Here is a 55,235-nt window from a genome sequence, read left to right as displayed (position 1 = left end):
GAGTGAACAGGTCCGGGTGTGCCTGAAAATGAGGGCTGCCGAAGCCCTGCCGGCAATGCTGGATGCTGCCGGCTATAGCTTGGACTGCGGTCGGGATGCCCGTGGTTGAGGGCGGATAGACGTTTCTCGCTGCACTGCCGCAGGAGCGCTAAAATCGCCAGCCTTTTCCCCTGGAACCATGACGGCATGGAATTCTCCCGCATCCTCGCCCAGCTTGACGATACCCTGCTGCGTGAATTGTTCTCGGCCCATGCCCTGGCCAAGGGGCGCACCTATGTGGGCCGGGTGCGCAACATCGAAACAGCCGGCCATCAGATCCAGGGTCTTGTCCAGGGGACCGAGCCCGTTCCCTATCGGGTCAGCGTGCGTGTCGACCGCCGGGATTTCTTCGGTGAATGCACCCTGGAGCTGGCGACCCGCTGCAGCTGTCCGGTAGGAAACCGGTGCAAGCATGCGGTGGCCCTGATCCTGGCGTCCCGGCGTCCCGGCGCCCTGGTGGACAAGCCCCGGGCCGAAGTGCTTGCCTGGGCCAAGGGCCTTCGGGAGCGCGTCGACAAGGCCGGCAAGCCCACCCGCAAGGCAGCGCCCTCCAGGGAGGCCATCCTGTATCTCCTCACGCCTGTCGCGACCGCCCAGGGACAGGAGGTGGACCTGAGCCTGCTGAAGGCCCGGATGAGCGCTGATGATGTGCCTTCAGGTGCGGCCAGCGAATGGTACAACTACGAGCAGGCCTTGCTGCGTCCTCCCGGTTTTGTCCGGGAGGACGATCTCCAGGTATTCCGCCTGTTGCGGGGGATCAACCGGCGCACTGGCGGTTATGGCCGTCCGGAGTTGCTTGGGGCGCCGGGCATGGCGCTGCTCGAAAGTGCGGTCCGTACCGGCCGTACGTACCTGCAGGAGACGGAAGGGGGGCGCCTGCAGCGTCTGAACCTGGGGGGGAGCCGGCCCGGAAGGCTCGTCTGGCAACCCGGGGACCAGGGCGTCTGCCCCCAGGTACGGGTGGAGCCTTCCGCCAGTCTGGTGATCCGTACCCTGCCCCTGGCCTATTTCGATTTCACGGCGGGGGAGGTGGGGCCGGTCAGCATCGATCAGGCTCCGGTCGTCACCGAGCTGCTGACCCTGCCACCGCTCTCGCGGACCGAGCTGCCGGTGGTCACCAGTGCCCTGGCCGATGTCGCGCCCGAACTGCCGTCCCCCCAGGGAGATACGCGTGCCGCGCTCCCCCTGATTGAAAGTCCGTGTCAGCCGGTGCTTTCCCTGACCACCCTGTACTGCTGGAGCTGGCGTCAGCACCGGGGGTATCCCGCGGATTTCGGTGGCCGTGAATACGACGTGGCGACCCCCTTCTTCTGTTACGACGAAGCTCGCTTCGAGGCAGGCAGCACAGGGGCACTGGCGACCCTGCCCGACGGCCGCGCCGTGCGGGTCAAGCGGGACCTGGAAGCCGAGGCGCGAGCCTGGAAGGCGTTTCAGCAGGCGGGCTTTCTGCCTCTCAAGCGGGGCTGGCTGATCAGTCCTGGCACCCTCACCGAGGGGCTTTATGGTCTGGAAAGTGAAGACCACTGGGCCCATTTCTTTGCCTTGACGGCTCCTGCCCTTCAGGAAGGAGGCTGGCGCATCGATGCGCCCAGGGATTTCCGTCACCGGGTACTGGTGGCCAGCGGTTGGGAGGTGAGTATCGAGGACGGCGACGAGGGCTGGCTAGAGGTGGCCCTGGGTGTCGAGGTGGAGGGGCGCCGGGTGGATCTGGCACCCATGCTCCACGCGGTCTTCCGCCAGGATCCCCGCTGGCTGGATCCCCGCCAGATCGACGCGATTGCCGACGACAGCCAGATCATCGTGCAGCTCGACGACGGGGACCGGGTGGCCCTGGCGGCCGAGCGGGTGAAGCCGCTGGCGCGGACCCTGGTGGACCTGTTCGACAGTCCTTCCCCATCCTTGAGGATTTCCCTGCTGGATGCCCCTCGCCTGGCCGACGGGCTGGGCAAGGGGTGGCAGGCCAGGGGCATGGGCAAGCTGGAGGAGTGGGTCAAGCGTATCCGGGGCGTGGAGCGGGTCAAGGCGGTGTCCGCCCCGAAGGGCTTCGCGATGGATCTCCGCCCCTACCAGCTGGAGGGACTGGCCTGGCTCCAGCACCTGCGCAAGCACGAATTGGGCGGCATCCTGGCTGACGATATGGGGCTCGGCAAGACCGCCCAGACCCTTGCCCACCTGCTCACCGAGAAGCGTGGCCGGCGCCTGGGCAAGCCAGCCCTGGTGGTGCTTCCCACTTCCCTGGTGTTCAACTGGCAGCGGGAGGCCGAGCGCTGCGCGCCGGCCCTCAAGGTGCTGAGCCTGCGGGGCAAGGCCCGGGCCGAGGCTTTCGCCCGGATTCCCGAACATGATGTCTGCCTCACCACCTATCCCCTGCTGTGGCGGGACCGGGAGCAGCTGGCGGCTCATGAGTACCACTCCCTCATTCTCGATGAGGCCCAGACTGTCAAGAACGCCGCCAGCCAGGCAGCGCAGGTGGTGCGCATCCTGAAGGCGCAACACCGGCTGTGCCTGACCGGCACGCCCCTCGAGAATCACCTGGGCGAGCTGTGGAGCCAGTTCGACTTCCTGCTGCCGGGCTTTCTCGGGGAGGCCAAGGACTTCACCGCCCGCTGGCGGACGCCCATCGAGAAGCACGGGGATACGGTCCGGCGCGATCTGCTGGCCCGGCGCATTGCCCCCTTCATCCTGCGCCGGCGCAAGGAGCAGGTGGCCACCGAGCTGCCACCGAAGACGGTGGTCGTGCGCACGGTCGAGCTGGAGGGCCGGCAGCGGGATCTCTACGAGACGGTACGGATCAGCATGGACAAGAAGGTCCGCGACGAGATTGCCGCCCGGGGATTTGCCCGCAGCCAGATCGTCATCCTGGATGCCCTCCTCAAGCTGCGCCAGGTATGCTGCGACCCCCGCCTGCTGAAGACCGAGGCTGCCCTCAAGGTCCGGGAGCGGGCCAAGCTGGGCTTATTGATGGACATGCTGCCGGAGTTGGTGGAGGAGGGGCGGAAGGTACTGGTGTTTTCCCAGTTCACCGCCATGCTGGCCCTGATCGCCGCGGAGCTCACCACCCGCCGCATCGAGTACGTGACCCTCACCGGCGATACCGGTGACCGGGAAGCCCCCGTGAAGGCCTTTCAGGAGGGGGCTGTGCCGGTGTTCCTGATCAGCCTGAAGGCCGGTGGGGTGGGGCTCAACCTGACCGCGGCCGACACGGTGATCCATTACGATCCCTGGTGGAATCCCGCCGCCGAGAACCAGGCCACTGACCGGGCGCACCGGCTGGGGCAGGACAAGGCGGTGTTCGTCTATAAGCTGGTGGTGGCCGGCTCCATCGAGGAGAAGATCCTCGGCTTGCAGGAAAGGAAGGCTGAGCTGGCCGCGGGCATCCTGTCGGAGGATCGGGCCGGCGCGGTCAAATTCGGCGAGACCGACATCCAGACCTTGCTGGCGCCCTTGCCGGAGGTTAAAGGTGGGGAGGATGCCTCCTCTGCACCGGCCAGGCGCGGACGCCCGCGCAAGGCGGCCACCCCTGCGGCCTAGAGCGACGGCGGAATCTGCTTACTCCTGGACCCCGGGCCGGGGAGGCTTTAGCAGGTAGCGGGCCGGGTCCATGGCGTCCACCAGGTCCCGTTCGAGGGGCAAGGGGTCGCCGTTGAGCTGGCTGGCCAGCAGTTCGCCCACCAGGCTGGCCCACACCAGCCCCCGGGCGCCGAAGCCAGAGACCGCATGCAGGCCGGGCAGGCGGGGGATCGTATCCAGGGGGGTGCTCTTGTCTGCGCTGGCCACGGCGGGGAGTGCCCCCACCATGGGCAGCCGGTCCGGGGATGCAGGGCGGAATCCCACCCGCCCGTCCAGGCTGGCCGGGTCGTAGGGGGCTGCGTAGCCGGGCAGGATCAGGTCGAGTTTTTCCAGGTTTTCCCGGTGCTCCGCCTCGCGTAGTTCGGTGCCTTCGTCATCTGCCAGGAAGGTGGCGCCGGCGCAGCGGAGGCCATCCACTTCCGGGCTCACGTAGCCGTTCCGGCACACCACCAGCCGGGGCGGGCTGGCCGGGTCGGCTGGCAGGTGGGATACCTGTCCCCGGGCTGGACGCACGGGCAGGGCTGCGGCCTCGGGCAGGCCACGGATGCCGGTGCCGTTGGCGAGGATCAGGATGGCTGCCCGGGCGATCTCGCCCGCGTCCGGATCCAGTGCGACCCAGTCGTCCCCTTGCCGTTCCAGGCGGGCGAGGGGGCGTCCGAAGTGGGCGGTGATCCGTTCGCCACCCAGGGCGAGGTTGGCCCTGCACAGGCTGGGGGGCTGGATCCAGCCGCCGGACGGAAAATGCCAGCCGCCCCGCTCCACCGGCCATCCGGCCAGGTCGGATGCGTCGGCGGCGCTCACGTAGCGCAGGTAGTCCGCCGGGTAGGCATGGGCGTCCACCACGCTGCGCATCTTGTTTTCCTGTTTCTCGTCCCGCGCCAGGTGCAGGACACCGCAGTCCTCCCAGCGGACCGGATGCCCCGCGTCGGCCAGGGCTTTCAGATGCTGCAGACCGTAGGTGAAGCCGGCCCGGGTCAGGCGGGCCAGGCGGTTGTCGTCCAGGCTGGGGAGCGGACGGAAGACCCCGGCCCGGTTGCCGGAGGCACCCTGGCCGGGGCCGTCGGCCGCATCAATGAGGGTGATCCGCCATCCCCGGGCGGCTAAGCGTTCAGCCACGGAGGTGCCGGCCACGCCGGCGCCGACGACGATGGCGTGGCGTGGCGGGGCGGGGCGGGAGGGGGAGCCGTCCTGGGGCCGCTGGCCGGTCAGCATCTCCCGCTTGCCGCCGAAGCCCGGCTGGCGTTCCAGCTGGAAACCGGCCTCCTGCAGGCCGCGCCGGACGTGGCCGGTGACCGACCAGGTGGCCAGCGTGGCCGCAGGAGCTGCCAGCCGGGTGAGCTGGGAGAATACTGCCTCGGACCACAGGTCCGGGTTGCGGGCTGGGGAGAAGCCATCCAGGAAGAATGCATCCGCCTGCAGCGCCAGTCGGGGCAGGGCTTCCCGTGCGTCGCCGAGGATCAGGGTCAGCCGGACCTGGCCACCGTCCAGGTCCAGGCGGTGGGTGCCGGGTACCAGCAGGGGCCACTTGTCCTGCAGTTCGGCGGCCAGGGGGGCCAGTCCGGGCCACCCTGCCTGCAGGCGGGCCAGGTCGTCCCGGCGGAACGGGTGCTTTTCCACCGAAATAAAATCCAGTGTCCGGCTGCGCAGGGGGTCGCTCCGCCAGGCTTCCCAGGTGGCCAGGAAGTTCAGGCCCAGGCCGAATCCGGTCTCGAGGATCGTGAATGCCTCGCGCCCCTGCCAGCGCCCGGGCAGGCCGTTGCCCTGCAGGAAGACATGCCGGGCCTGGCCCAGACCGCCGGACGTGGTGTGATAGACGTCGTCGAAGACGGGGGAGTAGGGTGTGCCGTCGTCCTGGAGATGGAAGTCGGCCGGCACGAGGGGGGAAGGGAAAGTCATGGTGATCAGCAGGTGAGCACGGGGCCGCAAGGGTAGCAGGACGATGGGCGCCGCTGCCTTGTGGCGGGACAGGCTGCCTTCAGGCGACCCGGTTGCGGGGGGAGCCTGCCACGAAGGCTTCGATGTTGCCGGTCAGCTGGTCGGCGAGGGCCTGCATGGCGTCCCCGCTGGACCAGGCCACGTGCGGGGTGAGGATGAAGTTGCCGGCTTCCAGCAGGTCCGGGGCCAGCAGGGGATTATCCCCGGGCGGCTCTTCGGACAGCACGTCGAAGCCGGCACCGCCGATGGTCCCGGCACGCAGGGCCTCGGCCAGCGCCTGCTCATCCACCAGTCCGCCGCGGGCCGTGTTGATGAGCAGGGCGCCGGGTTTCATGGCCGCCAGCTCGGTCGCGCCGATCAGGTGCCGGGTGCGCTCGTCGAGGGGGCAGTGCAGGCTGAGGATGTCAGCCACCCTCAGGGCTTCCTCGAAGGGCACGTAGCCTTCACGCGGCTGCCCGGCGCCCTTGCGCTCGACGCGGATCACCTTCATGCGGAAGGCTTCGGCGAGGCGTGCAACGCCCTCGCCCAGCACGCCGCTGCCGAGAATCGCCAGGGTCTGGCCGGACAGGTCACGGATCGGGTAGTCGAAATAGCAGAACTGCGCGCTCCGCTGCCAGCGGCCTGCCGCGACAGAACGATGGAACGGGCCGATCTGCCGGGACAGGGCGAGGAGCAGGGCGAAGACATGCTCGGGCACCGTCTCCCGGGCGTAGCCGCGGACGTTGGAGACCACCACGCCGTGGGCCCGGCAGGCCTCCAGGTCCACGTTGTTGTAGCCGGTGGCGGCAATCGCGACCATCTGCAGGCTGGGCAGCCCGGTGATGATCTCCGCCGTCAGCAGGCGCTTGTTGACGATGGCGATGGTCGCTCCGGCCAGGCGGGCCGCGACCTCCTCCTGGCGGGTGGCTGTGTGTTCGACCCAGTCGTGAGGGAAGGCCGGACGGCGCACGCTGGCGATCAGGGCGCCGGATTCGAGGGTGACGATGCGGTGCATGGGCGTCGGGTGGGTAGGGAGGAGGGGCCAGCTTACTCCAGGTAGACCTGCACCGGTTCTCGGGGCCTGCCTGCGCCCCGGTTCAGAACTCGACCCCAGCCTGGGCGGCGATGCCAGCCTTGAAGGCGTGCTTGACCACGCCCATGTCGGTCACCGTGTCCGCGGCCTCGATGAGGGCGTCGGGGGCGCCTCGTCCGGTCACGATCACGTGCTGCATGGCCGGACGGGCCTGGAGGTCGGCGATCACCGCCTGAACATCCAGGTAGGCATACTTGAGGACGATGTTGAGCTCGTCCAGCACCACCAGCCCGATGTCGGGATCCTGCAGAAAGGCGCGAGCCTGTTCCCAGCCAGCTTTGGCGCTGGCCACGTCGGCGCTGCGGTCCTGGGTGTCCCAGGTGAAGCCGTCGCCCATCACGTGCCAGCTCACTTCCGGCTGGCGGCGGAAGAAGGCTTCCTCACCAGTGTCCGAACGGCCCTTGACGAACTGCACGACGCCGACCTTCATGCCGTGCCCGATGGCCCGGGCCAGTACGCCGAAGGCAGCACTGGACTTGCCCTTGCCGTTGCCGGTGTTGACCAGCAGGACGCCGCGCCGGTCGGTGGCAGCAGCGATGGCTGCATCCACCACGGCCTTCTTGCGTTCCATGCGGTTCTTGTGGCGGGCGTCGCGCTCCGGATCGGTGGGAGACGTGGCAGTGTTCTGGTCGCTCATGGGGTTCTCGGTAAGGGTAGGGAAAGCGTGTTGGGTCGGTCTAGCAGGGCAGGAACAGGGTCTGGCTGCCGTCCCGGATGGCCCGCAGGGGATGGCCATAGGCGTGGGACAGGCGTTCGGCGGTGAGAATTTCCCTGGCGGGGCCGAATTCATGTCCCCCCTGGCCGTCCAGCAGCAGCACGTGACTGGCATAGCGGGCGGTGAGATTGATGTCGTGGAGCACCATGACGATGCCCGCCCCCGATCTGGCCAGCGCCTGGAAGTGATCAAGGACGCCGATCTCGTGGTGCAGATCCAGGTGGGCGAGGGGTTCGTCCAGCAGGTAGAGGCGGGGTTGCTGCACCAGCAGGGCAGCAATCGCCAGGCGCTGGCGCTCTCCCCCCGAGAGGGTAGGAACCTGGCGCTCGGCAAAGCCGTCCAGCCCCAGCGTGGCCAGCGCGGCGAGGGCGATGGCCTCGTCCTCCGGGCTTTCCCAGTCCCAGCGTCCTAAATAGGGATGGCGGCCGACCAGGGCCGTCTCGAGCACCGTGGCACTGAAGAAATCCGGCTGGCTCTGCGCCAGCAGGCCGCGCAGGCAGGCCTCGTGCCCCCGCGGCCAGGCGGCGTAGGGCTGGCCCGAGAGCAGCACATCGCCGCCTGCCACGTCGCGCAGGCCGGCCAGGGTATGGAGCAGGGTGGTCTTGCCGGCACCGTTGCGCCCGAGGATCACCAGGGTGTCGCCGGGCTGGAGGGTGAAATCCAGATCGTGGACCACGTTCCGTCGACCCACCTGAACACTCAGGCGGTCGGCAGCGAGAACCGGGGGGCGGGCATCCGTCTTCATCGGGGATGCCTGGCCAGCAGGAAGAGGAAGACGGGGACGCCGATCAGGGCGGTCAGCACGCCCACCGGCAACTGGATCGGGGCCACGACGGTGCGTGCCGCCGTGTCGGCTGCGCACAGCAGCACGCCACCTGCCAGGGTGGCGGCGGGGAGCAGCAGGCGCTGGTCGTTGCCGATGGCCAGACGCACCAGGTGGGGCACGATCAGGCCGACGAAGCCCACCGAGCCCACAGTGGTCACGGCCACGGCGGTCAGCAGGGAACCCAGGCCATACACCAGCCCGCGCAGGCGGCCGGTGCGAACTCCCAGAGCCCGGGCGGTGACTTCGCCCCGGGACAGCAGATTGAGTTCGCGGGAGAACGGCATGGCGGCGGCCAGCCCGATCACCAGCAGCGCCAGAGCTGGCCAGGGCCGGGTGGCACCGGAGGCATCTCCCATCAGCCAGAACAGCATGCCCTTGACCCGCCCTTCCGGGGCCAGGCTCAGCATCAGTGCCACGGCGGCGCCACAGCCCGCAGCGACGATGACACCGGTGAGGAGCAGGCGGGTCTGGGTCCAGGAGCCGTCGCCGTGGGCCAGTCCGAACACCAGCAGGGTGGCGGCCAGGGCGCCAATGAAGGCGCCGCTGTCGATCCAGCCTGCGGTGGCGCCAGCGAGGATGGCGCCCAGCGCCCCCACGGCGGCGCCACCGGAAATGCCGAGCACGTAGGGGTCGGCCAGCGGGTTGCGGAGCAGGACCTGCATCAGGGCGCCAGCCAGGGCCAGCAGTCCGCCGCAGGCGAAGGCCGCGACGGCCCGGGGGAGCCGCAGGGTGCGGACGATGTCCGCCTCCATGCCGCCCTGGCCCCCGGAGAGCGCAGCCCACAGGTCGGCTGCACCAATGGGCATTGCTCCGGCGGCCAGGGACCAGGCCATGGCCGCCAGCGAGGCCAGCAGCAGACCGCCCAGTACTGCGATGGCCCGGCTGCGTACCCGTCTCATGCTGCCCTGCCCGGTGCGTGCCCCGGCTGTGGGCTGACCCTCGACCATCGTCCCTCCGCTCATGGTTTATTTGGGCGCGTAGCGTACGCCGAAGAACAGGTTTGCGCCGGGGGTGTTGTAGCCGTAGGCCGTCTCGTACTGCTTGTCGAGCAGGTTGTTGACCCGTCCTTCAACCGCCCACTCGTGGGTCAGGGCGTACTTGGCATAGGCGTTCAGGATGCCGTAGCCACCCATGGGACGGATCTCGCCCGCCCGGTCGTAGCGGTTGCCGGAGCCGCGCCATTCGGTACCTACGGTGAGGGCTTGCAGGCGCCGGCTTATGGACAGGTTGGCGAACTGGTTGGTCCGGCGCGGCAGGCGTTTGTCCGTATCCAGATCCTTGGGATCGAGGAAGTCCACGCTGGCATTCAGGTCGAAACCGGCCCACTGACCACCATAGCCCAGGGTAACGCCCTCAAGGCGGGCGTTGGCCACGTTCTGGGGGATGAAGTTCTGGTCGTTGGCGATCAGGTTGCTGATCCGGTTACGGTAGTAGGTGGCGCTCAGGTTGTGACCACCCTTTTCCCACAGCAGGCTGACTTCCTTGTTGTAGGCGCTCTCGGCCTTCAGCCCGGCATTGCCGTAGCCCGGGTAATACAGCTCATTGAAGGTGGGTGCCCGGAAGGCCGAGGCGATGCTGCCCTGGATCCGCAGGCTGGGGTTGATCTGGTAGCCGTAGCCGGCGTAGCCGGTGGTCTTGCCGCCATACTGGGTGTTGTCGTCGTGACGGGCGTTCAGTTGCAGCTTGTGGGCTCCCAGGCTTGCTGTCCAGCCCAGCAGGAAGGAGTTGATGGTCCGGCTGACGTCGAAGGTGCCTTCATTGACAGCCTTCTGGTGCAGGTTTTCGTAGGCGGCCAGCAGGCTGCCGATGGGCAGGCGGATGTCGTTCTGCCAGGACAGCTGTTCCTGGGTGGTCTTGATCGTTGCACCCTGGGGGGCATAGGAGGCAAAGTTTTCGTAGTCGTCGATGGACTGGCCGAAACGCAGGGTGCTGGCCCAGCCTTCGCTCAGGCGGTTACGGCTGTAGAGGCTCCAGGCACTCTGGGCGGCATTGTTGTAGTTGTTGTAGGTACGGCCCGAGTCATACATGGAGCGGCTTTCGGCGTACAGCACGGAGGCTCCGATCTCATGGCCGGCAGTGGGGCGCCAGGCGAAGCTGCCGGAGAAGTTACCATTCCGGTACAGGTCGTTGTCCCGGTTGTAGGTGCTCAGCTTGCGGTTCTGGGCGCTGAAGCTGTCGGTCTGGGAATAGCCCCCACGCAGGGAGTAGGAAATCTGCTCGGTACCACCGGCCACGCCGGCCGAGACTTCCCGGGTGCCATGGCTGCCGGCGCCGACGAAGGCATTGACCTTCGGAGCGCCACTGCCCTTCTTGGTGATCACCTGAATGACGCCGCCGATGGCATCGGCTCCGTAGAGAGCGGAGGCCGGGCCGCGGACGATCTCGATACGCTCGATCTGGGACAGGGGAATGTCTTGCCAGGCAGCGCTTCCAAGGGTCGCTGAGCCGAGCCGCATGCCATCCACCAGGAACAGGGTGTGCTTGGAATTGGTGCCACGCATGGAGATGTCGGTGGCCTTGCCCGGACCGCCGTTGGAGCTCATCTGGATGCCGGGCTGGCGGGCGAGGAGTTCGGGCAGCGAGAAGCTGGGGCCGGCCCGCTCGATCTGTTCCCGCTCGATGACGGTCATGTCGGCCAGGGCCTCGTCGGCGCGCTGGGCCTGACGGGCTGCGGTGACGATGACGGTTGCCTGTTCGGCAGGCGCCGCGATGGTGGAGCTGAAGGGGTGGACGGCAGCCACCGCGAGGGTGATGGCGGAAAGACGGATGTTCATAGGTTTTTCTCCCTGGCCCGGTGGCGTCCCCGCCGCCGGGTGGCTTGGCTCTGGAAGGCCAGGGGAGGAAAACGGCGTGAGGAGGCTGGAACGATCCATGGCCGCGCGCGTCGCCACCACCCCGTGGCACTTCCGCTTGATGTGACCAAGGCCGGTATCCGGGCTTGCAGGCTGAGCCGTACCGGTGATGACCGGGACGTACGTGGCGTGTCGCCTTCCCAGGCCTTGGAGGCCCAGTGGCTATGATTGACGCGCCTTGCGCCTGCTTACCGTTGCGGGGGCAGCACAGGAATGATGGCCGGCGGGGCCACGCACCTGTTTCCCGTTTAACTCCCTGACCGGTGGGCGAGGGAGCACCTGGAGCACGCTTGTCATGCAGCAGGCTGCACGACAAGGCACTGATAATATCATCGAAATTCGTCACTTCCCGATTCAAATTGACGTGCACGTCAATTATTTTTGAGAGCCCCATGTCCCTTCATCTGATTGTTGGTGGTGCCCGCTCGGGCAAGAGCCGTCATGCCGAAAACCTTGCTGCCGCCAGCGAGTTGCCTGTCCATGTGATCGTGACCGCCGAGGCCCTGGACGAAGAAATGGCGGCCCGTATCCGGCGTCATCAGGCTGACCGTCCTGCCGGCTGGCAGGTCACCGAGTCGCCCCGCGGGCTTGCCGCAACCTTGCGGGCAACTGCTGCAGAGGGGCGCTGTGTGGTGGTGGACTGCCTGACCCTGTGGCTGGCCAATCTGCTGGAGGGGGCGGAGGGACTGGCTCCGGGGCTGGGTGCTGAGGAACTGTCCCTGTTCCGCGTGGAGCGGGATGCTTTCCTGGCCGTTCTGCCCGAGTTGCCGGGCAAGGTGATCCTGGTCGCCAACGAGGTCGGCCTTGGTCTGGTGCCGGAGTCGCCCCTGGGGCGCCTGTTTCGGGATGAGGCTGGTCGCCTTAACCAGGCTGTTGCGGCCCGGGCGGGACAGGTCGTTTTTGTGGCGGCCGGGCTACCCCTCGTGCTCAAGGACGAATACTGACCGGTGGCGTGGGCATGTCGCCACCAGCCCTCCCGGGTCTCCATTCAGGATGGTCTTTCCATCACGTTTTGATGATAAGCAGATTCATGAAAATGGCTTTTCCGTGATTTTTTGACGGTCACTCCCGGTATTAAGTCACATTTTTTGTGCGTACTTCCCCGTGGCAGGGGGCGGTCGTGCAAAGCAACATCTTCCCCACAACAAAAAATTACATGACAGGGGGCCGTGATGCGCACGCAACGTCTTGCTGCTGGAATGGGTCAGGTTTGCCGGATTGCCCTGCCTTCAAGTCCATCCGGCGGTGTCGCCTGGTACTCGGATGGAGGAAACGCTGAAGTCCGGATCCGGCTTGAAAGTGACGAAGTGAGTAGTCCCCGCCCGGGGCGCCATCAAGTTTTCGTGGTGGTGGGGGAGATCCCGGGGGACTATGAGTTGCATTTCGTGCTCAAGCGGACCTGGGAGAGCGTGCCTCGCAGTAGTTGGCGAGTGTTGTTCCATGTCAGTGCGCCCCGGGCGCGCGGACGGATCCACTGACTGAACCCGCTGCCTGATGTCCTTCAGGCTTGAATAAAACTGCGCCCCGTCCTAGCATCCGCGGCCTCGACCCCGCCTGTGGATACCTCATGCCCTGTTCCATCGCCCGCCCTGATCAGGGCATTGCTGCCGCCCTCCGGCAGCGTATCGACACCAAGACCAAGCCTGTTGGCGCCCTCGGACGCCTGGAGTCCCTGGCCCTCCAGATTGGTCTCGTCCAGCAGAGCCTGAACCCGGTTTTGCGGCAGCCCCAGATGCTGGTCTTCGCCGGCGATCATGGTGCAGCCAGGGCTGGGGTGTCGGCCTATCCCCAGGACGTCACCTGGCAGATGGTGGAGAATTTTCTGGCCGGTGGCGCGGCGATCAACGTGTTTTCACGCCAGATGGGGATGGGCTTGAGGGTTGTGGATGCAGGGGTTGCTCACGACTTTGGCGTCCGTCCCGGCCTCATAGGCGCAAAGATCGCGCCGGGGACGGCCAACTATCTTGAAGCGCCGGCCATGAGCGCATCCCAGCGGGATGCCAGCGTTGCCCGCGGCAGGCAGATCGCCCACGAACTGGCGGCGAACGGTTGCAATGTGGTGGGTTTCGGCGAGATGGGAATCGGTAACACCGCCTCAGCTTCGCTCCTTACCCACTGCCTGGCCGGGGCCGATCTCGATACCGTGATCGGTCGTGGCACGGGCCTCGACGACGCCGGCCTGGCCCGCAAGCGTGCCCTGCTGGCCCGGGCGGTGGCCCGTGGAGGGCGTTGCTCCGACCCCCTTGCCGCCCTGGCCGAATACGGAGGCTTCGAGATTGCGATGATGGCGGGCGCGATGCTGGGTGGGGCCGAGAAGGGGCTGTTGCTGCTGATTGATGGATTCATCGTCACCAGTGCCTTGCTGGTGGCTCACGCCCTCGAACCGGCGATCCTCGATTACTGCATTTTTGCCCACCGCTCCCAGGAGCCGGGTCATGGCCTCCAGCTCGTCCATCTGGGGGCCGAGCCCCTGGTGGAACTGGACCTGCGCCTGGGTGAAGGCACGGGTGCCGTGCTCGTCTATCCCCTGGTGCAGGCGGCAGTGAATTTTCTCAATGAAATGGCGAGCTTCGAGTCTGCCGGTGTGGCTGGCAGGCCCTGAGCCCGATGCGTCAGCTCGAATTGTTCTTCATTGCCCTCGGTTTCTTTACCCGGCTGCCGGTGCCTGGGTGGGTGGTGTTCAGGCCGGAGAAGCTCGGGCAGGCGGCACGTTTTCTGCCCCTGGTGGGCTGGATCATCGGACTGGCCGGTGCGCTGACCTACGGCCTGGTGGTCCAGGTTCTGCCAGTGGAGATTGCCATCGTGCTCTCCATGGCCCTGACCATCCGCCTGACCGGTGCCTTCCACGAAGACGGTTGGGCCGACACCTGCGATGGCCTGGGGGGCGGCTGGACCCGGGAGCAGGTGCTGGCGATCATGAAGGATTCGCGTATCGGCAGCTACGGGACCATCGGCCTGGTGCTGCTGCTGCTGGCCAAGTACCTGGCCCTGTCCAGCCTGGCGAGTCAGGAGGATTACCCTGTGATAGCTGCGCTGCTGGTGGCTCATCCCCTGTCCCGCCTGGCCGCTGTGGCGGTGATGGCCCTGCTGGATTATGCCCGCAGCGATGACAGCTCCAAGTCTGCTCCGGTGGCCCGCCGTCCGACGGCCCTGGAACTGGGGGTGGCCACTCTGGCGGGTGTGCTGCCCCTGCTGCTGCTGTCGGCTCTTGAAGCCCTGGGGGCCCTTCTGGCGGTGGCTATCGTGGTGATCTGGTCCCGCCGGACCTATGCCCGCCGCCTGGGCGGCTATACGGGCGACTGCCTGGGGGCAACCCAGCAACTGGCCGAGTTGGGCATTTACTTGGGAGTCCTTGCAGCATGGAGCTTTACCTGATCCGCCATCCCCGGCCCGCCGTGGCGCCGGGAACCTGTTACGGCCAGACTGACCTGGGACTGGTCGAATGTCCGGACGCCGTGGCCGCCCGCCTGCGCCCTATGCTGCCGGAGCGCCATGTCCTGTATTCCAGTCCCCTGAGTCGGGCCCGGCTGCTGGCGGAGGCCCTCGGAGAGGTCCGTTCCGATCCCCGGCTGATGGAGATTCATTTTGGCGAGTGGGAAGGGCGCAGCTATGAGGACATCGGCCAGGTGGCTCTGGATGCCTGGGTAGCCGCGCCCCTGGACTTCGCCCCGCCTGGCGGCGAGTCCCCCCGCCGCATGGCGGAGCGGGTGCACGCCTTTCTGGCAGAACTGCAGGCGGAGCGGCCGGAGGCGGCGGTGATCGTCGCCCATGGGGGGCCCCTGCGGGCCATCGCCGGTCGTTTGCTTGGCCTGCCCCCGGAGCACTGGCTGGGGCTCGATTTCGCCTGTGGCGAGGCGACCCGGCTGGATGTGCACGACTGGGGCACGGTGCTGCGCTGGTTCAACCGCTGAAGGCCTGGTCATGGACGTGCGTTTCATCCCCTGTACCCTGGAGGCCCACGGCGAGGCGATCCTGGCCATCCTCAACGAGGCCATCGTGACGTCCACCGCCCTATACGATTACCGGCCGCGGACCCCGGAAAGCATGCTGGCCTGGTTTGCCTCCAAGGTGGCTGGCGCATACCCCGTGATCGGCGCGGTGGACGGGGCGGGTTCCCTGCTGGGGTTCGCCAGCTACGGCCCCTTCCGGGCCTTTCCCGGCTACAAGTACACGGTCGAACACTCCATATATGTACATCGGGATCATCGCGGGCGTGGTCTCGGGCGGGCCCTGCTGGAGCACTTGGTGGAAGCCGCCCGCCAACGGGACGTCCACGTGCTGGTGGGGGTCATCGACATGGCCAACCGGGGAAGCATCGCCCTCCATGAGCAACTGGGTTTCGTGCACGCGGGCGTGCTGCACCAGGTGGGCTTCAAGTTCGGAGGCTGGCTGGATGTGGGGTTCTGGCAACGGACTCTGGATACGCCAGCGGATCCCCGGGACGGCTGATCTTCCGTGCACGTCACGTCATATACTGTGGCTCCCTGCCCCCTTCGGACGAGACGATGGACCACTTTCTGGCTGACGATGGAGAAAAGATCCACCTGAAGATTTCCGGCGAGGGCCCGCCCCTGGTACTGCTCCATGGCTGGACGTCCAGTCATCGGGACTGGAATCCCTTTCTGGAGACCCTCGAAGGACATTTCCGGATCCATCGCTGGGATGCCCGTGGCCACGGTGGACATTCGCTTCAGCTGCCCACGCCACCCACGGTCGCCCGGATGGCCCGCGATCTCCAGAACCTTCTGGACCACTACGCACTGGACCAGGTCGTGGTGGTGGGGCATTCCATGGGGGCCCTGACCCTCTGGCAGTACGTGCGGGATTTCGGGGACGCCCGTCTCTCCCGCCTGGTCTTCATCGACCAGTCTCCCCGTCTCGTCACCGACGCCGGTTGGGAAAAGGGGATCTACGGAGATTTCGACCGCCAGCGCAGTACCGCTTTCATCGCCGAACTGGAGCAGGATTTTGCCGAGGCCGTGCTGCGGCTGGCCGCCTATGGCCACAACGAACGGGCCCGCAGCAAGTATCTGGAAAACGGGAACGGGATCCAGACGGCCCGGGAGCGCCTGCGGGCCCTGGCGCCCCGTCCGTTGATCGACTGCTGGGCGAGTCTCACCGAAGCCGATTACCGGGATGTGCTGGGCCAGATCACCCGTCCGGCGCTGCTGGTGTATGGTGGGGCCAGCAATTTCTATTCGGCCGGTACCGCCCGGTACGTGCGGGACAGCATTCCGAACGCCCTGCTCCATGTATATCCGGATGTGGACCATGCTCCCCACCTCTGGCAGAAGGAGCGCTTCCTTCAGGATGTACTGGATTTTGTACAGGAGCCCGGGCGGATTCGCCCGGATTGAGCGGCATCCGCCGGTGCGTTTCCATGCGCTGCTTGCGCCTGCTCCTGCGGCGCCGCACAATTCGCTGCCATTTCTCCGGGGCTACGCCATGCTTGGGCCAGATGCCCACCCGACCCTGCCGCCCGACCTGATCGCCTGCCACGAGTGCGACCTGCTGCAGACCGAGCCCCGCCTGGCGCCTGGCGAGCTGGCCCGTTGCTGTCGTTGTGGCGCGGTGCTGGCCCGTAATCCGCCGGACAGCCTGGACCGCAGCCTGGCCCTCAGCGTAGCCGCGGCCTTCCTGTACCTGATTGCCAACATTCATCCCCTGGTGGGTCTGGAGCTCCAGGGGCGGCGCATTGAGGTGACCCTCTTCGAAGCGGTGCGCATCCTGTGGCGGGATGGGGTCGAACTGGTGGCTGTCCTGGTGTTCGTGACCGCGCTGCTGTTTCCCCTGCTGGAACTGGGCATGTTCCTGCTGGTGCTGGTGCCTCTCCGGCTGGGACGGATTTCCCCCCGGCTGGCCACCTTCTTCCGGCTGGTACGTTCGGTGCAGCCCTGGGGCATGGTGGAGGTCTTCCTGCTTGGCATGCTGGTGTCCCTGGTCAAGCTGTCCCATCTGGCCACCGTCATCCTCGGTCCGGCTTTCTGGGCCACCGGTGGGTTGATCGTGGTGCTTACCCTGGCGGCCCGTTCCTTCGATACCCGCCTGCTCTGGCAGACGCCGGTTTTCGGAGAGCGGCCATGAATCGCGTTCCCCTGACTGCCCGTCAGGCCGGTCTGATGAGCTGCCACGTGTGTGGCCAGCTGGCCCACCGGCCGGCGGCAGGAGGAGGCGACCGCCTGCGCTGCCCGCGCTGCGCGGCCCCCCTGCACCTGCGCAAGCCGGCCAGCCTCAACACCACCTGGGCCCTGATCCTCGCTTCCATCCTGCTCTATATCCCGGCCAACCTCTTGCCTATGATGACCACGGCGTCCCTGCTGGGCAGTCAACAGGACACCATCATGAGCGGGGTGGTCTTCCTGTGGCAGTCCGGCTCATGGCCCCTGGCGGCCGTAGTGTTCTTTGCCAGCGTGATGGTGCCGCTCCTGAAGATCCTGGCGCTGATCTACCTGGCGGCCTCGGTCCAGCGCCGTTCCCGCCATCGGATGCTCCAGCGCACCCGCCTGTACCGGCTGGTGGAGTTCGTCGGGCGCTGGTCCATGCTCGACATCTATGTGATCACCATCCTGGCCGCCCTGGTCCAGTTCCAGGGACTGGCCACCATCCAGGCCGGCCCGGCGGCCGTGGCCTTCGGTGCGGTGGTGGTGCTGACCATGTTTGCCGCGCTGAGTTTTGATCCCCGTCTGATCTGGGATCCCCTGACTGACCCCGACCCTCTTGCCGAGCCTGTTTCCCATGAGTGACACCCCACCGTCCCCGATTCCTGTTGCGTCCGTGGAGCCGCCCCGCCGCTTCCGTATCCCGCTGGTCTGGATCATTCCTTTGGTGGCTGCCCTGATCGGCCTGTTCCTGGCGGTCAAGAGCTACTACGAGCAGGGGCCGACGATCACCATCGAGTTCCTTACCGGCGTGGGCCTGGAGCCGGGCAAGACGCGGATCAAGTACAAGGACGTGGACGTGGGTCAGATTACCGCAGTGGCCCTGTCGGAGGATGGCAGCCACGTGGTGGCCACCGCCCGCCTGGCCCGGGAGTCGGCCCGCCTGCTGGTGGACGACACCCGTTTCTGGGTGGTCAGTGCCCGGGTCTCCGGGAGCAATGTGTCGGGGCTGAATACCCTGCTGTCCGGTGCCTACGTGGGCCTGGATGCAGGCAAGTCAGCCGAGGCCCGACGTCAGTTCAAGGCCCTGGAAGAGGCGCCGGTCGTGACCTTCGATGTGCCTGGCAGCACGTTCAGCCTGGAGGCCGAGACCCTCGCTTCCATTGATGTGGGTACGCCGGTCTATTACCGGCGCATCCAGGCGGGCCAGGTGACTGGCTACAAGCTCGATCAACAGGGCAAGCACCTGGATATTCAGGTCTTCATCAAGGCGCCCTACAACCGTTTCGTGACGGAGGAGACCCGTTTCTGGAACGCCAGTGGGGTGGATGTGAAGCTGGGAGCCGACGGCATCCAGGTCAACACCGAATCCGTCACCTCGATCCTTGCCGGTGGGCTGGCCTTCCAGACCCCGGAGGACAGCCAGGAAGGCGCTCCACCCAAGGATCATGTGTTCCGGCTTTTCAGCAGCCGGACCGAGGCCCTCAAGCAGCCCCACAGCATCCGCCAGCATTATCTGCTGCGCTTCACCGAAAGTATCCGGGGTCTGTCGGTGGGGGCGCCGGTGGATTTCCGGGGGATTGGCGTCGGAGAGGTGGTAGCGATCCAGGCGGAGTTCGACAAGGATGCCAGGGAGCTGGGCATGCAGGTGGAGATTGCCCTGTTCCCCGGACGGATGCAGGCCCGGCCAGGCGCCCGGACCCCGGCCCTCGAGGGCAAGGATCATCGGGACAGGGATTTCCGGCAGATTATCGACAGACTCATCAGCAACGGTCTGCGTGCCCAGCTCAGGAACGGCAATCTGGTGACCGGCCAGCTGTACGTGGCCCTCGATTTCTTCCCGGCTGCCAAGGCGGCCCGGGCCGACTGGCGCAGCACTCCGCCCCAGCTCCCGACCCAGCGGGGAAGCCTGGATGAGCTCCAGACCACCTTGCTGCGTATTGTCAACAAGCTGGACAAGCTCCCCCTGGACGAGATCGGAGAAGATACCCGGAAAGCGGTCTCCAGCCTGGGGCGGACCATCGACGAAGCCGAGGCCCTGGTCAAGCGCATCGATGCCCTGGCGGACGGCGACGTACGGGCGACCCTGCTCGAGGCCCGGGCCGCCATCGCCGACAGCCGCCGGCTGCTGGCCAGCGATGCGCCGCTGCAACAGGACCTGCGGGCCAGCCTGCAGGAGCTGGCCCGGGCTGCCCAGGCCCTCCGCCATCTGGCCGATACCCTGGAGCGTCATCCGGAAGCCCTCCTGAAGGGCAAGCCCGAGGAAAAACCATGAACAAGATCCTGTGTCTCCTGCCCCTGGCAGGCCTGCTGACTGCTTGCGGCACCACGCCGCCAGTCCAGTACTACACCCTGGGGCCGGTCCCCGCATCCCAGGCCGCTGCGGCCACGGACGGGCCTTCCCTGGTGGTGGGGCCGGTGGGGGTGCCGGCGACCGTGGACCGCCTGCTGATCGTCCGGACCGTGGCGGGCAGCCGGGCTGAAGTGACCGAAGGCCACCGCTGGGCGGCGCCCCTCAAAACGGAGATTGCCCGCCGGCTGGCCGTCGAGCTGGCCCGTCGCAGCGGCAACGGCCGGATTGTCGCCTGGCCCCAGAACAGCCTGGCCGACCCTGCCCTGACCCTGCCCGTCGACATCCAGCGCCTGGAGGCGGAGGGGTTTGAACAGGTCAGCCTCGAGGCTGTCTGGTCCCTGCGCCAGGGGGGCAAGGACATTGCAGGTCGGCGTTTCGCCGCAGCGGAGCGGGTGACGGAGGCAACCTGGGCAGGGCTGGCGGCCGCCCACGGGCGTCTGGTGGACGCCCTGGCGGCCGATATTGCCGGAGAGCTGGTCCGCCGGCGCTGAGGTTTGCCGGGACCGGAGGGCGCCCGTCAGCTGCGTCAGGTTTCCGGATGGCCACGTAGCCAGACCGGCCGGTGCAGATGGGGTATCCCCATTTCCGCCGGCTGTCGCCCCGGGTGCGTCAGTTCAGCCCTCACGGGCCTGGCGTGTGCGGGGCGCCGTCTGGCGCGGAGCGGCGGCCCTGGGCCGGGCAGGCTTGAGTCGTCCCAGGCGTTTCCGGATTTCGTCCGAGTCCATCCACAGATCGCTGCCCTGCAGGATGTGGGTGATATCGGTGGGGCTGAGGAAGGGGGTGCAGATCCGGGTGGCGACCTTCTCGAACCAGTTGCCCAGGGCGTGCACCTCGGCCAGTTGTTCGCTGCCCTTGCCGGCAAAGCTGCTGGAATAGGTATGGAACATCAGTTGGCAGTTGTCATGCACCACCAGTTCGTCCCCCGAGAGGAAGATGAACGCCGCCATGGAATAGGCCCGGGCCTCGAGAACCGTCACCACATGGGCCTCCGAGGCGAGCATGTTGTTGATGATCTGCAGGCCGGTGTTGAAATCCCCGCCGGGGGAGTTGATGTGCAGGTAGATCAGGTCGGTCTCGGTGGCGGTGCGCAGGGTGTAGTACAGCTCCGTGTAGTACTGGGGATCCTGCAGCTCCCCGCAGAGGTAGTAGGAGACCTGATGGATCGGCATGTGGCGCTCGTAGCGCACCAGGCCACCGAAGGGCTCCAGCTCTTCCTCCTCCGGTTCGCCGCGACGGCCGCGGTCAGGCGTGCGTTGGAGCATGATGGCTTCCTCCGGGTCGGGACAGGGCTTCCAGTATGCGACTCCGCGTGGACTCCGGCAACGTGGTGAGCGGCCTCCTGGACACCACCCTCCCGGCTCTTCCCCCTTGATGCGATAATCCCGCCTTTATTCCTGCGCTGCGGCCTGCCGCATCCGATCTGCTCATGCATTTTTCCCTGCCGGATTTTTCCACCTGTCGTGTGCTTGTGTGCGGAGACGTGATGCTGGACCGTTACTGGCATGGGGCGACTGCGCGCATTTCGCCGGAGGCGCCCGTGCCGGTGGTGCAGATCCGTGACGACGAGGTGAGGGCAGGCGGTGCGGGGAACGTGGCGCTGAATGCGGCGGCCCTGGGGGCCCGGGCCAGGGTCGTCGGGCTGGTGGGGGACGACGAGGCCGGTCGCCTGCTGGAGACCAATCTGCTGAACCGGGGGGTGGCGTGTGCCTTCGAGCGCCTTCCCGGCGTGCCGACCATCACCAAGTTGCGGGTCATTTCCCGTCACCAGCAACTCATCCGCCTGGACTTCGAGCAGCGTTTTTCCGTGGACCAGGCGGCCCGGATCCAGACCCTGCTGGCATCCTGCCTCGACGAAGCCGACGTGCTGGTGTTGTCCGACTATGCCAAGGGAACCCTGGCCGAGGTGTCAGCCCTGATTGCGGCCGCCCGCTCCCGCGGGGTGCCGGTGGTGGTGGATCCCAAGGGCAGTGACTTTTCCCGTTATCGCGGTGCCACCATCCTCAAGCCCAACCTGTCCGAGTTCGAGGCCATCGTCGGGCCCTGTCCCGACGAGGCCACCCTGATCGTCAGGGCGGAAGCCCTCCGTGCCGAACTGGATCTGGAGGCCCTGCTGGTGACCCGCAGCGAACAGGGGGTGACCCTGATCCAGCGGGACCAGCCTCCCCACCACCAGCCTACCCGTGCCCGGGAGGTTTTCGATGTCACCGGCGCCGGCGACACCGTGTCGGCCGCCCTCGGTTGCGGCATCGCGGCAGGTCTGGACCTGCATACGGCCACGGCCCTGGCCAACCTGGCAGCAGGGGTGGTGGTCGGCAAGCTGGGTACGGCCACGGCCAGCCTGGTGGAAGTGCGGGAAGCCATGGAGACCCACGCCCCGGGCACCGGAGCGCAGGGAATCCTGGAGGGTTCCGAGGCCGTTGCCGCCTGCCAGCGGGCACGCAGCGAAGGGGAGCGGGTGGCCGTCATGCTGGGGCCGGTCGGCACCCCCGATGGCTGCTTGCTGGACCGTCTGGCCCGGGCCCGCGAGGTCGCCGAACGGGTGCTGCTGATTGAACCCGCCACCACCGAGGCCGCGGGTGTCGCGGTGCTGGCGGCCCTTCGTCCGGTGGACTGGGTGGTCCAGGCCGACCCCATCGCCTGTGTCGGCCTGCTGACCCGGATCTGTCCAGATGCCCTGCTGTGTGATGCGGCCACCGCGGCCAGTCTGCCCGCGGGCCTGCGTAGCGCCGTGCTGGCCGTTTGAGGGCCCCGTTCGATGATCATGGATATCTCCACCACCACCGGCCGGATCAGGGCCTGGTGCGACATGCAGTTCGTGGATCATGGCCTGGTGCGGGCGGTGTACAACAACCTTTACGATCTGGGTGGCGGCATGTACCGCAGCAGCCAGCCCAGCCCGGCCCAGCTCCGAAGATACAAGGCGCGTTTCGGCCTGCGCACCGTCATCAATCTGCGGGGCGCCCATGGTTATGGCTCCTACGCCCTGGAGAGGGAAGCCTGCGGGCAGCTCGGCATCCCCCTCCACGACGTGAAGCTCTACTCCCGCACGCCGCCAGAGATTGAGGAGGTCCACGCCATGGATGAACTCTTCAAGTCCATCCAGTACCCGGCCCTGCTGCACTGCAAGTCCGGTGCCGACCGGGCCGGGCTGGGGGCAGCCCTGTACCGCATCCTGCACCTGGGCCATCCAGTCGAGGCGGCCATGAGTGAGCTGGGCTGGAAATATGGTCACTTCAAGCAGGCCAAGACTGGCGTGCTGGATTTTTTCTTCGCCACCTACGTGGCCCGCAACCGCCAGTCGCCCATCGGCTTCCTCGAATGGGTGAACACCGAATACAACCGCCTGGAAATGCATGACCGTTTCCGGGCCGAAGGCTGGGCCAGCCTCATCGTGGACAAGGTCCTGCACCGGGAATGAAAGACGCCATCCAGCTGTACCGTCGCCTGCTCGGCTCGATCCGGCCTTATTACAAGGTGGTCGGCCTGTCGATTCTGGCGATGATCGCCGCGGCGTCCCTGGAGCCGGTGCTGCCAGCCCTCCTCAAACCCCTGGTGGACGAGAGCCTGATCAACAAGAACGAGGTCGCCCAGTGGCAGGTGCCCCTGTTCCTGATGCTGGCCTTTCTGGCCAAGGGGGTGGCCGAATACGTGGCCAACGTTTCCAGCCAGTGGATCGCCCACAAGGCCATCACCGACCTGCGCCAGCAGGTTTTCCGCCACCAGATGCACCTGCCCATTCCGGTGCACCAGGCGGAGACGGGCGGGCGCATGCTGTCGCGCATCCTGTACGACATTCCCCAGGTGGGCGCGGCCCTGTCCAATGCCTGGATCATCGTGGTGAGGGATACCCTGATCATCGTCGGCCTGACCGGCTACCTCATCTATACGGCCTGGGAGCTGACCCTGGTCATCGTGGCCATCGCGCCCGTCGTGGCGTGGCTGATCCGGGTGGCCAGCCGCAAGCTGCGGGGCTCCAACCAGCAGATGCAGGAAACCACCGGACGCCTCACCGGCATGGTGGAGGAAACCCTGGGGGGCGTGCGCGAGATCAAGCTCTTCGGCACCCACGACCACGAAGACCAGCGCTTTGCCCAGGTGGCGGAGCGCCTGCGCAGCCAGACCATGCGCACCGTCCGCGTCTCTGCGGTGAACGTGCCCCTGGTGCAGGTCCTGGCCGCGGCGGCCGTCGCCACGGTGATCTGGACGGCCAGCTCCCTGTCGGCCCAGGATAAACTCAGTCCCGGGGAGTTTGTGTCCTTCGTGACCGCCATGTCCATGCTCTTCGAACCCATCCGCCGCCTCACCAACATCAATGCGGTGATCCAGCGGGGCCTGGCCGGCGCCCAGAGTATTTTCGAACTGCTGGACACGCCGCCCGAAGTGGACACCGCGACCGGGCAGCATCCCCGGGCCCGGGGTGAGCTCCGCTTCGAGGAGGTGGGATTCCACTACCCAGGCCAGGCCGATCCGGCGCTGCAGGGCTTCAACCTGAGCGTGCGCCCCGGCGAGACGGTGGCTCTGGTGGGCGCCTCAGGCAGCGGCAAGACCACCCTGATCAACCTGATCGCCCGCTTCTACGATCCCACTCACGGCCGGATCCTGCTGGATGGCGTTGAACTGGCCCGCCTGCCGCTGGCACACCTGCGCAGTCAATTGGGGTGGGTCGGACAACAGGTGGTACTGTTCGATGACACGATTGCCGCCAACATCGCCTATGGCCGGCCGGATGTGTCCGAAGCCGCCATCCTGGCTGCAGCCCGGGCGGCCCATGCCCTTGAATTCATCGCCAAGTTGCCGGAGGGCCTCGCCACCCGGGTTGGACCCAACGGCAGCCTGCTTTCCGGAGGTCAGCGCCAGCGCATCGCGATTGCCCGGGCCTTCCTGCGGGACGCGCCGATCCTGCTCCTTGATGAGGCCACCTCGGCCTTGGACAACGAGTCTGAGCGAGCCGTCAAGGAGGCGCTGGTGGAGCTGCGCCGGAACCGTACCGTGATCGTCATCGCCCACCGCTTGTCCACCATCCGCGATGCAGACCGCATCGTGGTGATGGAGCAGGGGCGGATCGTCGAGGCCGGCAGCCACGACGCGCTGGTGGCCCGCGGCGAGGCCTACGCCCGGTTGCTGGCCAGCGGTGAGCAACTGACCCCGGATGGAGACTGAGGCCATGTCCAAGGCAGACTACTCCCTCACCGGCGGCCGGGTGGCCCTGTATTTCGTCGCTTCGCCCCTTCAGTATCTGGCGGCCCGGCGGATTGCCGAAAATTTTGAGGCTGGAGCCCGTCAGGTACTCGTCTGGTACAAGCCGGGTGTGACACCCATCGTCCGGGAGGCCGACTGGGATGCCTCCAGTTACATGCCCTGGCCGCGCTGGGAGCCCATGCCCGGCCCCTTCGGGCGGCTGCGCCGCCAGCGGGCCAACATCCGCCTGGTGGCCGGCTTGGTGGGGCGGTGCGAGAGCCTGCACATCCATAGCGCCGTTTTCGATACCGAAGCCATCAACTATTTCCTGCGGGCGCTGCCCCGGGCCTGCGGTGCCCGCCGGATGCGCGCCCGCATCCTGCCCGACGGCATCATCAGCATCCGTCGGTATCCCCTCAGTCTTGCCAAGCGGCTGGCCCAGCATGTGCGCAAGCTTCGCCGGCTGGTGGCGCCGGAGCTGGATTACTGGTGCTTCTCCGGCGACCGGATCGGGTCCGATGCTCCCTTTTGTGACCGGATCTACGTGATTTCCGGCCTGCCCCATGAGTATCCCCTCGACAAAGCGGTGGTGTTGCCACCGCTGGTGACCCCCATGGCGGGGCAAGCCGTGACCTCTGCAGGAAAAACGGCACTGGTGGTGGGTCAGCCCCTGGCGGGAGCCGGGCTGATGACCCCTGCAGACCGGGATGCGGTCGCTAACCGGATTCATGCCTGGCTGGCCGCTCAGGGTATCCGGCAGGTGTTTTACAAGGGGCATCCGAAGGATCCGGAGCAGGAGCTCAGGCATCCGGATCATGAGGTCCTGACCCTGGACGAAGCTCTGGAGATGCATCTGGCCCGAACCTCCTATGCGGCGGTGGTGGGCGTTCGTTCCAGCGCCCTGGTCTTTGCCCGCCAGGTCAGCCCGGCCAGTACCCGGGTCGTGGCTTTCGGGTGGGATCGGGTGCGCTTCAAGTCGGCCGAGGAAAAGCGGCAGATGGAAGAGGCCTTCCGCGCCACCGGGGTCGAGTTCCACGATGCGGCTTGAGGCCCTGCTGACCCGGGCCCTGCCCTGGCTGGTCCTTCTGTTCCTGGGTGGCCTGATGCTGTCGGCGGTCTGGGCCCGTAGCCTGGCGCTGCTGATGGTCCTCGGCGGGCTTGTCGCCGGGATGCTGCCGGGGCGTTTCCTGGACAGGATGGACCGCCAATTCATGCTGCTCATGGCGATCCTGCCCGTGGCGTATGTGGGCAACATGCTGGCCCTGGGATGGAACGAGCGCTTCCTGGAGCGGCCGGCCCATCTGCTGGCGGCCATTCCGGTCTACTGGCTGGTGCGCCGGGGCGGCCTGTCCCGGGAGGTGCTCCTGATCGGGCTGGCCCTGGCGGGCCTGATTGCCGGCACCATTGCAGCCCTGGCCAGCGCCGGCGTGGGTGGCAGCACCCTGCTGGCGCTGCAGACGGGCCGGCCTCTGGGGGTCTTCTCCAGCCCGGGGCCCTTCGGCAACTACAGTGCAGTGGCGGCGATGGTCATTCTGGTGGGGCTGGTGGCATGGTCTCCCCCGGTTCATGCCCGGGCGCTGAGCCTCTTCTGTGTGACCGGGGCGGCAGGAGGCCTGGTGGCAGCCCTCCTATCGGAAACCCGTTCCGCCTGGGTAGCCCTGCCGGTCATGGCCCTGCTGGTGGAGCAGCAGGGGCTGGCCCGACGTCGCAAGGCCTGGCTGGCGGCTAGCCTGGTGCTGATGGCGGTGGCCGGTCTGGCAGCCAGCGACTTTGTCCGGGAGCGCCTCATGCAGGCCCTGGCGGAGGTCCAGGCCTACCAGGCTGATCCGGCTTCTCCTGCGGCGCGGGAGACGTCCATCGGCCTGCGCCTCCTCAGCTGGCAGTGGGGTTGGGAGCAGTTTCTCGCTCATCCGCTGATGGGTATCGGCCTGGCCAACTTCCGGACGGTGGTGGCCGCAGCGGTGGCCGCCGGGACCCTGCCTCCGGTGCTGGCGACCTTCAGCGGCCTGCACAACCTGCTCATCGATCACCTCACCATGACTGGCCTGGTGGGGACGCTGGTCCTCGTGGCCTTCTGGTGGGGGCTGTCCGCTCACTTCCTCGCGCTGCGCCGCCGCGGCAGTCCGGAGGGAAGGCTGTTTGCCACCTGGGGGCTGATGCTGGTGGCGGCCGAGTTCCTCTTTGCCAGTCTGGGATCGATGTTTGCGTCTTCCCTCGGTACTTTGGTGTTCTGCGTCCTGCTGGCCATTCTGGCGGCCGGTGCCCATCCCCAGACTCCGCTGCGGGGGTGACGATCCTTCAGCCCTTCAGGCGGCCCAGGGCCAGCCGGGCCCGCAGTTTGAGGGTGTCCAGCCGTCTCCCCAGTCCCCCCTGGTTGCGGATGTCCAGCAGGACGCGGGCTTCCCGGTGACGGCCGGTGGCGATCAGGTTTTTCAGCAGACGACGGCCCTGCATGGACAGCAGCGGTCCCGGTGGAGCCTGTTCCAGCCAGGCCATCAGCTCCGCTTCCGGCAGGGCCCGGTGGAAGTTGAACAGGCCGTGGAAGCCGAAGGTCGGCTGGGCGGGGGCTTCAAGCTCAAAGGCGAACCGGTCCGCCAGCGCCCGTGGCGCGAAGCGGATGCCGTGGCGGCGTGCCAGCAACTCGTGGTAGAGCTCGCAGATGGCGTAGTCCTCCGGCTGGCATTCCCGGATTTCCGGATCCTGGAGGGCATCCACCAGTTTTCGGGAGCGCAGGGAAAACCCTCCGTTGCCCACCGGTTGGGCCTTGTGGGGCCAGGGGGCGCCGATATAGTCGTACGCAAGGAAGGCCGGATCCCAGGCCCCGGGCTCGATGATGAAGCTGTCCCATTGCACCACCAGCACCTGCTCTCCGGAAAAATGGGCGCCCAGCGCCTTGACCATGAAGTGGGAATAATCCGCCACATGCCGCAGGGGTGGAATGCCCTGGGCACAGATGCGCGGGTCCGGGCTGACGTAGTCTTCCCGGGTGAGCAGGACCGCCTCGTGAAACCGGGCGCTTGCCAGGCAGCGCTGCATGGCCATGAGGGCCAGATCCGGGTGACGGGTATCCAGACACAGCAGGCTGATGCTGGAGAGATCAAGCATGGTGGTGGCCAGAGGGAACGGGATCACTAGCGTAGCGCAAATGCCCTGACAGGGTGTGTGTGACGCTTTCTGTCCGGACGGGGCGAGGGGAATGGGGCAAAATAGAGGCCTGTCGTCCATCATCCAGCCTGGAGTCTTCCGGGTCGCTTTCCCTTGAGCCTGCACGCCCCCTTGCCCCGTACCGTTGTCGTCCATCACCGCAGCGGCATTGGTGACCTTGTCTGGCATGTGCCCTATCTGCGGGCCATCGCGGCCACCAGCGCCGGTGGGCGGATCAGCGTGATTGCCCGGCCGTCCTGCCGGGCGGCTGAGCTGCTTGCCGCCGAGACCTGCATCGACGAAGTGATCGAGTACGACCGCAAACCCCGCAAGAGCGAGAGGCGCGTGGGGCGCCATGATGGTTTGGCGGGCCAGCTGGCCTTCCTGCGCGCGCTACGGGCCAGGCGGTTCGAGCGCATCGTGATCTTTTCCGGCCGGGCGCGCTATGCGCTCCTGGCGCTTCTGGCAGGCATTCCGGTGCGGGCGGGTTTTGGCTTCTTCCGCTTTGAACGCCTGTTGCTCAATGCGCCGCCGTACATCCGGCCCCATGCGGGGCCGGGTAATTGGGTGTACCCGGAGGCAACGGCCTTTGCTGTGGCCCAGGGCTGGGTGGAAGGGCCAGTGGTGCCCCGGATGGCCGTGCTCGAGCAGGCGCTGACCCTTGCCCGCCAGGATCTGGCGGACTTGCCGGTGCCCCGGGTCGCCTTTTCCATCGGCACCTCCGAGGCTCGCAAGAACTGGGGGGCGGACAGGTTTGCCGGGTTGGCGGCGGCCCTTGTCGCCCGGGGAGGCAGTGTGATCCTGCTGGGGGGACCGGCCGAAAAAGCGGCGGCGGAGGCCATCGTGGCAGCCGTTCCGGCCGCACTGCGGTCGCGGGTCATGGTGTCGGCCCAGGCCTCGGTGCAGCGCTCCGCAGCCTTGTTGCGGTACTGCCAGTTCTGCACTGGCAACGATACCGGGGTGCTCAACATGGCGGTGGCGAATGGCGTGCCGGCCCTGGGTCTGTTCGGGGTCACCCCCCCTCTAGCCCATGATCCCCTGCTCCACAGCCTGGTGGGCGAGGGCATGGCGGCCATCACGGTGGATGCGGTGCTGGCCCGCCTGGCCGAGCTGGGGGCGGTCTGATGCGCATCCTCATCGTCCGTACGTCCGCCATTGGTGACGTGGTGTTCGCCTCGGCCCTGCCGGGGGCGATCCGCCGTGCCCATCCGGATGCCCATATCGCCTGGCTCGTGGAGCCGGGCATTCATGAGTTGCTGCAGGCGGACCCCCATATCGACGAAGTGATTCCCTGGTCCAAGGCCGAGTGGGTGCGGCTCTGGAGGTCAGGCCAGCGGCTGGCCGTGCTGCGCCAGGTTCGTGAATTGCGCCAGGCGCTCCATGCCCGGGCGTTTGATGTGGCTCTGGACTTGCAAGGGCTGTTGAAAAGCGGCTTTCTCACCTGGCTTTCCGGTGCCCGGGAGCGGATCGGCCTGGGCTCCCGGGAGGGCAGCCAGTGGCTGATGAGCCGGGTCATTCCCCGGGGCGGGGACCCGGTCCGGATCGGATCCGAGTACAAGTACCTCGCGGAGCAGATGGGTTATGACGCCGGTCCTTTCCTGCCTACCCTGACCGTGGGGTCGGCTACCCGTGTGGCCGTTCAGCGCAAACTGGCCGAACATGGCCTGCAGTCCCGGCGTTTTGCGGTTTTCGCACCCTTCACCACCCGCCCCCAGAAGCACTGGTTCGAGGATGCCTGGCAGGCGCTGGCGCCGCGCCTGATCGAGGCCACCGGGTTGACCCCGGTGATCCTCGGCGGACCGGCCGACGGGGATGCAGCGGCACGCATCGCCGCAGCCGACCCGCGTATCGTCAACCTGGCGGGTCAGACCCGCCTGCCCGAAGCGGCCGCCGTGATTGCCCAGGCGGCCCTGCTGGTGGGCGTGGATACGGGCCTGACCCACATGGGAACGGCGGTGAACACGCCCACCGTGGCCCTCTTCGGTTCCACCTGCCCCTACCGGGACACCGGGCGGTCGAATGGCTGCGTGATCTGGCTGGGGCTGGAATGCTCCCCCTGCCGGCGGCGTCCCACCTGTGCTGGCAGGTTCACCTGCCTTAGGGACATCACGCCGGCCATGGTCGTCGACCACGCCCGGCGCCTTCTTGCGGAGACTGTCCGATGAAGATCCTTCATGTGGAAGCCGGCAAGCACCTCTACGGGGGGGCTCGCCAGGTCCAGTACATCGCCGAGGGCCTTGCGGGCCGGGGTGTCGAGACGGTGCTGGCCTGTCCCGTGGGGAGCGAGATGGCCCGCCAGGCACCGGCGGGCGCCCGGGTCGTGGCCATCAGGATGGGGGGTGACGGGGACGTGGGCATGCTCTTCCGGCTGGCCGGTCTGATCCGTCGGGAAAAGCCCGATCTGGTCCATCTCCACAGCCGTCGGGGTGCCGATACCTGGGGTGCCCTGGCGGCCCGCCTCTGCGGCGTGCCCTGCGTGCTGTCCCGGCGGGTGGACAACCCGGAGTCCCGCTGGGCCGTGGCCCTCAAATACCGTCTTTATGACCATGTGATCACCATTTCCGAAGGTATCCGCCAGGTCTTGCTCGAGGAGGGCCTGGCTCCGGAGAAGGTGAGCTGCGTGCGCAGTGCGGTGGATCCGACGCCCTTTCTGGCGCCTGTGGACCACGAGGCCTTCCGGGCCGAGTTCCGGCTCCCCCAGGATGCACTGGTGATCGGGGTGGTGGCCCAGATGATCCCCCGCAAGGGTCATCGCTACCTGTTCGCAGCCCTGCCGGCCCTGGTCGAACACTACCCGGAGCTCCATGTCCTGGTCTTCGGCCAGGGGCCCCTGCTGGCCGAGCTGCGGGCCGATGTGGTGGCCCGGCATCTGGAGGGGGTGGTCCATTTTGCCGGTTTCCGCCACGACCTGGCCCGCTGGATCGGCGGGATCGACATGCTGGTGCATCCGGCCGAGATGGAGGGGCTGGGCGTGTCCCTGCTCCAGGCCGCCGCTGCCGGGGTTCCGGTCATCACCAGCCGGGCTGGCGGACTCCCGGAAGCGGTTCTTGACGGGGTGACGGGCCTCCTCTGCCCGCCGGGGGACGTAGCCGCCCTCGGCGATGCCATCGACCGCCTCGCTGCCGATCCGCTCCTGCGGCACCAGTACGGCGATGCGGGCCGCGACAGGATCCTCGCCGAGTTCTCCATCGACCGGATGGTCGAGGGGAACCTCGCCGTCTATCGTCAGGTGCTGGGCCAGTGAGGATCATCACCGTCCTGCGCAGCCTCAAGAGCGGTGGCGCCGAGCGTCATGCGCTGCAGCTGATGCGTGGCCTGCGGGCGCGGGGCCATGACTGCCACTATGCCGGGCCGCTGGCCGGCTGGCTCGGCCAGCAGTTGCAGGCCGACGGTTTCGCCGGCATCGATTTGCCCCTGATGGGGCTCTACGATCTGCCTTCCCTGGTGCGCCTTGCCCGTCATGCCCATCGCATCCAGGCTGACCTGATTCACGGTCACCTGACCCGGGGCGCCTGGTATGCCGGCTGGGCGGCGCGCCTGGCACGTATGCCCAACGTGGCCACGGCCCACTCGGACAATGCCGGGAAGCATTTTGGCCGGGCCGACCGGATCATCGCCGTCTCGGGGGCGGTAGGCCGGTTTCTGGAGCGGGAGGGCTATGCCCCGGAGCGCATCCGCATGGTGCATCATGGCATCGCCGACATTGCTGCGGGCCTGCCCGCCGATGTCCGGGCCCTGACCCGCCGCGGCCTGGGGCTGGGCGATGAGGAGCCCTGCCTGCTGATGGCCGCCCGCATCGTTCCGGCCAAGGGACACGATACGGTCCTCCAGGCCCTTGCCCGATTGCGGGACCAGCGCTGGACCCTGTTGCTGGCGGGGGATCATCATGGGGATCTGGGGCCGCGGGTTCAGGCCCTGGCCCGGGAGCTCGGGCTGGCGGAGCGGGTCCGCTTCCTGGGCCTGCGGGAAGATGTCCCGGCCCTGATGGCCGCCGCCGACCTGTTGCTGGCCCCCTCCCGCCGGGAGGCCCTGTCCCTGACCTTGCTGGAGGCCTCCGCCTGTTCCCTGCCCATCGTGGCGAGCACGGTGGGCGGCATTGGTGAGGTGGTGGAAGAGGGGCGCAGTGGCTGTCTCGTCCCGCCGGACGACCCGGTTGCCCTGGCCGAGGTGATCGCCCCCTTGCTGACTGACCCTGCCCGCCGGGCTGCCCTGGGGCGCCGGGCCCGTCAGCGCTTCGAGACGGGGTTTACGGAGGACGTCATGTTTGACAAGACAGTGGCGGTGTACCAGGAGGCCTGCGTCCGATGAGCCGGGTCCATATCCTGATGTACCACCGGGTGGGGAATTTCCCCGGACGGGTGAAGGCCCATGGCGCCCTGTATTGCCATCTGCCCCGCTTCCGGGCCCAGATGCGGATGTTCCGGCTGCTGGGCTATTCGGTGCTCAGCCTCGACCAGGCGGTGGCGGGGCTGCGGGGAGAGCATGACCTGCCGGCGAAGCCCCTGGTGCTGACCTTCGACGACGCCTATGTGGATTTTCTCGAAAATGCCGCTCCGGTGTTACTGGAGCATGGCTATCCGGCGACCGTCTATGCGGTGAGCGGCCTTGTGGGCGCCACTTCCCGCTGGGATGCGGGAGTTGGTCCGGCACCGGCGCCCCTGATGGACGCTGCCCAGCTGCGGGAGGTGCGGGACCTGGGCTTCACCGTCGGCTCCCATTCCCACCGCCACCTGCGCCTGGCTCAGCAGGACGATGCCTGCATCGCCGACGAGATGGTCACCAGCAAGCGGGTGCTGGAGGATCTCCTGGGCCAGCGGGTCGATCATTTCTGCTATCCCTACGGCAGCCACGACCTCCGGGCCGTCCGCGCGGCGGCCGAGGCGGGCTATGTGACCGGTACCACCTGTGAGCGGGCCGCTGCCACGCCGGAGGACGATCTCCTGAGCCTGCCCAGGAAGGCCGTGTCCCGGGGAGATGATGTGCTGGGTGTGGCCTGGAAGCTGATCGCCAAGAATCATCCCAAGCGCCCGCCGATCCGCCGCTAGTCTTCCTGGCGGCGCCGGAAGACCCAGCCGGCGGCGAGGCCCGTGAAGCTGGCGATGATCGCCACGATGATCCAGAAGCCGTGGCCGTCCTCGGCAAGAGGGATCCCGCCCACGTTCATGCCCAGCAGACCGGCAATCATGTTGATGGGCAGTGCCAGCACGGTGACCAGGGTCAGGACCACCACGCTGCGGTTGGTCTCCTCGGTGACCCGTGCGGCGATCTCTTCCTGTAGCAGCTTGATGCGTTCCTGGAGGGCTGTCATGTCGGCCAGGACGGCGGAGAATTCCTCGGTGGCATGGCGGAGCTCGGCCACATTCTCGGTGGAGATCCAGGCGGGCGGCTGGTTGAGCAGGCGGAACAGGGCGCCGGGTTCCGGCGCCAGAAGCCTTCGCAGCCTGACCAGTACCCGTCTCAGGGCTCCCAGCTTGGCACGGCTGCGTTGGATCCGCTCGGCCAGCAGGGTGTCTTCCACGTCGTCCACCCGGGCGGTAGCCAGCCGCACTATCTGGATCAGCACATCGGCCTGATCCCGCAGCAGGTGGGCCAGCAGTGCCACCGGCGTGTCGAAGGTCTCGCCCCGGCGCACGGCGGCCCGGAGCCGGTCGATGGAGCGCAGGGGCTGCAGGCGGGCGGTTACCAGGGTGCGCTCGTCCGCCACCACCCACAGGGTGGCGATCTGGGAAGGCTCGAAGTCGAACTCGTACAGGACATCGTTCACGACTGCGATCAGGGCGTCGTGGGCGTACTCGATCCGGGTGGAGCGGGAGCCTTCATGGAGGGCGTCGAAGAAGGCCTCCATCTCCCCCAGATGCTCCTTCAGCCAGCGTTCGGTCGCCGCATTGGCCAGGTTGAAGTGGAACCAGGCAAAGGCGCCGTCCTCTTCGGGGCGGGTAGCGCGCAGCCAGTGCGCAGCCATTCCCGTATCCAGGGGAATGCCCGCCGTACCCGGGCGGAACAGGAAACCGGAGATGAGCCCCGATCGGTCGGAGCCATAGGCAGGGGAGGTGGGCAGCACGGTGGCCAGGCTGGGGTCTGTTCAGGCCGGTGGGGACCGGCCACGGAGGCGTGTCCACCAGAATGCGGCCCCGAGATGACCACCGTGTTACATCAGGGATAAAGTCCCCGTACCTTGTGGGCCCTCAGCACCCGATCGCATCCGAGCACGAACGCGGCGGTCCGGAGGCTGATCCCCTTGGCCGTGGCTGTCTCCCAGACTGCGGAGAAGGCCTCCTTCATGATGCGTTCCAGCCGGGCATTGATTTCGTCTTCGCTCCAGAAGAAGGCGCTGATGTCCTGCACCCATTCGAAGTAGCTCACCGTGACGCCCCCCGCGTTGGCCAGCACGTCGGGGATCACCGTGATGCCCCGGTCCTGGAGGATCAGGTCGGCCTCCGGGCTGGTGGGGCCATTGGCGCCTTCGGTCAGGATCCGGGCCCGGATGCGTCGGGCGGTGGCGGGGTGGATCTGGTTCTCCATGGCTGCCGCCACGAGGATTTCCGCGTCTGTGCTCCAGAAGCTGTCCCCATCGATCTGCTCTCCGAAGGGGGCTCCCGCCACGCCCTGGTGGGCGGTGCTCCAGGTCTTGAGGGCCCGCACGTCGAGGCCGGCCGGATTTGCGATGGTGCCGCTGCTGTCCTGGACTGCGACGATGCGGGCGCCGGCATCGGAAAACAGGCGGGCTGCAGCCTCGCCCACGTTGCCGAAGCCCTGGATGGCGACCCGGGCGCCGGCAATGTCCAGGCCCAGGCGGCGAGCCGCCTCGGCGGTGCTTACGAACACACCCCGGCCCGTGGCATCCCGGCGACCCAGGCTGCCGCCCAGGCTCACCGGCTTGCCGGTGACCACGCCCATGGAGGTCCGTCCCTCGTTCATCGAGTAGGTGTCCATCAGCCAGGCCATCACCTGCTCGTTGGTGTTGATGTCTGGTGCGGGGATATCCTTGTCCTGGCCCAGCAGGATGTGGATCTCGCTGGTGTAGCGACGGGTCAGGCGTTCCAGTTCGGCGGTGGAGAGCTGGCGCGGGTCCACCCGAACGCCACCCTTGGCGCCACCAAAAGGCACATTCACCACCGCGTTCTTGACCGTCATCCAGGCAGACAGGGCCATCACTTCCGGCAGGGTCACGTCCGGGTGGTAGCGGATTCCCCCCTTGCCGGGGCCCCGGGCCAGGTTGTGCTGGACCCGGTAGCCCTCGAAGTGGGCCATTTCCCCGTTGTCCAGGCGGACTGGCACGTTGACGATCAGGGCCCGGGTGGGGCGGGTCAGGATGGGGATCAGGGGCTGAAGGTCCGCCGGCAGGTGGGGCGCCACCCGCTCCACCTGGACCAGGAAGGTCTCCCAGGGGCCGAGCTGTTCGGCGGACAGGTAGGAAGGGATACGGCTGACGGTCGTGGTCATGGGCGTGCCTCCTCGTTCTTATGCCCTTTGGACGTGGGCGAGGATGGGGGGTTCCTGCAGCCCCGTCGTCCGGGAGCCGCAGAAGGGGAGAGGCGTTTATTGACCGATGGCGCCAAAGACCTTCTTGGCCAGGCTCCCGGCTGCACCCACCGGGTCCTTGCGGATGGCCCGCTCCTCTTCGGCAATCATCACGAACAGACCGTCCAGGGCCTTGCGGGTCACATAATTCTCGATCTTCAGGTCGTCGCCCCCTGCCAGACCGAATTGGCCGGCCTTGCTGGCGAGCTTGTTGTACTGGGCGGACAGGGCCAGCTTGTCGGTGGATTCCTTCACCGTGGGCAGAAATTCGCTCATCAACTGCGCCGAGGTCTTGTCCTTGAAGTAGAGGGTGGCGGCGTCGTCACCCCCAGCAAGGATCTTCTTGGCATCCTCTACGCTCATTTTCTTGATGGCCGCCACCAGCAACGGCCGGGCTTTGGGAACAGCCTGCTCGGCGGCCCGGTTCATGGTGCTCACCAGGGTATCCAGGTCCTTGCCGCGCCCCATGGTTCGCAGCATGGTTTCCACCGGGGCCAGGCTGTCGGGCAAGCCGATCTTCACTTTGGGATTGTTCAGGAAACCTCCCTCGGCGCCGAGTTGTCCCACGGCTTTGGATGCGCCCTGGGACAGGGCTTCCCGCAGTCCGCCGGAGGCGTCCTTGTCGGTCAGATCAGCCAGGCCGAGGGCCCATGCCTGGCCACAGATGACAAGCAGCAGCAAAGCTTTCAGAATTCCACGCACGGCACACCTCCTCTTCCGGTTAAACAACACAATGTCACTCAAGGCTATCACGCGTTTCGGCGTCGCTGTCCTCCTCCTGGCTTTCCTCAGTGCCTGCAGCAAGCCGGCAGCGCCGGATGTGGGCTACACCACCCTCGATGGCCGGACCGTCCAGCTCTCCTCCCTGCGGGGCAAGGTGGTGCTGGTCAATTTCTGGGCCACCACCTGCACCACCTGTGTGGCCGAGATGCCCAAGCTGGCAGAGACCCACCTCAAGTTCGCGCCCAAGGGCTTCGAGACCGTCGCCATCGCCATGGACTACGATCCGCCCGAGTATGTCCGCAACTTTGCCGCCCGGAAGGGGCTGCCCTTCACCATTGCCCTGGATGTCACCGGACAGGCGGCCAAGGGCTTCGAGGACGTGCGTCTGACCCCCACTACCTTCCTGCTCGACAAGCAGGGGCGGATCGTTCAGAAGTACCTGGGCGAGCCGGATTTCACCAAGCTGCACGCTCTCCTCGAGAAGCTTCTGGCCGAGCCGGCATGACGCGCCGTTCCCTCATTCTGGTACTGGCCCTGGCCGCTGCGGTGCTGGCTGGGGCGCTGCTCTGGCCCAAGGGTCGTCCTGTGGAGGTGGTCCGGGTCGTCAAGGCGCCGCTGACCCAGTCCGTGGTCGCCACCGGGCGCATCGCCACCCCTGCCCGTATTGCGCTGGGCAGCCCCCTGGCCGCGACGGTGCTGGAGGTGCACGTCCGGGAAGGCGACCGGGTCCGGGCGGGGCAGGTGCTGGTACGCCTGCGTGCCGACGACGCAGAGGCCTTGGTGGCTCAGGCCAGCGCGGCCCTGGCCGAGGCGGAAGCACGACTCCTGCAGATCGACCGGTTGGGCCGGCCCCTGGCCGCCCAGCAGTTGGTCCAGGCTGAAGCCAATGCCCGGGTGGCCGGGGCCGAGGCCGAGCGGGCCCGGCGGCTGGTGGCCCAGGGCTTCTATGCTCAGGCCCGGGCGGATGATGCCCTGCGCAATCACAACAACGCCCTGGCCGCCCTCGACACTGCCCGTACCCAGCTGGCGGCCCAGGAGGCCGGCGGCACCGAGCGGGAGGCGGCCCGCGCCCGCGTGGAGCAGGCCAGGGCACAACGCCTCAATGCCCAGGCCCGGGCGGCCCAACTGATCCTCACGGCGCCGGCCGACGGGCTGGTGCTGACCCGCAAGGCGGAACCCGGTGACGTGGCGACCGCTGGAAAGGTGTTGCTCGAACTGGCTGAAGCCGGCGAAACCCGCATCTACGCCACCGTGGACGAGAAGAACCTGCGCCTGCTGCGGTTAGGGCAGGCGGCTCGGGGCGTGGCCGACGCCTATCCCCGCCAGCCCTTCGACGGGGAGCTCTATTACCTGGCCCCCGCCGTGGATCCCCAGCGGGGGACGGTCGAGACCCGCTTCCGGATTGCCGCTCCGCCGGACTTCCTGCGCCCGGACATGACCGTTTCGGTGGAAACGCTCACCGGTCGTCGTGAATCGGCGCTGGTGCTGCCCAGCGAGGCGGTGCGGGAGCCGGATGGGGGCAAGCCCTGGGTGCTGGTGGCCCGGGACGGACAGGCCGTGCGGGTGGAGGTCGAGCTGGGGCTCAGGGGGGTCGGCCAGGTGGAGATTGCCCGGGGGCTGGCGGAAGGGGAGCAGGTCATCCTGCCCACCAGCGGTGCCCTGGAAGGCGATCGGGTGCGGATCCGGGACGCCGCGAAGCCCCGGGTGAACGGCCTGCAGGTGCCTTCGGGTATGGCCCGGTGAAATTCCGTCTCCCCTTTGCGCCCCTGGTGGCCCTGCGCTTCCTCCGGGAAGGACGGATGCAGACCTTCCTGATCCTGGCCGGCACCACCGGCGGGGTGGCGGTGATCGTCTTCCTCACCCAGCTCATCTCCCAGCTCCAGAACCAGATCGTGGACCGGGTGCTGGGCAGTCAGGCCCATGTGGTGCTGCGTCCCCTGGAGGAAGCCAATCGCCGGGCCATCGATGACCAGGGGTTCGCCAGCATCATCGAGCCTCGGGCCCAGCGCCTGCGCTCCATCGACCAGTGGGAGAACATTGCCCGGCTGGCCGGCGGCATGCCCGGCGTCACGGCGGTGTCGCCGGTGGTCACCGGTCCCGCCTTTGCCGTGCGCGGCCAGGCCAACAAGTCGGTGGCCCTGATGGGCGTGGATGCGGAACGCTACCGGCGCATCGTGCGCATGGAGGAATACATGGTCGCGGGCCGCTTTGCGGTGGAAGGCACGCATACGGTGATCGGCACCGAGCTGGCCAAGGACCTGGGCCTGCGCCTGGATGACAAGCTGCGGGTGGCCTTTCCCAATGGCCGCGACGAGCTGCTCCAGGTGGGGGGCATCTTCGACATCGGCAACAAGGACCTGAACCGCCGCTGGGTCTTCGTGACCCTGCCCCTGGCCCAGAGCCTGCTCGACCTGCCGGGCGGCGTATCCAACCTGGACGTCACCGTGGCGGACATCTTCGAGGCCCAGACGGTGGCCGACCGGCTGCGGGGCGCCACCGGCCTGACCGTGGACAGCTGGATGCAGACCAACGCCCAGCTGCTGGCCGCGCTGCGCAATCAGTCGGTCTCCAACAACCTGATCCGCAGTTTCGTGGTCATCATCGTGGCCCTGGGCATCGCCAGCGTGCTGGTGGTGAGCGTGGTCCAGAAGCAGAAGGAGATCGGCATCCTGCGGGCCATGGGGGCCAGCCGGGGGATGATCCTCCAGGTGTTCCTGATCCAGGGGGCGGTGGTGGGGGCCGTCGGGTCGATTTTTGGCAGCATGCTGGCCTTCACGCTGCTCAACGTGTTTTCGGCCATCTACCGCAATGCGGACGGACAACCCCTCTTTGCCGCTGAGCTGGAGTTCCGTTTCATCCTGGTGGCGGCTCTGGTGGCGACTCTGGTAGGACTGCTCTCTGCCCTGATTCCGGCCCGGCGGGCGGCGAAGATGGATCCGGTACAGGCGATCCGCTCATGACGGCAGTCATCGAACTGGCGGGCCTGCGCAAGGCCTACAATCAGGGCACTCCGGTAGAAACCGAGGTGCTCCATGGTATCGACCTGCGTCTGGAAGAAGGAGAGTTTGCCGCGCTGATCGGGCCCTCGGGCTCGGGTAAAAGCACACTGCTGAACCTCATCGGTCTGCTCGAGCGTCCGACCGGCGGGCGGCTGTCCGTCGGCGGGCGGGATACCGCACGCATCTCCGAGGCGGAGCTGACGGCCCTGCGGGGGCGCAGCATCGGCTTCGTGTTTCAGTTTCATCATCTGCTGCCGGCCTTCACCGCCCTGGAAAACGTGATGATGCCTACCATCATCGCCCGGGGTGTGGCGGACGAGGAGGCCGAGGCGGACGCCCTGGCACTGCTGGATGCGGTAGGTCTGAAGGCCCATGCGTACAAAAAGCCGGCCCAGTTGTCCGGCGGTCAGCAACAGCGGGTCGCCATCGCGCGGGCCCTGGCCCTCCGGCCGCGGCTGATCCTGGCGGACGAACCCACCGGCAACCTGGACACCCATACTGCCGATGAGATCTTTGCCTTGCTCCGGGCATTCAACCGGGATTCCCGCTGTGCCTGCCTGATCGTCACCCACGATCCCCGCCTGGCGGCCCGTTGTGATCGTATCGTGCGTCTGGTGGATGGACGTATTGCCGAGGATCGGGCGGTCCCCTCGCTATAATTCGCCCATCCTTGTTTCCTGACGTTCCCGTCATGGCCCGATCCACCCTGTACGATCTGCTGGGGCTGTCCCCCCAGGCGAGTGTCGCCGAGATCCTCGCAGCCCGGGATGCCCGTGTTGCGCACTACCAGTCCGCAGCCCATGGCCTGCCGCCGGCCGATGCGGAGAACCGGATCAAGGCACTCCGTGAGGCTGCCTGGATCCTGTCCGACCCGGGGCGGCGTGCCGCCTATGACGCCCGGCTGGCCCCGTCCCGCCCGGAAAGCGGTTTCGTGCGCTCCGATGTATCTGGCGACGAGGTTCCGCCGGGCCTGTCCAGTCCCCTTCACCCGATCAAGGTGGAGATTGCCGAAGTCAAATGGACGCCTCTGCGCATCATGACCTTCGCCATCGGCGGCCTGATGATCGTCGGCATGCTGATCCAGATTTTTTTCTCGGTGTTTGCCTTCCGCCAGGCCGGCCGGCTGGCCAGCGGAGAGGTGCCCGCCGAGATGCAGCAGCGGGTGATGGAGGCCGAGCGGCGCCAGACCTATGGCGACCTTACGGAGGATGAGATCCGCGAGCTGGAGAATCGCGCCGCCCAGCAGCGCCTGGAGTCGGCTCGCCGCTATGAGGCACAGCAGCAGGAGCGCCTGCGCAAAGAGGAGGAGTACCAGCGCCAGCGTGCCCTGGAGGAGCGTACCCGCTATGCCGACAAGGTTTCTGCCGACCTGGCCCAGGCTGAGGAAACGGCCCGCCTCAAGGCCGAACGGGAAAAACGGCAGCAGGAAGAGGCCGCCCGTCGTGCTGAGGCAGAAGAAGAGCGCCGCCTTCAAGAGCGGCTGGCCCGGGAGCGGGCCCGCTGGCAGCGGGAACTGCAGAACTGAGCGCCCCCGGATGCGGGCGTTTCCGCGATAATCCGGCATGACTTCCCCAATCTCCCCGCTGCCGGACATGGTCTCCCTGGATACCCTGCCCGATGCCATCCTTGTTCCTCCTCCGGCGGCCTCCTCGCCGGAGCCCTTCTCCGTTCTTGCCTTGCCGTCCGCCGTGCTGACCAACCTGGAGCGGCTCGGTTACCACACGATGACGCCCATCCAGGCGGCGGCCCTGCCGGTGGCCCTGGACGGGCATGACCTGATCGCCCAGGCCCGTACCGGCAGCGGCAAGACGGCCGCCTTCGGCCTCGCCCTGCTGCCCCGTCTGCAGCTGCGCCGGTTCGACGTTCAGGCCCTCGTGCTGTGCCCGACCCGGGAGCTGGCGGAGCAGGTCGGCCAGGAGCTGCGCCGCCTGGCCCGCGCTGAGGACAACATCAAGATCCTTACCCTGTGCGGCGGAGCCCCCATTCGCCCGCAGGCAGAAAGTCTGGCTCACGGTGCCCACGTGGTGGTGGGAACCCCAGGACGGGTGCTGGATCACCTCTCCCGGGGCTCCCTCCAGCTGGCGAGTCTGACCGCCCTGGTGCTGGATGAGGCGGACCGGATGCTGGACATGGGGTTCTTCGAGGATATTGCCCAGGTGATCGGGGCCTGTCCGAGGGTGCGCCAGACCCTCCTGTTTTCCGCCACCTATCCTCCGGGTGTGGTGCGTCTGGCCCGGCAGTTCATGCGCCAGCCCCAGATCATCCAGTTGCCCGAGCAGCATGCGGAGGACACGATTCGCCAGCGCTTCTACGAGGTGGCACCCGGGCAGCGCCTGCAAGCGGTGGGCTTGCTGTTACGGCACTACCGGCCCGAAAGTACCCTGGCTTTCTGCAACACCCGCCAGCAGTGCCGCGATCTGGTGGACGTCCTCACCGCCGAGGGAGTGGATGCTCTGGCGCTCCATGGCGAACTGGACCAGCGGGAACGGGATCAGGTGATGGTACGCTTTGCCAATCGCAGCTGCAGCGTGCTCGTGGCCACCGACGTGGCCGCCCGGGGGCTGGACATTGCCGGGCTGGCGGCGGTCATCAATGTGGACATGAGTCCGGACCCCGAGGTGCATGTCCATCGGATTGGTCGTACCGGTCGAGCTGGCGAGGAAGGCTGGGCCTTGAGTCTGGTGGCCCCCGGCGACCGTAACCGGGTTGCCGCCATCATCGCAGCCCAGGGCACTCAGCCCGTGTGGGAATCCCTGGATGGGCTGCTTGACGAAAACCCACCCCCCTTACAGGCTCCCATGGTGACCCTGCAGATCCTCAGCGGCCGCAAGGACAAGATCCGTCCCGGTGACGTGATGGGTGCGTTGACCGCAGGTGCCGGTCTGGCCGCCGGGCAGATCGGCCGGATCAACGTAAATGATCAATCCACCTACGTGGCGGTGGAGCGGGCTGCTGCTGCCCAGGCCCTGCGAGGTCTGAGCGAGGGCAAGATCAAGGGCCGCAAGGTCCGCGCCCGGCGCCTGGAGGGGTAAACTGGCGGCTCATCTCTGGACTGAGCCTTCTTTTTCCGGCGGGTCCTGATTCCCTATTTCTCTTCGATTCCATCATGGCTGAAAACCATCGTTTTCCCGACAGTGACGTCGCGGCGATCTACCGGGTGATCGCTGAGCGCCGCGACATGCGCCACTTCCGGTCCGATCCGGTGGATCCGGACCTCCTCTCGCGCCTGTTGTGGGCGGCCCACCATGCCCCCAGTGTGGGCTACATGCAGCCCTGGCGCTTCATCCGCATCACCGACCGGGGCCTGCGTGAGCGCATGCACGCCCTGGTCGAGGTGGAGCGTCAGGCCACGGCCCGGGCTCTGGGCGAGCGTGATGAAGACTTCATGCGCCTCAAGGTGGAGGGTCTGCTTGAGGCGGGCGAGGTGGTGGTGGTTGCCCTGGCTGACGGCCGTGAGAAACATGTCTTTGGTCGCCGGACCCTGCCCGAGATGGATCTGGCCTCGGTGGCCTGCGCGATCCAGAACATGTGGCTGGCGGCGCGCGCCGAGGGCATCGGCCTGGGCTGGGTCTCCATCTTCGACCCTGTGGAGCTCGCCCAGCTGCTGGCCATGCCGCCGGGTGCCCGTCCGGTGGCCATCCTCTGCATCGGCCATGTGGAGGCCTTCTATCCCCGCCCGATGCTCGAGATCCATGACTGGGCCCAGCGCATGCCGCTGGAGACGGTCGTCTTCGAGAACGGATGGCAGACGGTCACGCCCTCGTGACGGACGGTGGATCCGCTTTCACGGCGGCTGCCCTGTACGGCTACAATGCCGCCCCCTTTGAATATCAGCAACGGACATTCCTTCATGTGGTTCCGCAATCTCCAGATCTACCGTCTCCCCGTTAATTGGGGTCTGACCCTCGAAACCCTCAACGACAAGCTGGTGGCCAAGCCCTTCGTTCCGTGTGGCAGCCAAGACATGGCCAGCCGGGGCTGGAGCTCCCCTACGAAGGACGATCGTTTCGTGCTGGCTGTGGGAGGGCATTTTCTGGTCAGCCTGCTGGTGGAGCAGAAGCTCCTGCCCTCGTCGGTGGTCAATGAGGTGGCCGCCGACAAGGCCGAGCAGATCGAGGCCCAGCAGGGCTTCAAACCCGGCCGCAAGCAGATGAAGGAGATCAAGGAGGCCGTGCTGCAGGAGTTGCTGCCGCGGGCCTTCACCCGACGACGCAAGGTGTACGGCTGGATCGATCCGGTGGGGGGATGGCTGGTGATGGATGCGGCTAGTCCGGCCCGGGCTGAGGAAATGCTGGATGCCCTGCGCGACACTCTGGACGAGCTCCCGGTCAAGATGGTCAAGACCGAGCTGTCGCCCGTGTCGGTGATGACCGAGTGGCTGCTGGCGAACGAGGCCAAGGGCAATTTCACCATCGACCAGGACTGCGAGCTGCGGGCCGTGACCGACGAGAAGGCGGCTGTGCGTTATGTACGTCACACCCTGGACGGACAGGATGTCCAGGACCACCTGGCTGCCGGCAAGCTGCCCACCCGGCTGGCGCTGACTTTCGACGACCGGATCAGTTTCATCCTCACCGAGAAGATGGAGATCAAGCGGGTGGCTTTCCTGGATGTGATCAAGGAAGAGGCCGAGCGTCAGGCGGACGCTGCCGACATGCAGATGGAGGCCGATTTCGCCCTGATGAGCGGGGAGCTCTCCCGCCTTATTCCGGCGCTGCTGGAGGTGCTGGGCGGCGAAGTGAAGGATGCGGTGATCTGAGGGAGTGTTCCCCGGCGGCCGGGGCTCCGGAGGTTTCCGGCCCGGCTTCTCAGGGCAGGAACACCGGGTCGGAAAGCACCAGGGTACCGTCGGCCCGCATCATCAGGTTGCTGGGGTTGAGGATGTCCGGCTCCACCGGGTACTCCTCGATGAAGTCGGACAAGGCCGAAAGAGCCTGGATCAGGCTGTCTGGCAGCCCGGGGGGCGGTTCCCGGGTAAGATGGTAGAGCGCCAGACGACCCCGGTTCATCCCCATGTTGGCCCATTTCTCGCATCCTTCCCAGTAGGCGGCGGACAACTGGTGGGCGAGGGTTTCGGTGGGGCCGGAAACCGGGTGCAGGCGCTCGATCTCAAGCAGCCGGAAGGAATAGCCGTTGCTGGCCTTGCCGATCACACCATGGTCGTGGATCAGGAGGGGGAAGTGCAGACCCTGAGGTCGATCCTCGGCAGCCAGGTAGAAGTAATCGGCTGGGGAACTGACCACCTTGAAGACGCGCTGACCATCGCCCGGGTCGAGCACGACAGAGGACTCCCCCCGCCCGAGCTCCGGTAGTCCGTCGAGCAGGGGGTGTGCCGGCACCGGATCTGGCAGGCGGGACATGCTGCCTGCCTCGACCGGATGGGCGGGGTGGTTGTCGATCATGGTTGATCGACAGGGATCACGCGATGATGTTGTAGCCGGCGTCCACAAAATGTACGCCGCCGGACATGTTGCGGCCAGCGTCGGAGATCAGGAAGGCGGTCAGGGCGCCGACGTCTTCCGGGGTCACCAGGCGGTGCAGCGGGGAGCGGTCCACTGCAGCGGCCATCAGGCCGTCGAAGCCGGCAATGCCCGAGGCGGCGCGGGTCATCAGCGGGCCCGGGGAGATGGCATTGACGCGGATGTTCTTGGAGCCCAGCTCAAAGGCCATGTAGCGGGTTGCCGCTTCGAGAGCAGCCTTGCAAAGACCCATCACGCCGTAGTTGGCGATGACCTTCTCGCTGCCCAGGTAGGTCATGGTGATCAGTGAGCCGCCGCCGGCTTTCTCGAGCAGGGGTTCGGCCTTGCGGGCCAGGCGCAGGAAGGAGTGGGTGGACACGTCCATCGCCAGCGCGAAGCCGTCGGCGGAGGTGTCCACCACGCGGCCGTGCAGGTCATCACGCTTGGCGAAGGCCATGGAGTGGATCGCGAAGTCGAGCTTGCCGTATTTGGCATCGATCTGGGCGAACACATCATCAACGATTTCCGGCTTGGTCACGTCGAGCAGCATCACGTCCTCGACACCCAGGCGGCTGACGATGGGCTCGATGAAAGCCAGCGTCTTTTCGTTCTGGTAGGTGATGATGACCTTGGCTCCGGCCTCGATACAGGCTTCCGCCACGCCGGTGGAAATGGACTTTTCGTTGGCGATGCCGGTAATCAGGCCCACTTTGCCTTCAAGGTTGATGATTGGTTTCATATTGCGAGCTCCGTTGGGTAGAGAAAAATACTGCGCTGCAGCAACCTGCACAAACTAGAATAATCCAGGCTTACTGTTACGCGGTCATTTTTTGCTTAATGGCAAGTTTCCTTCTTTCCATAGCTTTTTTGTTGCGATGCATCAAACAATGGCCGAAAACCTCCAGTCTCCAGGGGCTTCCCTGAATCCCGTTTATGTCTTCCTCGATTTTGACGGGGTCACCCATCCCTGGGGGGAGGCAGAGGATTTTCGCTGCCTCCCCCTGGTCGAGTCCGTGCTGCGGGAGTACCCGGAAACCCGGGTCATCATCGCTTCCGACTGGCGCACCCTGTTCTCCCTGCACAAGCTCTCTGCCCGGTTTTCAGAAGACATCCGCTCCAGGGTGATCGACTGTTCTCCGACCATCTTTCCCCGCCACCCCAATGAGCTTTATGGCCTGCGCGAGCGGGAGGCCCGTCAGTGGCTGGATCGCCGTGGGCCAAATGCCCAGTGGCTGGCCGTGGATGATGCGCCTGGCAACTGGCCGACCCGCGCCCGGCTGGTGCTGACGGATTTCAAACAGGGTTTCACCGAAGAGGACGCGGGACGGATGCGCAGGCTGCTGGAGGCCTTCAGGGACGGCAGCTTCCAGGGGCAGGAGGGTATGCCCTGAGCGTCAGCACAGTCTGACCAGCTCTCCTTCGGCCATCAGAGCGACCTGCTCCCGTAGGGCCAGGATCATCTCCTGCCAGTAGCGGGGGCTGTCGAACCAGCCGAAGGCAGCCGGAAAGGCCGGATCGTCCCAGCGCCGGGCAATCCAGGCGGCGTAGTGGATCAGGCGCAGGGTGCGCAGGGCTTCCACCAGGTGCAGGCTGGCCGGATTGAAGTCGGCGAACTGTTCGTAGCCTTCCAGCACGCTGTCCAGTTGCCGTGCCATGGACTGGGCATCTCCGGACAGAAGCATCCACAGGTCCTGGACGGCGGGGCCGTTACGGGCATCGTCGAAATCCACGAAGTGGGGCCCGGCGTCGGTCCAGAGCACGTTGCCGCCGTGTACGTCGCCATGGAGCCGGATCAAGGGCTGCGGACCCGCCCGCTCGTAGCTGTCCCGGATGCCCTCGAGAGCCTGCTCCACCACCGACTGCCAGGTGACTCTCAGTTCGTGGGGCAGGAAGGGGGAGGCCAGCAGCGCGTCCCGGGGTTCCTCACCGAAGCTGTGGATATCCAGGGTGGGGCGGTGGGCGAAGGGTGCGCGGGCACCAACGGCGTGGATACGGCCCAAAAAGCGCCCGAGCCATGTCAGGACTTCTGGCCGGTCCAGTTCTGGTGCTCGGCCACCTCGACGGGGGAACAGGGTCAGCCGGAAGCCCTCGACGTGGTGCAGGGTCCGGCTGTCGATGGGGAGCGCCGGCACCACGGGGATTTCCGCTTCAGCCAGTTCGGCGAGAAAGGTGTGCTCTTCCAGGATGACTGCGTCGCTCCAGCGTTCAGGCCGGTAGAACTTGGCGATCAGTGGGACATCGTCCTCTATGCCCACCTGGTAGACCCGGTTTTCGTAGCTGTTGAGTGTCTGCAGCCGGCCATCGCAGCGGAGGCCGGCAGCCTCCACCGCGGAGAGGATGAAATCGGGAGTGAGGCGCCCGAAGGGCGCCGTCACTGCTGGCCCTCGTTGCGTACTTCACGCACATAGGGCTCGTGCAGCTTGACCGGCTCCACCTTGATAACCTGCCTGGAACGCATGCGCAGATTGAGCATTTCAACCATCACCGAGAAAGCCATGGCCGAGTAGATGTAGCCCTTCGGCACGTGATGACCGAAGGCATCTGCGATCAGAACCACTCCGATCACCAGCAGGAAGGACAGGGCCAGCATCTTGACCGTGGGGTGACGCGAGACGAAGTCGCTGATCGGGCCAGAGGCCACCATCATCAGGCCGACGGAGGCGACCACTGCAGCGATCATCACCGGCAGGTTGTTGACCATGCCGATGGCAGTGATGATGGAGTCCAGCGAGAACACGATGTCGATCATGATGATCTGCAGGATGATCGCGCCGAAGGTGGCCTGCACGGCACTCGATGCCTCCCCTTCCTCGCCTTCCATCAACTGATGTACTTCCTGGGTGCTCTTCCAGACCAGGAACAGGCCACCGGCCAGCAGGATCAGGTCACGTCCGGAGAAGCCGTGGTCGAGCACCGTGACCATGGGCTCGGTCAGACCGGCCAGCCAGGACAGTGCAGCCAGCAGGGCAATGCGCATGAACATGGCCAGGAACAGACCGAGCCGCCGGGCAAAGGCCCGTTTTTCCGGGGGCAGCTTGTCCACCAGGATGGAGATGAAGATCACGTTGTCGATGCCCAGGACCAGCTCGAGGGCGGTCAGCGTGAAGAAGGCGATCAGCAGTTGCGGGTCGGTCAGGAATTCCATGGTCGGCATTCGGTTGTTTCGGGGCGCGCGGCCCCTAAGAGGGTCGCGTATTGTGCATGGTCGCACGAAATGGGGGGGTTCGTATTGCGCTGCAACGGAGCTTTATGAAGCAGTTCCTCCTCCGTGGCTGCGGATCCAGTCTTCAAGTGCGTCGCCGGGCATGGGTCGGGCAATGCCATACCCCTGGACCAGGTGGCAACCGAGGGCCAGCAGGGCATCTCGGTGAGCAAGTGTTTCCACCCCTTCGGCGATGACCTGACGTCCGAAGGCTGCGGCCAGGCCGATGACGCTCTGAACGATGGCCAGGTCGTCGGTGTCTTCGAGCATGTCCTGGATGAAGGACTGATCGATCTTGATGGTGTGTACCGGGAGGCGCCGCAGGTAGGTCAGGGAGGCGTAGCCGGTGCCGAAGTCGTCCAGGGCAAAGCTGACTCCAAGCGCCCGGCAGGCTCCCATGATCCCGGCCAGCGAGCCGATGTCGCCCAGGGTGGAGCTTTCCAGTATTTCCAGCTCCACTAGACCAGGGGGGAGATGGGGGTGTGATTTCAGGAGGTGGGACAGGGTGGGGACGAAGCCCGGGTCGGCCAGATGCTGGGGTGAGACGTTGATGCTGACCGGTATGGAATGGCCCGCCGCATGAAGTGCGGCGACCCGGTCGATGGCCGTTTCCAGCACCCAGTTGCCCAGCTCCACTTCCACGGGCGTACCAAGGGTGAGGGGCAGGAATGTGGCCGGGAGGACCAGGCCCCGTTCCGGGTCCTGCCAGCGGAGCAGGGCCTCGAGCCCTACCAGGCGGTCATCCCGGGCATCCACCTTAGGCTGGTAATGGAGTGTGAATTGCCGGGCAGCGAGGCCGTTCTCGATGCGCGTGAGTGCTTCCCGATGAACCCGCAGGCGGCGTTCCTGTGCGGGGTCGAAAAGGTGGAAGCAGTTGCCGCCCGCTTGTTTGGCCCGATACATGGCCTGGTCCGCATGGCGCAGCAGGGTGTCCGGGTCGGATCTATCCTCGGGGAAAAGGGTGATGCCGATGCTCGCGCTGACCTGGATTTCCCGTCCATGAAGGAGTATCGGTTCAGTCAGGCGCGCAAGGAGGCGTTCGAAGACCTGATCGCATTCCCCGCTGTGTTCCAGTCCGTTGTAAATCAGGGCGAACTCGTCTCCACCGAGTCGGGCCACGGTGTCACTTGCGCGCACCGATGCCTGAAGGCGGCGCGCAATTTCAATCAGCAGCAGATCTCCCGCATCGTGGCCCAGGGTGTCGTTGACCGGTTTGAAACCATCCAGATCCAGATAGGCCACCGCCGTGAGGGTGAATTCCCGGGTCGCCTGGGCGAGGGCCATCTGCAACCGGTCGGCCAGCAGGCTGCGATTGGGCAACTGGGTCAGGGCGTCGTGGTAAGCGAGATGTTCCAGATGCCGCTGGCTTTCCTTCAGGGCGGTGATGTCGGAGAACAGCCCGACATAGTGGGTGGTTTCACCGGCTTCGTTGCGTACCGCCGAGATGTTGCCAAGCTGGGCGTACAGCTCGCCGTTCTTCTTGCGGTTCCAGAGCTCTCCGTGCCACACACCCTCCCGGTGAAGGCTGGCCCACATGCTGGCGTAGAAGGCGTCGTTCTGCTCGCCGGAGCGGAGCAGGCGGGTGTGCTGCCCGATGATTTCTTCCCGCGTGTAGCCCGAGTTGCTGCAGAAAGTATCGTTGACGTCCAGGATATGTGCGTCGATGTCGGTGATCACGATGGCTTCGTGGGCGTGGCGGAACACGCTGGCGGTGAGGCGCAGGTATTGCTGGGCGTCCATCTCGATGGAGATATCCGCAATGCTGCCCATCAGCCGAAGGGGGCGGCCGTCGGATGCTCGCTCGATGACGTCGCCCCGGTCACGAACCCAGATGGGGCGGCCTTCTCCGCAAAGCATTCTGTGCTCGCTGTGATAGGGCCCTTCCCCCCCAAGGCAGCGTTCGATGTCCTCCTGGACGCGGGCTCGGTCATCTGGATGGATCAGGGCGAAGAATTCGATGGCCCCGTGGCTCAGGTAGGCCTCGCTCAGCTCGAGCATTTCGCACCAGCGTCGATTGTGGGTGATTCGGTCACCGACAAGATCCCAGTCCCACACGCCTTCCCCGATGGCCGCAAACACATGGTCGAGGTGCTTGCGGCTACGGGCCAGGCTGCTACGCGTTTCTTCCAGATCAGTGGTGTCAGTGGCGATGATCAACGCCAAGGGCTCGCCATGGGCCCCCTGGACAGGTTTCTTGATGGACTGGAGATGGCGGATTTGTCCGGTTCGGGCATCTGTACTGGTTTCGGTTGCCCGGAGGGTCTGGCCGCTGGAAATGATTTCCTGAACATCCGCCCGGAAGGCGGCCAGTTGTTCTACGTTGGCATTGAAGGCACTGTCGTCCTGCCCCAGAAGCTCTTCCGGAGTGGTGGCATAGAGCTCGGCGGCGCCCCGGTTCCCCAGGACGAAGCGCCCCTGGACGTCCTTGAGAGCGATGATGCCGGGAAATTCGTCGATTACCGTCCGGAGCAGGGCCTGGCTATTGCGCAGTGCGCTTGCCTGAAGGTGGTGGAGAATGGCGACGCTGGCCAGTCGGGCACCGAAGTCGAGGGCGTCCAGGTGGCATTCCTCCGCATGGGTAGGCTGCTTGTGGTAGATGGCGAAGGTGCCTACGGGGCGGCCGTTGGGCCCCGGGATGGGATCGGACCAACAGGCAATGATGCCCGCTTGCTGGGCCAGATCCCGGTAGGCGGTCCAGTAGGGATGGCTGGCCACGTCGTCGATCAGTACCCGGCAGCCCCGGTGGGCCGCTGTACCGCAACTGGCGACGCCATCGCCGATGGCCAGTCCATCGACGGCCAGATTGTAAAAATCCGGTAGTCGGGGGGGGACGATGGTGCGCAGGTGTCGACCGTCCGTGCTCAGCAGCATCACGCCACAGGTGGCGCCGGGAATCTGCGCATCTATTCCTCGGGCGATGACCTGCAGTACTTCTTCCAGCGGAGCGCCTCGCGCCAGTCGCTCCAGGGCCTCGCCGCGCAGGCGCAGGTGGTGAGGCTCCTGCTGGGCAGGCACTGTATTCTGGACTTCGGGTCCTGGCGGGATACATGGTTTGGTGTTCATTCGGCAAAAAATCGAGACAACCGAAGGAAGGGACACATAATAATGCGCCTTCCTCGCGTTCCGCATAAGGGGCTGTGCTTTGCCGTGCCTGTGGCAATCCCTCATGATGGGCGTCTTCCGCTGTTTTTCTGTCTTAACCAGAGTGCCCGTCGATCCTGTGGCCCTGCCAGGAACTTATCAAACCCCCGTTGGGCTTTTCGTGGCGTGCCAGTCGTTTGCGGGCGCGGTTGAGCTCAGCGTGAGTACCCTCGACAAACCAGCGGCGGGCACGTAAGGCGGATAAGGAATTGGTGCGGGGTGTGACAGGGTTAGAATCTTTGCCGGCATGTTGCCCGAAGTGAGAGTTTGTCCCATGACCACCGACAAGATCGATATTCCAGGTCTGCTGAGCCGGATGCCCCTGTTCAGTGCCCTTTTACCGGAAGATCTGGCCCACCTGGCCTTGGCTACCCGGGAGCGCCGCCTGCATAAGGGGGATCGCCTGTTTCAGCGGGGAGATCAGCCCAAGGGTTTTTTCCTAGTGGTCTGGGGGCAGGTCAAGCTGGCCTTCACCTCGGCCCAAGGCAATGAAAAAGTGGTGGAAATCCTGGGGCCGCTGCAGAGTTTCGGGGAGGCCGTGATGTTTCTCGACCAGCCTTATCCGGTGCTCGGTGAGGCGCTCGCGGATACCCTGCTGCTCCATATCGCGAGTACTGCCGTCTTTGATCAGATTGAGCAGGATCCCCGCTTTGCCCGCAAGCTACTGGCGGGCATGTCGATCAGGTTGCACTCCATGGTCAAGGATGTGGAGTCTTACGCGCTGCGCTCTTCTACTCAACGGGTCATCGGTTATTTGCTCCAGCTGGCCGATGGTGTTGCCCGCTCCTCTGCGCTGTGCCGTCAGGAGGTGGAGTTGCCGACCAGCAAGCAGGTGATTGCCTCACGACTCAGTCTGACGCCGGAGACCCTGTCGCGGATTTTTCACGAGTTGTCCGATTCGGGTCTGATCTCGGTTCAGGGAAAGCATATCGTGATCCACGATGCAGCCCGTCTGGCCGAGCACACCTGAGCTGGTTCTCAGGCTGTGCCGGTAGTGGCATGCCGGATATGGATGGCGTATTCCCCCTGCTCGTTCAGCTTGACCCGGTAGGTATACCCATTGCGGTGCAGCATATCGTAAAGGGGTGTAGGTTCCCGATACAGCAGCAGGATAACCTCTCCCTCCGGAGGCATTACATCCAGGGCCTCCAGGGTCCGGTGCATGGGCTCTGGTGGCATCAACCCGCGGGCGTCGACGACGACGGAATCAGGGGGGGCGGGCATGGGTATTCTCCGTTCTATGGCGGGCCAGTTTTGCAGGGTGATCCTGCCTGCGCCTTGTCACCTTGATCTGCCTCAAGGAGCATGTCGAGGCGAATGGCTTCAAGGCCTGTGTGCATGGGCAATATCCGGCACGGGCTGATGGATGGTAAATTGTGGCTCATGAATCGAGAGACTGCGTCGTGAAGGAAGGGTCAGCCTTTCTGCTGGCCCTGCTGCTGGCAGTCGGGATTGCCTACTGGTCGGATCACTACCGTATCAAGGTGGAGCACAGACCCGACGCGCCAGTGACCCGCGTGCCCTCCCCCGGACCCTATGAGGAGACTGCCCGTGGCTTTACACCAGAACCCCCACCCCCTGCAGAACGCCTGTACCTTGCCACCGATCTGGATGGAGCAGCCCGGGCAGTCCTTTGCGAGGAATTGCTGGAGGTGGTCCGTGGTGCCGATGCCGCGCTGCAATTGCCCCAATCGGCAAGCACCACCGAGCAACTGATTAACCGGCGGCGCCTGTATCAGGAGAAGCGGGCTGTATTGGGATGCTGAGTTTTTTTACCCATTCCCGTGCCTTGATGACTATCAACCCTGGAGCGTGGAAAACGGGTAGTGTTGCATCGATCGATGGGGACTCCCCGCCCGGCAGAGGGGTCTGATGGCATGTTGCTGTCCTTGTGCTGGCGGGTTTGGGTAAATCATCAACTTAAGCATACGCATTATTAAGGCTGCGAGCCTGGCTCATGGAACAGATGGATAGCGCATCCCCGAGTACGCCGGAGTACCAGAGCATTGTGCTTGTGGTGGACGACGAGGCTGTCAATCGCTTGGTACTTTCCGGTCTGCTTCGGCGCTCTTGCCGGGTGGTTCAGGCCGATTGTGGCGGAGCCGCCCTGATCCGTGCTGCGGCAGATCCGCAGCCGGACCTCATCCTGCTGGATATCATGATGCCCGACATGGATGGTTTCGAGGTGCTGGCCCAGTTGCGGGCCAACCCCGTCACCCACCACATCCCGGTAATTTTCGTCACTGCTCTCAGTGATGATGAGCATGAGCAGCGGGGCTTCGATGCTGGTGCGGCGGACTACATTCACAAGCCGATTCGTGCCAGCATTGTCTTGGCCCGGGTCAGGGCCCAGCTGGAAGCCAAGGCCGCCAGAGAGATGCTGCACAAGAACAACTTGCACTTGAAACATAAGGTCGAAGGAGGCGCCAGAGCCCTCGAAAAGGCCCAGGTGCGATTGATGCAGGCGGAGAAGATGGCTTCCCTGGGGCAACTGGCAGCTGGCATTGCTCATGAAATCAACAATCCCATCGGCTTTGTCGGCTCCAATCTGGGATCCCTTGCCGAGTATCTGGAAAACCTCTTTGCGGTGGTTGAGGCTTATGAGCAAGCCGCAGCTGCATGCGGAAATCAATCTTTCTTTGCCGGCGTTGAAGCATTGCGCCAGCAGATTGATTACGCTTTTCTGCGTGAGGACGCCCTGCAGCTGCTCAAGGAGTCACGGGATGGGATTGACCGGGTCCGCAAGATCGTCAATGACCTGAAGGAGTATTCCCATGCCGGTGGCAATGACTGGCAGTGGGCCAGCCTCCATGAGGGCATCGACTCCACCCTCAACATCGTTCGCAATGAGCTTAAATACACCTGCACAGTAGAAAAAGTCTATGGGGACATCCCCGAGATCCGTTGCATGCCCTCCCAGCTCAATCAGGTCTGGATGAACCTCTTGGTCAATGCGGCTCACGCCATTGAAGGTCAGGGGACGGTGACCATTCGTACCGAGAGGGTAGGGGAAGACTCTGTCCGGGTCAGCATCAGTGATACGGGTCAGGGGATCCCGCCGGAAAACCTGACCCGCATTTTCGAACCGTTCTTCACGACCAAGCCGGTGGGCAAGGGAACCGGTCTCGGGCTCGCCCTCTCGTGGGGTATTGTCGAGCGCCACCACGGACACATCGAAGTGCACAGCGAAGTAGGCAGGGGCAGCACCTTCATGGTGACCCTGCTCATTACTCCCCCGGTGGCGGAGGACGCGCCCCCGGGTGCTTGACCTGCCCCTTCATATTCAGCGTCCGCCCCACGGCATTATGGGTACCGTCGAGATGCTGTTGTAAGGCGCACCTTCGATCAGCTTGCGGCTGATGGCTACATAAACCAGAGTTTTGTTGGATTGATCCCATAGCCGGACGACCCGGGTTTCCTTGAATATCAGAGACGTGTCCTCCGAGAAGATGGTCTCGTTTTCCGGAAGCCGGGCAGGGAGTGTAATAGGCCCTGTCTGGCGGCAAGCCAGTGAGAACTGGGATGGATCCGGCGCGAGACCAAGGCTGCCAGATACGCCCCCGGTGCGCGCCTGGCTGACGTGGCAGGTCACACCAGGCACCTTTTTATCCTGGAACGCCTCCACGCACACCTTGTGATTGGCGCCGATGAGCTTCCAGGCGGTAGTCACGCAGCCGACAGTACCTGCATGGGCTGATGAGTGGCTTGCCACTAGCAGCGCGATGGTGGCAAGACTGGCATAAGGTGTTCTCATGAACGGTTCCTTTTGATGGACGCATGCCTGCTAACAGAATTGTTCTGTCCAGACGGTCCGCTTTCGTCTGATCGGCGGCAGTCCCAAGTTACTTTCCCTGTGGGGCATGTGGGCAACCCACTTCGCTCAGTGCGGCGCAGGCGTTGGTGCTGAAACCCTCTTCCGTACCTCTGCGCATTTTCTCCCTCATCAAGCACGTTCGCCATATATCTGGCGTCAAACGCTTTGAGCGCTTCCCTTCACGCCCACCACTGCCGCTACCGACATGGTTTGCGTGTTTCTGTTTTCTCTGTGCGTGGGCTGTGTTGGTTGCGCAGGCGTTGATGTGTGTTTCTGGGCTGAGGTGTTTGCCGTGTAGTTGTATTCGTTTCAGGTATTCATTGTGAGGCGGACGTTTTTTGTTAAAAGTGTTCCTCCAAAAGTTTCTTCAAAAGTGTTGACGTTTTTCTGTGGGTGTTTATACTGCGCAGCTCTTTCGCTGCAGGCGGAAACGTTCTCAGAAAAAAAGAAGTGTCTGAGAAGGTTTGGTGATGTGGAGAGGGGTGTTGGTTTGAAGAGATTCGAGCTGGCACTGCGCAGGTGGTTTTGTGGTTGTTTTTTTGGTTTTCCTAAAAACGATTTCGAAATTGCTTGACAGGGTTTAGAAACTCTGTA

At 65.9% G+C, this 55,235-nt stretch carries 54 protein-coding genes and 1 riboswitch (1 of these 55 running past the window's edge); of the genes, 35 read left to right on the top strand and 19 right to left on the bottom strand.

Annotated elements, in window-relative coordinates; translation table 11 throughout:
* Together PHD22_RS02250 and PHD22_RS02245 are read left to right on the top strand one after the other, a co-directional pair.
* A protein-coding gene (locus tag PHD22_RS02250; protein ID WP_299861705.1) for an NAD-dependent deacylase crosses the window boundary here: on the top strand, positions 1-109 show its final stretch. It extends 701 nt beyond the left edge of the window; the window shows 109 of its 810 coding nt (coding positions 702-810); its start codon lies off the left edge, out of view; the stop codon is at positions 107-109.
* A gap of 77 nt (positions 110-186) precedes the next feature.
* Positions 187-3,570 carry a DEAD/DEAH box helicase gene (locus PHD22_RS02245; protein ID WP_299861702.1) on the top strand — a complete coding sequence of 1,128 codons (3,384 nt, stop codon included), beginning with the start codon at positions 187-189 and terminating at the stop codon, positions 3,568-3,570.
* 18 nt (positions 3,571-3,588) lie between these two features.
* Here the strand turns inward: PHD22_RS02245 and mnmC are convergent, their stop codons facing one another.
* The 6 genes from mnmC to PHD22_RS02215 all read right to left on the bottom strand — a co-directional run bounded on the left by mnmC (position 3,589) and on the right by PHD22_RS02215 (position 10,931).
* Positions 3,589-5,505 carry a bifunctional tRNA (5-methylaminomethyl-2-thiouridine)(34)-methyltransferase MnmD/FAD-dependent 5-carboxymethylaminomethyl-2-thiouridine(34) oxidoreductase MnmC gene (mnmC, locus tag PHD22_RS02240; protein WP_299861699.1) on the bottom strand — a complete coding sequence of 639 codons (1,917 nt, stop codon included), beginning with the start codon at positions 5,503-5,505 and terminating at the stop codon, positions 3,589-3,591.
* A 79-nt stretch (positions 5,506-5,584) separates the two neighbouring features.
* Positions 5,585-6,538 carry a D-2-hydroxyacid dehydrogenase gene (locus PHD22_RS02235; RefSeq protein ID WP_299861696.1) on the bottom strand — a complete coding sequence of 318 codons (954 nt, stop codon included), beginning with the start codon at positions 6,536-6,538 and terminating at the stop codon, positions 5,585-5,587.
* An 82-nt stretch (positions 6,539-6,620) separates the two neighbouring features.
* A complete protein-coding gene (gene cobO / locus PHD22_RS02230; RefSeq protein WP_299861693.1) occupies positions 6,621-7,253 on the bottom strand; it encodes a cob(I)yrinic acid a,c-diamide adenosyltransferase in 633 nt (210 codons plus the stop codon).
* A gap of 40 nt (positions 7,254-7,293) precedes the next feature.
* A complete protein-coding gene (locus PHD22_RS02225) occupies positions 7,294-8,076 on the bottom strand; it encodes an ABC transporter ATP-binding protein (protein ID WP_299861690.1) in 783 nt (260 codons plus the stop codon).
* Positions 8,073-9,056 (bottom strand): iron ABC transporter permease, encoded by a 984-nt coding sequence (locus tag PHD22_RS02220; RefSeq protein WP_299861687.1) that lies wholly within the window; start codon positions 9,054-9,056, stop codon positions 8,073-8,075. Before PHD22_RS02220 ends, PHD22_RS02225 begins: the two co-directional genes overlap by 4 nt.
* Before the next feature lie 66 nt (positions 9,057-9,122).
* Positions 9,123-10,931, bottom strand: a complete 1,809-nt coding sequence (locus PHD22_RS02215) for a TonB-dependent receptor (protein ID WP_299861684.1) — start codon at positions 10,929-10,931, stop codon at positions 9,123-9,125.
* Positions 10,932-11,062: 131 nt separating this feature from the next.
* A riboswitch (cobalamin riboswitch) is annotated at positions 11,063-11,307 on the bottom strand.
* 94 nt (positions 11,308-11,401) lie between these two features.
* Between PHD22_RS02215 and cobU the strand changes: the two genes are divergently transcribed.
* From cobU to PHD22_RS02165, 11 genes are all read left to right on the top strand, one after another.
* Positions 11,402-11,953, top strand: a complete 552-nt coding sequence (cobU, locus tag PHD22_RS02210) for a bifunctional adenosylcobinamide kinase/adenosylcobinamide-phosphate guanylyltransferase (protein ID WP_299861681.1) — start codon at positions 11,402-11,404, stop codon at positions 11,951-11,953.
* Positions 11,954-12,181: 228 nt separating this feature from the next.
* Positions 12,182-12,487, top strand: coding sequence for a protease inhibitor I42 family protein (locus PHD22_RS16890; protein ID WP_366520667.1), 306 nt, complete (start codon positions 12,182-12,184; stop codon positions 12,485-12,487).
* Positions 12,488-12,576: 89 nt separating this feature from the next.
* Positions 12,577-13,611, top strand: a complete 1,035-nt coding sequence (gene cobT, locus PHD22_RS02205; protein ID WP_299861679.1) for a nicotinate-nucleotide--dimethylbenzimidazole phosphoribosyltransferase — start codon at positions 12,577-12,579, stop codon at positions 13,609-13,611.
* 5 nt (positions 13,612-13,616) lie between these two features.
* On the top strand, positions 13,617-14,384 hold the full coding sequence (locus tag PHD22_RS02200; protein ID WP_299861676.1) for an adenosylcobinamide-GDP ribazoletransferase: 768 nt from the start codon (positions 13,617-13,619) through the stop codon (positions 14,382-14,384).
* Positions 14,369-14,920: an alpha-ribazole phosphatase family protein gene (cobC, locus tag PHD22_RS02195; protein ID WP_299861673.1), complete on the top strand. Its 552-nt coding sequence runs from the start codon at positions 14,369-14,371 to the stop codon at positions 14,918-14,920. Before PHD22_RS02200 ends, cobC begins: the two co-directional genes overlap by 16 nt.
* Positions 14,921-14,930: 10 nt before the next feature.
* Positions 14,931-15,458 (top strand): GNAT family N-acetyltransferase, encoded by a 528-nt coding sequence (locus PHD22_RS02190; protein WP_299861670.1) that lies wholly within the window; start codon positions 14,931-14,933, stop codon positions 15,456-15,458.
* Positions 15,459-15,514: 56 nt separating this feature from the next.
* On the top strand, positions 15,515-16,366 hold the full coding sequence (locus PHD22_RS02185) for an alpha/beta hydrolase (RefSeq protein WP_299861667.1): 852 nt from the start codon (positions 15,515-15,517) through the stop codon (positions 16,364-16,366).
* A gap of 88 nt (positions 16,367-16,454) precedes the next feature.
* Entirely contained in the window at positions 16,455-17,093 is a 639-nt protein-coding gene (locus PHD22_RS02180; RefSeq protein ID WP_299861664.1) for a paraquat-inducible protein A, read from the top strand.
* The gene (locus tag PHD22_RS02175; protein ID WP_299861661.1) at positions 17,090-17,752 is read left to right on the top strand and encodes a paraquat-inducible protein A; all 663 of its coding nucleotides are present in this window, start codon (positions 17,090-17,092) and stop codon (positions 17,750-17,752) included. Before PHD22_RS02180 ends, PHD22_RS02175 begins: the two co-directional genes overlap by 4 nt.
* A complete protein-coding gene (locus PHD22_RS02170) occupies positions 17,745-19,382 on the top strand; it encodes an MlaD family protein (RefSeq protein WP_299861659.1) in 1,638 nt (545 codons plus the stop codon). Before PHD22_RS02175 ends, PHD22_RS02170 begins: the two co-directional genes overlap by 8 nt.
* Positions 19,379-19,951, top strand: coding sequence for a PqiC family protein (locus PHD22_RS02165; RefSeq protein ID WP_299861657.1), 573 nt, complete (start codon positions 19,379-19,381; stop codon positions 19,949-19,951). Before PHD22_RS02170 ends, PHD22_RS02165 begins: the two co-directional genes overlap by 4 nt.
* A 123-nt stretch (positions 19,952-20,074) precedes the next feature.
* Here PHD22_RS02165 and PHD22_RS02160 read toward each other — a convergent pair whose 3' ends face one another.
* Positions 20,075-20,722, bottom strand: a complete 648-nt coding sequence (locus PHD22_RS02160; RefSeq protein ID WP_299861654.1) for a Clp protease ClpP — start codon at positions 20,720-20,722, stop codon at positions 20,075-20,077.
* 164 nt (positions 20,723-20,886) lie between these two features.
* On the opposite strand from PHD22_RS02160, the gene rfaE1 reads away from it, so the two are divergent.
* From rfaE1 to PHD22_RS02135, 5 genes are read left to right on the top strand one after another with little or no spacing between them, the layout of a single operon-like run.
* Complete coding sequence (gene rfaE1, locus PHD22_RS02155; RefSeq protein ID WP_366520666.1) at positions 20,887-22,203, top strand: D-glycero-beta-D-manno-heptose-7-phosphate kinase; 1,317 nt, start codon at positions 20,887-20,889, stop codon at positions 22,201-22,203.
* Between the two features lie 12 nt (positions 22,204-22,215).
* Entirely contained in the window at positions 22,216-22,878 is a 663-nt protein-coding gene (locus tag PHD22_RS02150) for a tyrosine-protein phosphatase (protein ID WP_299861651.1), read from the top strand.
* On the top strand, positions 22,875-24,620 hold the full coding sequence (msbA, locus tag PHD22_RS02145; RefSeq protein ID WP_299861648.1) for a lipid A export permease/ATP-binding protein MsbA: 1,746 nt from the start codon (positions 22,875-22,877) through the stop codon (positions 24,618-24,620). Before PHD22_RS02150 ends, msbA begins: the two co-directional genes overlap by 4 nt.
* Positions 24,621-24,624: 4 nt before the next feature.
* The gene (locus PHD22_RS02140; protein ID WP_299861645.1) at positions 24,625-25,686 is read left to right on the top strand and encodes a polysialyltransferase family glycosyltransferase; all 1,062 of its coding nucleotides are present in this window, start codon (positions 24,625-24,627) and stop codon (positions 25,684-25,686) included.
* Positions 25,676-26,929: an O-antigen ligase family protein gene (locus PHD22_RS02135; protein ID WP_299861642.1), complete on the top strand. Its 1,254-nt coding sequence runs from the start codon at positions 25,676-25,678 to the stop codon at positions 26,927-26,929. The genes PHD22_RS02140 and PHD22_RS02135 overlap by 11 nt, the downstream gene beginning before the upstream one ends.
* 7 nt (positions 26,930-26,936) lie before the next feature.
* Here PHD22_RS02135 and PHD22_RS02130 read toward each other — a convergent pair whose 3' ends face one another.
* The gene (locus tag PHD22_RS02130; RefSeq protein WP_299861639.1) at positions 26,937-27,743 is read right to left on the bottom strand and encodes a DUF5672 family protein; all 807 of its coding nucleotides are present in this window, start codon (positions 27,741-27,743) and stop codon (positions 26,937-26,939) included.
* Positions 27,744-27,914: 171 nt separating this feature from the next.
* Here PHD22_RS02130 and PHD22_RS02125 point away from each other — a divergent pair, with 171 nt between their 5' ends.
* From PHD22_RS02125 to PHD22_RS02105, 5 genes are read left to right on the top strand one after another with little or no spacing between them, the layout of a single operon-like run.
* Positions 27,915-28,907, top strand: coding sequence for a glycosyltransferase family 9 protein (locus PHD22_RS02125; RefSeq protein WP_299861636.1), 993 nt, complete (start codon positions 27,915-27,917; stop codon positions 28,905-28,907).
* On the top strand, positions 28,907-29,947 hold the full coding sequence (locus PHD22_RS02120) for a glycosyltransferase family 9 protein (protein WP_299861634.1): 1,041 nt from the start codon (positions 28,907-28,909) through the stop codon (positions 29,945-29,947). The genes PHD22_RS02125 and PHD22_RS02120 overlap by 1 nt, the downstream gene beginning before the upstream one ends.
* Positions 29,944-31,026 carry a glycosyltransferase gene (locus PHD22_RS02115; protein ID WP_299861631.1) on the top strand — a complete coding sequence of 361 codons (1,083 nt, stop codon included), beginning with the start codon at positions 29,944-29,946 and terminating at the stop codon, positions 31,024-31,026. The genes PHD22_RS02120 and PHD22_RS02115 overlap by 4 nt, the downstream gene beginning before the upstream one ends.
* Positions 31,023-32,090, top strand: a complete 1,068-nt coding sequence (locus tag PHD22_RS02110; protein ID WP_299861628.1) for a glycosyltransferase family 4 protein — start codon at positions 31,023-31,025, stop codon at positions 32,088-32,090. Before PHD22_RS02115 ends, PHD22_RS02110 begins: the two co-directional genes overlap by 4 nt.
* Positions 32,087-32,827 (top strand): polysaccharide deacetylase family protein, encoded by a 741-nt coding sequence (locus tag PHD22_RS02105; RefSeq protein ID WP_299861625.1) that lies wholly within the window; start codon positions 32,087-32,089, stop codon positions 32,825-32,827. Before PHD22_RS02110 ends, PHD22_RS02105 begins: the two co-directional genes overlap by 4 nt.
* Here PHD22_RS02105 and PHD22_RS02100 read toward each other — a convergent pair.
* From PHD22_RS02100 to PHD22_RS02090, 3 genes are all read right to left on the bottom strand, one after another.
* The gene (locus PHD22_RS02100) at positions 32,824-33,843 is read right to left on the bottom strand and encodes a transporter (RefSeq protein ID WP_299861622.1); all 1,020 of its coding nucleotides are present in this window, start codon (positions 33,841-33,843) and stop codon (positions 32,824-32,826) included. The two genes, PHD22_RS02105 and PHD22_RS02100, sit on opposite strands and share 4 nt — an antisense overlap.
* Before the next feature lie 92 nt (positions 33,844-33,935).
* Positions 33,936-35,225 (bottom strand): Glu/Leu/Phe/Val dehydrogenase, encoded by a 1,290-nt coding sequence (locus tag PHD22_RS02095; RefSeq protein WP_299861619.1) that lies wholly within the window; start codon positions 35,223-35,225, stop codon positions 33,936-33,938.
* Between the two features lie 96 nt (positions 35,226-35,321).
* A complete protein-coding gene (locus PHD22_RS02090) occupies positions 35,322-36,005 on the bottom strand; it encodes a DUF4197 domain-containing protein (protein WP_299861617.1) in 684 nt (227 codons plus the stop codon).
* Positions 36,006-36,036: 31 nt separating this feature from the next.
* On the opposite strand from PHD22_RS02090, the gene PHD22_RS02085 reads away from it, so the two are divergent.
* The 8 genes from PHD22_RS02085 (at position 36,037) to PHD22_RS02050 (ending at position 43,784) form a co-directional block, all read left to right on the top strand.
* The gene (locus PHD22_RS02085; protein ID WP_299861614.1) at positions 36,037-36,531 is read left to right on the top strand and encodes a TlpA disulfide reductase family protein; all 495 of its coding nucleotides are present in this window, start codon (positions 36,037-36,039) and stop codon (positions 36,529-36,531) included.
* On the top strand, positions 36,528-37,769 hold the full coding sequence (locus PHD22_RS02080) for an efflux RND transporter periplasmic adaptor subunit (protein WP_299861611.1): 1,242 nt from the start codon (positions 36,528-36,530) through the stop codon (positions 37,767-37,769). The genes PHD22_RS02085 and PHD22_RS02080 overlap by 4 nt, the downstream gene beginning before the upstream one ends.
* Positions 37,766-38,986: an ABC transporter permease gene (locus PHD22_RS02075; RefSeq protein WP_299861609.1), complete on the top strand. Its 1,221-nt coding sequence runs from the start codon at positions 37,766-37,768 to the stop codon at positions 38,984-38,986. The genes PHD22_RS02080 and PHD22_RS02075 overlap by 4 nt, the downstream gene beginning before the upstream one ends.
* Positions 38,983-39,684: an ABC transporter ATP-binding protein gene (locus PHD22_RS02070; RefSeq protein ID WP_299861606.1), complete on the top strand. Its 702-nt coding sequence runs from the start codon at positions 38,983-38,985 to the stop codon at positions 39,682-39,684. Before PHD22_RS02075 ends, PHD22_RS02070 begins: the two co-directional genes overlap by 4 nt.
* Positions 39,685-39,716: 32 nt before the next feature.
* Entirely contained in the window at positions 39,717-40,550 is an 834-nt protein-coding gene (locus tag PHD22_RS02065) for a hypothetical protein (protein WP_299861603.1), read from the top strand.
* A gap of 37 nt (positions 40,551-40,587) precedes the next feature.
* The gene (gene dbpA / locus PHD22_RS02060; RefSeq protein ID WP_299861600.1) at positions 40,588-42,057 is read left to right on the top strand and encodes an ATP-dependent RNA helicase DbpA; all 1,470 of its coding nucleotides are present in this window, start codon (positions 40,588-40,590) and stop codon (positions 42,055-42,057) included.
* A gap of 74 nt (positions 42,058-42,131) precedes the next feature.
* Positions 42,132-42,791, top strand: a complete 660-nt coding sequence (gene bluB / locus PHD22_RS02055) for a 5,6-dimethylbenzimidazole synthase (RefSeq protein ID WP_299861597.1) — start codon at positions 42,132-42,134, stop codon at positions 42,789-42,791.
* Positions 42,792-42,875: 84 nt separating this feature from the next.
* Positions 42,876-43,784: a recombination-associated protein RdgC gene (locus PHD22_RS02050; RefSeq protein ID WP_299861594.1), complete on the top strand. Its 909-nt coding sequence runs from the start codon at positions 42,876-42,878 to the stop codon at positions 43,782-43,784.
* A 49-nt stretch (positions 43,785-43,833) separates the two neighbouring features.
* Here PHD22_RS02050 and PHD22_RS02045 read toward each other — a convergent pair whose 3' ends face one another.
* Together PHD22_RS02045 and fabI are read right to left on the bottom strand one after the other, a co-directional pair.
* A complete protein-coding gene (locus PHD22_RS02045; protein ID WP_299861591.1) occupies positions 43,834-44,427 on the bottom strand; it encodes a hypothetical protein in 594 nt (197 codons plus the stop codon).
* A 16-nt stretch (positions 44,428-44,443) separates the two neighbouring features.
* Positions 44,444-45,223 carry an enoyl-ACP reductase FabI gene (gene fabI / locus PHD22_RS02040; protein ID WP_299861588.1) on the bottom strand — a complete coding sequence of 260 codons (780 nt, stop codon included), beginning with the start codon at positions 45,221-45,223 and terminating at the stop codon, positions 44,444-44,446.
* Between the two features lie 148 nt (positions 45,224-45,371).
* Between fabI and PHD22_RS02035 the strand changes: the two genes are divergently transcribed.
* Positions 45,372-45,875 (top strand): HAD domain-containing protein, encoded by a 504-nt coding sequence (locus tag PHD22_RS02035; RefSeq protein ID WP_299861585.1) that lies wholly within the window; start codon positions 45,372-45,374, stop codon positions 45,873-45,875.
* Positions 45,876-45,878: 3 nt separating this feature from the next.
* On the opposite strand, the gene PHD22_RS02030 is transcribed toward PHD22_RS02035, so the two are convergent.
* The 3 genes from PHD22_RS02030 to PHD22_RS02020 form a co-directional block, all read right to left on the bottom strand.
* Positions 45,879-46,859 carry a serine/threonine protein kinase gene (locus PHD22_RS02030; protein WP_299861582.1) on the bottom strand — a complete coding sequence of 327 codons (981 nt, stop codon included), beginning with the start codon at positions 46,857-46,859 and terminating at the stop codon, positions 45,879-45,881.
* On the bottom strand, positions 46,856-47,629 hold the full coding sequence (locus PHD22_RS02025; RefSeq protein WP_366520668.1) for a TerC family protein: 774 nt from the start codon (positions 47,627-47,629) through the stop codon (positions 46,856-46,858). The genes PHD22_RS02030 and PHD22_RS02025 overlap by 4 nt, the downstream gene beginning before the upstream one ends.
* Positions 47,630-47,731: 102 nt before the next feature.
* A complete protein-coding gene (locus PHD22_RS02020) occupies positions 47,732-50,701 on the bottom strand; it encodes an EAL domain-containing protein (protein ID WP_299861576.1) in 2,970 nt (989 codons plus the stop codon).
* A 400-nt stretch (positions 50,702-51,101) separates the two neighbouring features.
* Here PHD22_RS02020 and PHD22_RS02015 point away from each other — a divergent pair, with 400 nt between their 5' ends.
* The gene (locus PHD22_RS02015) at positions 51,102-51,797 is read left to right on the top strand and encodes a Crp/Fnr family transcriptional regulator (RefSeq protein ID WP_299861573.1); all 696 of its coding nucleotides are present in this window, start codon (positions 51,102-51,104) and stop codon (positions 51,795-51,797) included.
* Between the two features lie 8 nt (positions 51,798-51,805).
* Here the strand turns inward: PHD22_RS02015 and PHD22_RS02010 are convergent, their stop codons facing one another.
* Entirely contained in the window at positions 51,806-52,051 is a 246-nt protein-coding gene (locus PHD22_RS02010) for a DUF2249 domain-containing protein (RefSeq protein ID WP_299861571.1), read from the bottom strand.
* A gap of 179 nt (positions 52,052-52,230) precedes the next feature.
* Here PHD22_RS02010 and PHD22_RS02005 point away from each other — a divergent pair, with 179 nt between their 5' ends.
* Both PHD22_RS02005 and PHD22_RS02000 read left to right on the top strand, forming a co-directional pair.
* A complete protein-coding gene (locus PHD22_RS02005) occupies positions 52,231-52,593 on the top strand; it encodes a hypothetical protein (RefSeq protein ID WP_299861568.1) in 363 nt (120 codons plus the stop codon).
* Between the two features lie 191 nt (positions 52,594-52,784).
* On the top strand, positions 52,785-54,095 hold the full coding sequence (locus PHD22_RS02000) for an ATP-binding protein (RefSeq protein ID WP_299861565.1): 1,311 nt from the start codon (positions 52,785-52,787) through the stop codon (positions 54,093-54,095).
* Between the two features lie 15 nt (positions 54,096-54,110).
* On the opposite strand, the gene PHD22_RS01995 is transcribed toward PHD22_RS02000, so the two are convergent.
* Positions 54,111-54,581: a CreA family protein gene (locus tag PHD22_RS01995; protein ID WP_299861562.1), complete on the bottom strand. Its 471-nt coding sequence runs from the start codon at positions 54,579-54,581 to the stop codon at positions 54,111-54,113.
* Between the two features lie 369 nt (positions 54,582-54,950).
* On the bottom strand, positions 54,951-55,235 hold a 285-nt coding region (locus PHD22_RS01990), incomplete at its 5' end, for a hypothetical protein (protein WP_299861560.1).

The organism is Zoogloea sp., assembly GCF_028693495.1.
In the GTDB taxonomy this organism is placed as follows: Bacteria; Pseudomonadota; Gammaproteobacteria; order Burkholderiales; family Rhodocyclaceae; genus Zoogloea.
This window is presented reverse-complemented; position numbering and strand designations above follow the sequence as displayed.

Bases quoted from the DNA above. Each gene is read 5' to 3' on its own strand.
- PHD22_RS02245 (WP_299861702.1), top strand. From the start codon at position 187: ATGGAATTCTCCCGCATCCTCGCCCAGCTTGACGATACCCTGCTGCGT.
- mnmC (WP_299861699.1), bottom strand. From the start codon at position 5,505: ATGACTTTCCCTTCCCCCCTCGTGCCGGCCGACTTCCATCTCCAGGAC.
- PHD22_RS02235 (WP_299861696.1), bottom strand. From the start codon at position 6,538: ATGCACCGCATCGTCACCCTCGAATCCGGCGCCCTGATCGCCAGCGTG.
- cobO (WP_299861693.1), bottom strand. From the start codon at position 7,253: ATGAGCGACCAGAACACTGCCACGTCTCCCACCGATCCGGAGCGCGAC.
- PHD22_RS02225 (WP_299861690.1), bottom strand. From the start codon at position 8,076: ATGAAGACGGATGCCCGCCCCCCGGTTCTCGCTGCCGACCGCCTGAGT.
- PHD22_RS02220 (WP_299861687.1), bottom strand. From the start codon at position 9,056: ATGAGACGGGTACGCAGCCGGGCCATCGCAGTACTGGGCGGTCTGCTG.
- PHD22_RS02215 (WP_299861684.1), bottom strand. From the start codon at position 10,931: ATGAACATCCGTCTTTCCGCCATCACCCTCGCGGTGGCTGCCGTCCAC.
- cobU (WP_299861681.1), top strand. From the start codon at position 11,402: ATGTCCCTTCATCTGATTGTTGGTGGTGCCCGCTCGGGCAAGAGCCGT.
- PHD22_RS16890 (WP_366520667.1), top strand. From the start codon at position 12,182: ATGCGCACGCAACGTCTTGCTGCTGGAATGGGTCAGGTTTGCCGGATT.
- cobT (WP_299861679.1), top strand. From the start codon at position 12,577: ATGCCCTGTTCCATCGCCCGCCCTGATCAGGGCATTGCTGCCGCCCTC.
- PHD22_RS02200 (WP_299861676.1), top strand. From the start codon at position 13,617: ATGCGTCAGCTCGAATTGTTCTTCATTGCCCTCGGTTTCTTTACCCGG.
- cobC (WP_299861673.1), top strand. From the start codon at position 14,369: ATGGAGCTTTACCTGATCCGCCATCCCCGGCCCGCCGTGGCGCCGGGA.
- PHD22_RS02190 (WP_299861670.1), top strand. From the start codon at position 14,931: ATGGACGTGCGTTTCATCCCCTGTACCCTGGAGGCCCACGGCGAGGCG.
- PHD22_RS02185 (WP_299861667.1), top strand. From the start codon at position 15,515: ATGGACCACTTTCTGGCTGACGATGGAGAAAAGATCCACCTGAAGATT.
- PHD22_RS02180 (WP_299861664.1), top strand. From the start codon at position 16,455: ATGCTTGGGCCAGATGCCCACCCGACCCTGCCGCCCGACCTGATCGCC.
- PHD22_RS02175 (WP_299861661.1), top strand. From the start codon at position 17,090: ATGAATCGCGTTCCCCTGACTGCCCGTCAGGCCGGTCTGATGAGCTGC.
- PHD22_RS02170 (WP_299861659.1), top strand. From the start codon at position 17,745: ATGAGTGACACCCCACCGTCCCCGATTCCTGTTGCGTCCGTGGAGCCG.
- PHD22_RS02165 (WP_299861657.1), top strand. From the start codon at position 19,379: ATGAACAAGATCCTGTGTCTCCTGCCCCTGGCAGGCCTGCTGACTGCT.
- PHD22_RS02160 (WP_299861654.1), bottom strand. From the start codon at position 20,722: ATGCTCCAACGCACGCCTGACCGCGGCCGTCGCGGCGAACCGGAGGAG.
- rfaE1 (WP_366520666.1), top strand. From the start codon at position 20,887: ATGCATTTTTCCCTGCCGGATTTTTCCACCTGTCGTGTGCTTGTGTGC.
- PHD22_RS02150 (WP_299861651.1), top strand. From the start codon at position 22,216: ATGATCATGGATATCTCCACCACCACCGGCCGGATCAGGGCCTGGTGC.
- msbA (WP_299861648.1), top strand. From the start codon at position 22,875: ATGAAAGACGCCATCCAGCTGTACCGTCGCCTGCTCGGCTCGATCCGG.
- PHD22_RS02140 (WP_299861645.1), top strand. From the start codon at position 24,625: ATGTCCAAGGCAGACTACTCCCTCACCGGCGGCCGGGTGGCCCTGTAT.
- PHD22_RS02135 (WP_299861642.1), top strand. From the start codon at position 25,676: ATGCGGCTTGAGGCCCTGCTGACCCGGGCCCTGCCCTGGCTGGTCCTT.
- PHD22_RS02130 (WP_299861639.1), bottom strand. From the start codon at position 27,743: ATGCTTGATCTCTCCAGCATCAGCCTGCTGTGTCTGGATACCCGTCAC.
- PHD22_RS02120 (WP_299861634.1), top strand. From the start codon at position 28,907: ATGCGCATCCTCATCGTCCGTACGTCCGCCATTGGTGACGTGGTGTTC.
- PHD22_RS02115 (WP_299861631.1), top strand. From the start codon at position 29,944: ATGAAGATCCTTCATGTGGAAGCCGGCAAGCACCTCTACGGGGGGGCT.
- PHD22_RS02105 (WP_299861625.1), top strand. From the start codon at position 32,087: ATGAGCCGGGTCCATATCCTGATGTACCACCGGGTGGGGAATTTCCCC.
- PHD22_RS02095 (WP_299861619.1), bottom strand. From the start codon at position 35,225: ATGACCACGACCGTCAGCCGTATCCCTTCCTACCTGTCCGCCGAACAG.
- PHD22_RS02085 (WP_299861614.1), top strand. From the start codon at position 36,037: ATGTCACTCAAGGCTATCACGCGTTTCGGCGTCGCTGTCCTCCTCCTG.
- PHD22_RS02080 (WP_299861611.1), top strand. From the start codon at position 36,528: ATGACGCGCCGTTCCCTCATTCTGGTACTGGCCCTGGCCGCTGCGGTG.
- PHD22_RS02070 (WP_299861606.1), top strand. From the start codon at position 38,983: ATGACGGCAGTCATCGAACTGGCGGGCCTGCGCAAGGCCTACAATCAG.
- PHD22_RS02065 (WP_299861603.1), top strand. From the start codon at position 39,717: ATGGCCCGATCCACCCTGTACGATCTGCTGGGGCTGTCCCCCCAGGCG.
- dbpA (WP_299861600.1), top strand. From the start codon at position 40,588: ATGACTTCCCCAATCTCCCCGCTGCCGGACATGGTCTCCCTGGATACC.
- bluB (WP_299861597.1), top strand. From the start codon at position 42,132: ATGGCTGAAAACCATCGTTTTCCCGACAGTGACGTCGCGGCGATCTAC.
- PHD22_RS02050 (WP_299861594.1), top strand. From the start codon at position 42,876: ATGTGGTTCCGCAATCTCCAGATCTACCGTCTCCCCGTTAATTGGGGT.
- PHD22_RS02045 (WP_299861591.1), bottom strand. From the start codon at position 44,427: ATGATCGACAACCACCCCGCCCATCCGGTCGAGGCAGGCAGCATGTCC.
- fabI (WP_299861588.1), bottom strand. From the start codon at position 45,223: ATGAAACCAATCATCAACCTTGAAGGCAAAGTGGGCCTGATTACCGGC.
- PHD22_RS02035 (WP_299861585.1), top strand. From the start codon at position 45,372: ATGGCCGAAAACCTCCAGTCTCCAGGGGCTTCCCTGAATCCCGTTTAT.
- PHD22_RS02025 (WP_366520668.1), bottom strand. From the start codon at position 47,629: ATGGAATTCCTGACCGACCCGCAACTGCTGATCGCCTTCTTCACGCTG.
- PHD22_RS02015 (WP_299861573.1), top strand. From the start codon at position 51,102: ATGACCACCGACAAGATCGATATTCCAGGTCTGCTGAGCCGGATGCCC.
- PHD22_RS02010 (WP_299861571.1), bottom strand. From the start codon at position 52,051: ATGCCCGCCCCCCCTGATTCCGTCGTCGTCGACGCCCGCGGGTTGATG.
- PHD22_RS02000 (WP_299861565.1), top strand. From the start codon at position 52,785: ATGGAACAGATGGATAGCGCATCCCCGAGTACGCCGGAGTACCAGAGC.
- PHD22_RS01995 (WP_299861562.1), bottom strand. From the start codon at position 54,581: ATGAGAACACCTTATGCCAGTCTTGCCACCATCGCGCTGCTAGTGGCA.